Raw genomic sequence first — 57,465 nt, forward strand, 5'->3', positions numbered from 1 at the left:
GGCGGGCGCCTTCGGGGCCGCGGCGGTGGCGGGCTTGGTGTCGGCAGGCGCGGCGTCGTTGCGCTTGGCGGCAGCGGGCGCGGTGGCCGCTGGAGCCGGTGCGGGAGCGGCAGCCTGCGCGGGCGCGGGGGCGGATTGGCTGTTGCCGGAGTCGCCACTCGCGTCAGGCGTGTAGTCGGCCAAGAACTCGTGCCAGCTTTCGTCGACCGAGGATGGATCTTGTTTGAACTTCTGATACATCTCGTCTACTAGCCACTGGTTCTGTCCGAACTGGGAAGTTGAGCTGCTCACAGCAGGTGTTCGCCTCATTTCGTTCTTCGCGCTGCGACGTTTGTGACGTGCCCGGCACGGGGATCAGCGGATTGCGCGCCGATGCGCCCTATCTGAGGATAGGCCCAGCAGCAAATCGGCGGATTCACTGACCACCCGACACCCCCGACCCTATTGGTGACGACCCGTCGTCCCCCGAGAATATTCCCTCGGACGGCAGCGCCGCTGCCCACAGCCGGGCATACGGCCCGCCTGCCGCGAGCAGCTGCTCATGGGAGCCGAATTCCACGATGCGCCCGTGATCCACCACGGCGATCCGGTCGGCGCGCGCGGCCGTGCCGAGCCGGTGCGCGACGATCACGGTGGTCCGGTCCCGGCTCACCGATCGGCTCGCGGCCAGCACCGATGCCTCGGTGTCCGGGTCGAGCGTCGCGGTGGCCTCGTCCAGTAGCAGCAAGTTCGGAGCGACCAGTTCGGCGCGGGCGAGCGCGATCAGTTGCCGCTGCCCGGCCGACAGGCCGCGGCCGCGCTCACCGACCGGGTGGCTCATCCCGAGCGGAAGGGCGGCGATCATGTCCGTCGCCCCGACGGCCGCGGCGGCCGCGGCGATCTCCTCCGTGGTCGCGGATGGTTTCCCGAATGCAATGTTGCTCGCCACGTCACCGGTGAACAGGTGAGCTTCTTGCGGGACGATGCCCAGCCGGGAGCGGTAGTCGGCGAGGCGGTAATCGCGGATGTCGGCGCCGTCCACGCGGATCGCACCGGGATCGCTCGCGCTCACCCGGGCGCCGTTCGCGGGCTCCGGCGCGGCGTCCGGTTCCGCCGAAGACGCGTCCCGCTCGGGCGGCAGGTCGTACAGCCGTGCGAGCAACTTGACGACGGTCGACTTGCCCGCGCCGGTGGGCCCGACCAGTGCCAGGGTCGATCCCGCCGGGATGCGCAGCGAGACACCGTCCAGCGCCGGAACGCGGCTGCCCGCGTAGTGGAAGCGGACGTCGTCGAAGGCCACGTCGCCGCGCAGCCCGTGGGTTATCGGCACCGGCTCGGCCGGATCGGCGGCGATCGAGGACGGCGTGCGCAGCAGGTCCCCGATCCGGCGCAGGCCGACCCTGGCCTGCTGGTAGCTGTCGAACACCTGCGACAGCTGCAGGATCGGCACGAACAGCAGTTGCAGGTACAGCACGAACGCGACCAGCGTTCCCGCACTGGTCGCGCCCGTGGCGACCTCGCGTGCGCCGAAGAACACCACCGCGGCCAGCGCCACGTCCGCCCACCCGACGACGAACGCGAAGTACAGCGCGATCGCCCGCTGGGCCCGCAACCGGCTGTTGCGGTAGCGCTGGGAGTATTCGGCGAAGCGCCGGGCGGCGCGCGGCTCGTGCCGGTTGGCCTGCACGGCGCGCAAGCCCGTCACGTTCTCCTGGAAATCGGCGTTGACCGCTGACACGTGCTCCCGCGACACCGTGTACGCGGTGGAGGAGACCCGCCGGTACAGCACCGTCGCGATCGCCAGGGCGGGCACCGTCGCCAGCACGACGAGCGCCAGCGAGACGTCGATGACCAGCAACGCGACCGTGATGCCCGCCAGCGTCAGCAGGCCGACCAGGGAGTTGGCGACGCCGGTCTGCAGGAACGTCGACAGTGCGTCGACGTCGGTGGTCATCCGCGTCATGATCCGCCCGGACAACTCGCGTTCGTAGTAGTCGAGCCCGAGCCGTTGCAGATGCGCGAAACTGCGGACCCGAAGGGCGAACAGCACCCGTTCGCCCGTACGGGCGGTGAGCAAGGTGGTGGCCGCGCCGACCGCCCAGCCCATGGCGGCCAGGAACGCGCCCAGCAGTGCCGCGCGGAGCAGCGCCGCGGCGTTGTCACCGAGCACACCGCCATCGATGGCGTACCGCACCAGCGGCGGGAACGCGATGGCGATCGCCGCGTCCGCCGCCAGCAGGGCCATCACCGTCAGCACCAACCCGCGGACCGGGCGCAGCATGCGGGTCAGCCGGAAGCGAGGGTCCGGCTCACGCAGGTCTTCCGCGTTCGAACCCGGCTGTTCGGTGGCGGGTGGGAGGAGTTCGATGTTCCGCCGCAACTCGGGTGTCTCGCTGACGTCGGCCGCCGCGCCCGTGAAGCGGGCGGCGGAACCGCTGACCGCCCGCCTGCTCGGGGCCGCGTCCGGCTCCGGCTCCGTGGCGGCATGCGCGGGCGCGGGCAACCGGATCACCCGGTCGGCGTGGGCGAGTGTCGACTCGCGATGCGCCAGGATCAGCGTGGTCCGGCCGCCGTCGTCCGGCAGCGCGTCGAAGATCGCCGCCTCGGTCACCGCGTCCACCGCGGAGGTGGCGTCGTCCAGCACCAGGATGCGCGGGCGCGACAGCAGCGCCCGCGCCAGGGCGATGCGTTGGCGCTGACCACCTGAAAGAGTGAGACCGCGCTCGCCGACCACGGTGTCGTAGCCGTCGGGCAGTTCGGTGATGAATTCGTCGGCGGCGGCCTGCACGGCCGCGCGCCGGATCTCCTCGTCGGTCGCGTCCGGCCGCCCGAGCGCGATATTGGCCGCGATCGTGTCGGAGAACAGGAAGGGGTCGTCGAAGACGACGCCGATGGCGGCGCGCAGGTCGGCGGCGCGCACGTCGGCGATGTCGACCGCGACCGTCTCGGCGGTGCCGGTCACGGCGCGCGAGCCGGCATGCGCGGAGGTGAACGTGTCGGCCGAGTCGTCGAGCGGCGGGATGCCGTGGGCGGGGACATGGTCGGCGAACAGCCGGATACTGCCCGCGTCCGGCGCGTAGAACCGTGGCAGCAGCAGGGCGAGCGTGGACTTGCCCGACCCCGCCGGGCCGATGACGGCCACCGTCTCACCGGGTCGCACGCGCAGGTCCAGTTCGCGCAGCACGGGCTGGTCGGGATCGAACCCGAAGGTCACCGCATCGATCTCGATGCCGAGCGGGCCGTCCGGCAGTTCGACCGGACGATCCGGGTCGGCGACGACGGGCGCGGTGTCGATCACCTGGAACACGCGCTCGGCCGCCGCCCTGGTCAGCTGTGCCATGACGATCACCGAGGAGAGGATGCGCGCGGTACCGGTCATGACGGCGACGTAGGCGGCGAACGCGACGAAGGTGCCGATGCCGATGCTGCCGTGCAGCGCGAGCAGCCCGCCGAGCGCGATGACCGCGACCATGCCGACCTGCGGAATCGTCGCGACGGTCGGTGCGAACCCGGCGTCGATCCGGGCAGCGCGCATCCGCTCGGCGAACAGTTTGCGACCGTGCCGCTCCAGCAGATCGACCATCCGGGCTTCCTGGCCGAAGCCTTTGACCACCCGCACCCCGGTGACCGTCTCCTCGACGTGCTGGGCGAGATCGGCGGCGCGCTGCTGCGCGGACCAGGTCGCCGCGTGCAGGCGCGGCCGCATGCGGTAGACCACCAGGCCGATGGCGGGCACCACCAGCAGCGCGACGGCGGCCAGCGGCGGGGAGAGCCAGATCATCACCGCGGCGGCGAGCCCGAATTCGACCAGCGCCATTCCCGACAGCGGCACCATCGCCATCAAGCCTTGGACCAGTTGCAGATCGGTGATCGAGCGCGACACCACCTGTCCGGTGCGCAAAGTGTCCTGTCCGGCCCCGTCCAGCCGCTGCAGCGAGCCGAGCAGGTTCACCCGCAGCGCGTGCTGCACGTCCAGGGAGAGCCGCCCGGCCAGCCAGCGCCGCCCGAACCCGGCCGCGGACCGGCTCACCGCCAGGATCAGCAGCAGTGCGGCGACGGCGCTGATCGCCCCCGTGTCACCGATACCCGCCGCGTCGATGGCCCGTTTGGTCAGCAACGGCCCCGCGGTCTCGACCACCGCCCCGCCGAGCATCGCCGCCGCGAGACCGGCCAGCACCGCGCGGTGCGGCAGGCACTCGGCCCACAGCCTGCGTATCCACCCCGGTCTGTCTCCCCCGTCCACGCTCGCCAGTCCCCTTCGTCGCACCGCATTCGCCATCGACGGTACCGACACCGGCCGACACCCCGTTGTTCCCGCTCCGCCCCCGGATCACAGATCGCGGGTGCGCAAATTCCACCAGCTCGCCGCGCCGAAACCGATGGTCCACAGCAGCAGGACCACGACCGCAGCGGGGGCGGGGGCGAGGAAGTCGCTGTCGGGGTAGGAGCCGACGGCGACGGCGCTCACGCTGGCGGAGACGGGCAGCAGGGTGACCGCGCCCGGGATGCCGAGACCGCGCGCGATCAGCCAGAGCAAAGGCTCCGCGAGCACGATCCAGCCGAGCAGCAGCGGCACCGCTCTGGTGGACGACCGCAACAGGATCCCCGCGCTCGCGCCGATCAGCGACCAGCACACCGCGGCGAGCAGTCCGCCGCCGAGCACCGCGAACAGCTCCCCGGTGACGGCGATCTTGCCGCGCCCTACGCCGAACAGCGCGCCCGCCGACACCAGTTCCACCGCTATCGCCGCCGCCAGCGCGCAGCAGCCGATGACCAGGAACTTCGCGGCGGCAAGCCGGTCGCGGTCGGCCGCGAACAGCGCGGTCACGGCCATGCTGTGGTGCCGGTACTCCGCACCGCTGCCCACCGCGCCGAAGATCGCGGCCGCCAGCACCACCAGTGCGAGGCCGACGTAGAGCCCGATCGTCGCCGCGCCGGTGGCGGGCTGGCCGCGCGGGTCCGGCGGTCCGGCCAGGCTCGCCGACACGAGGCTCGCCAACAGCGCCACCGCGACCAGCGCGCCTGCGAGCGTTCGCACGCGCGGCATCGTGACGACCTTGCGGACCTCGGAGTTGACGTTCGGCACCAGGTCCGCGGGCAGGATCGCGATCATCGTGGAATCCCGTAGGGCATCGGCGTGGGCTGGGGGCCGGGCGCGGCGAGGCCCGGATAGGGCGGCGCGGGCGCTGCGCTGGGTCTGGTCAGCGACGCGAGCACCCGGTCGGGATGGATCGGGTCGGGGACGATGCTGTCGATCCGCACCTGTGCCGCGGTGGCCGCGGCTCTGATCTGGGCTTCGCTCGCTTCGGCGACGGCGAGCCGACCGTCGGGCCGGATCACCGCGTCGGTGAATCCTTGTGCCGCGAGCGTGGTGGCCAGCGCGATCGGAGTGGACGCCGCGACGACCAACCGGTCCGGATGCCCGCGCCGCAACCGCGCCGGGCTGCCCTGATACACCACCGCGCCCTCGTTCAGCACGATCAACTGGTCCGCGCCCGGCAGCACGGCGCCGAGGCTCTCGCTGGTCAGCAGCGCACTGCCGCCGCGGCGGGCGTGCTTGCGCAGGAAGTCGTGCAGCCAGCCGCGTTCGGCGGCGTCCAGCCCGTCCATCGGCTCGTCGAGCACCAGCAGCGGCGGATCGCCGAGCAGCGCGGTGGCCAGGGCCAGCCTGGTCTGCTGTCCGAGCGACAGCGCGCCGATTCTCGTTTCAGCCTGTTCTTCCAGCCCGACGAGCTCGAGCACCTCGGTCACCCGGCTGTCGAGCACGCTCGCTGCGGCGGCGTAGATCCATAGGTGATCCCGCACGGCATGCGCCGGATGCAACCCACGGGGCGCGAGCACGCCGCCGATCACGCCAGCGGAGCCGACGCCGTCTCGCCGCGAACCGGGGCCGCCCACGGACGCGGTTCCGGAGGTGGGAGCGAGCAGACCGAGCAGTACCCGCAGGATCGTGGTCTTGCCCGCGCCGCGCGGACCCACCAGCGCGGCGACGGCGCCGGCGGGCACGGTGAAGCTGACGTCCGTCACGGCGGCCACCAGGTCGTACCGCTTGGTCAATCCTCGGACCGCGAACGCGACCGGACGCGACCCGCTCATCGTGGCGTGGCCGGAGGTTGCGGCTTCGCCGGATCGATGGCGGTGAGCGGATCGGCGTCGACGACCAGGTGCCGATCGGCGGGCCAGGTGGTCGGCGGCGGCCCGAATGCCTTGCGCGCGTTCGTGATCGTGGCCTTGCCCAGCGCGCGGTTGCCCGCGCCGCCGATCACCGCGCCGATGCCCGCGGGCAGCACTTTGCCCGCCATCAGCGCGGCGCGCTTGGTGATGAACCGGATGATGAACCGCTTGAGCAGCGAATCGTTCATGCTCGACAGCCCGGGAATCCGGTTGGCGAAGGCCGTGCCCCAGTTCTTCGCCGAGGTGCCGACGCTCTTCTGCACGATCTGCATGCCGCTCTCGCCCAGCACCACGGCCAGCACGAGTGCCCTGCGCTGCTCCTGATCTTCCGGCGCTATGCCGTGCACCGAGGCCACCGCCAAGGTGAACACCGCCGAGGCCTCCATGAAGAAGGTGGTCTCGGCGCTCACCGCGGCGATGGCCGCGATGGTTCCGACGCCGGGGAAGGCCGCGGTCGCGCCGACCGCGCTGCCGCTGCCGGTCACCGCGAGCAGGTACTGCTTCTCCAACCGTTCGATGATCTGCGCGGGGCTTTCATCCGGGTGGGAGCGACGAATTCGGTCCACGTACTTGGCGACCGCGGGGGCCTGCAGGCGGGACCCGGTGTCGAGCAGTTCGACCACCGTCTTCTCGAACGCGCCTTTGAGCATCGGCGGCATCCTCCTCTTCCGGTCTGCTGGGTAGAACTGTATGGCACCGGTTGCCGTCAGCTCGTCATGACAACGAAGTACCCAGGCGGATCGGTTCCACCGGTGGCCGCCCGGCTTTCGACCGGACCGATCTCGTCCGGCTGTGTCTTTTCCGTCTTCGCTCGGTCCGGCGCGTCTGTCGTCGGACTTCTTCCGGCCGCGACCTCTATCCGGGGCTGTGGATCGCGGGCACGCGTTCGGCCAAAGGCGGAGGGGGCGGCGGGGTTCCGTCGCCGAAGGGCCTGCCGCCGAGAACTTCCCGGCCGTGCGGCGTCAGCCAGTTCGCCGGGTCGGGGCCCTTCGGGACGATCCCCGTGGGATTGATGTCCCGGTGCACGACGTAGTAGTGCGTCTTGATCTGCTCGAAGTCGATCGTGTCGCCGAAACCGGGGGTCTGGTACAGATCGCGCGCGTACGCCCACAGCACCGGCATCTCGGCGAGCTTGGACCGATTGCACTTGAAGTGCCCGTGGTACACGGCGTCGAAGCGGACCAGCGTGGTGAACAGCCGAACGTCGGCCTCGGTGATCGTGTCACCGACCAGATACCGTTGGGCGGCAAGGCGTTCGGACAGCCGGTCCAGCCGGTGGAAGAGCCGGTCGTAGGCGGCGTCGTAGGCGTCCTGCGCACCGGCGAACCCGCAGCGGTAGACGCCGTTGTTCACGTCGCGGAACACCGCGAGGCTCACCTCGTCGATCTCCGCGCGCAGCGGTTCGGGATACAGCTGCGGCGCGCCGGGCCGGTGATGCTCGGTCCACTCGGTGGCGAAATCGAGCGTGATCTGCGCGTAGTCGTTCGTGACGACCTGTCCCGTCGGCACGTCTACGACGGCGGGCACCGTGATGCCACGCGGGTAGTCGGGGAACCGGGCCAGGTAGGCGTCGCGCAGCCGGGGAATGCCGAGCACCGGGTCGACGCCGCCGGGATCCAGATCGAAGGTCCAGCTGAGCTTGTCGTGCGTCGGCCCGCACAGCCCGAGCGAGAGCACCGGCTCGAGTCCGAGCAGACGGCGCACGATCAGGGTTCGGTTGGCCCACGGGCAGGCGCGCGCCGCGACGAGCCGGTAGCGCCCCGGCTCGACCGGATAGCCCTCGCGGCCGTCGGCCGTGATCCGGGTGGTGATGTAGTTCGTGTCCCTCTTGAACTCGCCGGGCTCGACGTAGGAACCGCTTTCGCTGGCCGACTCGATCACACCGCCAGTCTTCCAGATCGACCTCGTACGCTGACCGGATGAGTGAAACGAAGGCCACCCGGCTGGAACGAGACTTCACCGACGGCGGCGCGGAGGTGGCGACCCTCACCCTCGCCCATCCGCCGCTCAACCTCTTCGATCGGGCCATGCTCGACGCGCTGACCGCCGATATCGCGGAGCTGTCGGCGCGGCCGCCGCGGGCGGTGCTGCTGCGCGCCGAGGGCAAGGTGGTGTCCGGCGGCGTCGACGTGCACGTCTTCGACGGTCTCACCCCGGAGCAGGGCGCCGAGCTGTGGCGCACCCTGTTCGCGCAGATCATCCATCCGCTCGAGGCGCTGCCGTGCCCGGTGGTGTTCGCCGCGCACGGGCTGACCCTGACCGCGGCCTTCGAGATCGCGCTGGCCTGCGACATCCTGCTGGCGGCGCCGAAGGCGAAGTTCGGTTTGGTGGAGATCGTGGTCGGGCTGACCCCGTCGATGGGCGGCCCGCAGCGCCTCGCCGAACGCGCCGGCTCGGGCCGGGCCCGCGAGTTCGTGATGACCGGTGACCTCTACGACGCCGCGACCATGGCCGAATGGGGCGTGGTGAACGCCGTGCACGACGACCTCGACGCTGCCGCCCGAGCGCTGACCCACCGGCTGGCCGAGGGCCCGACCAAGGCGAACGCGGCGACCAAGAAGATCATCGAGGCCTGGCGTTCCGGCGGTGTGGCACATGCGGATTCGGTGACGCCGGAGGTGTCCGGCGCGCTGTTCGACACCGAGGACCTGAAGGGCGGGGTGCGCAGTTTCCTCGAGCAGGGGCCGGGGAAGGCTCGCTACACCGGGCGGTGACAGCTAGGACACGTTCGTCGCCTATCGCAGCGAAGTTGTGACATGCGTCATATAGTCGCAGTGCCTGATAACTCGAGGCACGCGGAGGACGAATGTCGCAGTTGCTCGTCGAATATCCCCTCACCGGCCCGCACGTCTGGGACAACCCGCTCGCCCGGGGCGCCGACGGGGTGCTGCGCTACGGAAACCTCACACCCGCGCTGACCGAACTGCTGGATCTGCAGGTGCACGCGTTCGCCACCCGCGAAGCCGTGGTGGAGGTCGGCGGCCCGCGCGTGACCTACCGCGAGCTGTGGCATTGCGCCTCCCGGATCGCGGGCGGATTGCAGGAGCACGGCATCGGGTACGGCGACCGGATCGCGATCCATATGCCCACGGGCGTCCGCTGGGTGCAGGCATTCCTCGGCGCCTTGCTCAGCGGCGCGGTGCCGGTGCTGGTGCACGACGGGCTGCCCGAGGCGGCGGCCGAACGCGTGATCGCCGACAGCCGCGCGGATTTCGTGCTCGGCGGCGATGGCGCGGAGTTGCCGGACGGCGCCGCCTACATCGACGACGGAGCGGCACTGGGCGACTTGGCGCTGCTGTGCTACACCAGCGGTGCCCGAACACCCAAGGGCGTGGAGCTGACCAACGAGAACCTGCTGTCGGCGGTGCGCTCGGTGGTCGCGGCGCTGGACCTGCCGACCGACGGCCTGCGCAACCTGGTGCTGCTGCCGCTGGCGCACGCCAGTGGTTGCGTCGACCAGCTGTTGCCGACGTTCGCCGTGGGCGGCACCGTCGTGCTCACCCGGGACGCGCCCGGCTTGGCCGAAGCCATCACGACCGAGCGGGTCGACATGGTCTCCGCGACGCCGCGCATCTTCGCGGGCCTGCTGCCCGAACTGGCGCAGCTGCGGGCCGGGGGACTGCGCACCGACGGCATCGCCCGGATCAGCAAAGCCGGTCATCGCGGGGAGCGGGCCGCGTCCGCGTGCGCTCCGGTCGACCTCACGGCCGAACTGCGCGGGGTGTTCCCCGCGGCTCGGCAGTGGTCGGTGTGGGGCGCGACCGAGACCAGCGGCATCGGTCTCGCGGTGGACGACGCCGAGCAGGACGCCGACCCCTCCGACGCGGCCACGGTGCTCGGATTCCCGTTCGGCGGTACGGAATTGGCGCTGTGGGGCCCCGGGGCGAAGGCGGGGCGCGGCGAACTGCTGTGCCGAGGGCCGAACATCGCGCCGCGCTACTGGAACGACCCCACCACCACCGCGGCGCGGTTCACCGGTACCTGGTTCCACACCGGCGATCAGGTGACCATCGACGCCGACGGCTTGGTGCGCAGGGGAGCGGCGCCCGTCGAGTGAGCCGCGCTCACTCGAGCATGCGCTCACGCAGCCGGGCCAGCAGTCGCGGCGTCAGCCCGGCGCTCGCGAGATAACCGCGCAGATCGCCGTGCAACTCGCGCATCGACGCGGTGGCGATGTCGAGGTACTCCTCGCGCACGCCGAGCAGGTCCACCGAGACTTCCTCGCCGGCGAGCAGTTTCGTGGTCATGACGGCGCGCAGCGCGGGGATGGCCCCGTTGCTGAGCAGGTAGTCGGCCCGCACGTCGGCCTCGGTGACGCCGACCGCGCGCAGCAGTGTCGCGACGGCCCAGCCGGTGCGGTCCTTGCCCGCCGCGCAGTGCACCAGCACGGCGCCGTCGCCGCGCACGATGGACTCGGCGAGGGAGACGATCGCGGCATGCGCCTCGGGCAGCGCCGGGAACATCCGGTAGACCTCGAGCATGTGCGTGTAGGCGGTCCGCGCCGTCGCCTCGTGCGGCGGCGCCTCGGCCATCCGCGAGTCGAACGGGGTGATGGTCAGCCGGACGTCAGGGGGCAGCTGGTCGGCGCCCATATGGTCGATCTCGCGCTCTCCACGCAGGTCGTGCACATCGCTGACGCTCAGTTCGCGCAGCGCGGCGTGACCGGCCTCATCGAGTCCGCTCAGCTGGGCCGAGCGCAGCAGGACGCCGGGGCGGACCTTGGCGCCGTCGTCGGTGCGCAGCCCGCCGGTGTCTCGGAAGTTGAACGTGCCGGAGAGGAAGTACTGGTCGGCGGGGGGCGAGAGAGTCACCGATCCAGGCTATCGGGCTCGCGGAACGAAAAGGTGTCGGTTGCGGATCGGACCCCGCACGTTAAGCTGACCGATTCGGGCGGTTCAAGTGTGGGATGCGCCACAAAATTTGGGTTGCCCGCTACTCGAACCGTACCGTTGTCCACGGTCTGCCGAGGGTGGGGTAGCACTCAGATCCACCGTCATAGCGGCATTTCCGGGCGACACGGCGGGATAGCGTCCCGGTCCCGGTTGGGTAACAAAACATTCTTCCAGTCTGAAATTACCCATCGAACCCATTCTCAAACCCCGAAAACGCACTACCATTGATGAACGTTGGACCGGGCAGCCCAGGTGTTTCCCGATGTTGCCCGCCCTGTTCAGCGAGTCGCGCCGACGGAGGTGCGCGAGTTCTTTCCCCGAGGGAGTCGTCGTTGAGCACACGTGGAGAAGTGATAACAGAAATCCGGCTACGACCCGCCGTCATCGACGCGGTGGAAGCGGCGGCCGCCACGCTCGACTACAAGGGTCTGCGCGCGCTGCGGGTACTGCTGCACGCCGGGGTCAGTGCGTATTGGCCGCTGGTGAAGGCCACGCCGGACAGGCAGATCAGGTCGTACGAGATGACCCTGCAGGCGCTGCGCGCCCGCTGGCAGGTCAGGGGCGACTGCTTTCCGGATCCGATCGCCACGGAGTTCTACCGCGAGAAGGACGCCGAGGTCACCGCTTTCCTGAAGCTGTGCGCCGAGCTGTCGGAAACGCAATGGCTGGAGCCGGTGGAGGCGATCGCCTGCAACATCGTCTCGATCGTGCAGGGCACGGTGCTGCGCTGGCTGGCCGATTGCAACGACGAGACCATGCTGGTGGTGCTCGACGAGATGGTCAGCGGACTAGCTACCAAGGCCGCAGAGATCTGACAAATACTGGACGTTTGACCAACTTGGTGGTTGAGTTGTCCTGGTGACCGAGACGTCGCCGATCGCGGGGCTGCACGCGGCCACCGCCGAACTGGACCCGCCGCTGGCCGCCCTCGACCTGCCCACCCTGCGCGCGAACGCCGCCGACCTGGTGCGCCGCGCTGGTGGCACACCGGTGCGCGTGGCCAGCAAATCCGTGCGCTGCCGCGCCGTCCTCGCCGAAGTGCTCGGCGCCGACCTCACCGCCGCGGGCGGCTTCGCGGGCATCATGTCCTACTCCCTGCGCGAAGCGCTCTGGCTGGTGCGCCACGGCGCGCGCGACGTCCTGCTCGGATACCCGAGCGTGGACCGCGCCGCGCTGGCCGAACTGGCTTCCGACGACCTGCTGCTGCGCTCGGTCACGCTGATGATCGATGACGCCGCGCAACTCGACCTGATCCGCGCCGTTCTCGGCACCGACCGGGTACGCCCACGCGTCTGCCTGGACGTGGACGCCTCCCTGCGGATCGGCCCGCTGCACCTCGGTGTGCGCCGTTCCCCCGTGCGCACGCCGGAGCAGGCGGCCACCCTGGCGGGCGAGGCGCTGCGGCGGGGCTTCGACGTGGTGGGCGTGATGACCTACGAGGCGCAGATCGCGGGGCTGCCGGACTCGAATGTCGCGGTTCGGCTGGTGAAGCGCGCCTCCGCGGCGGAAATCCGCAAGCGCCGGGCCGAGGTGCTCGACGCGGTCCGCTCGGTGACCGGCGAGCTCGCGATCGTCAACAGCGGCGGCAGCGGATCCATCGAGGTCAGCGTGGCCGACCCGGAGGTCACCGAGGTGACCGCGGGAAGCGGGCTGTACGTGCCGACCCTGTTCGACGGCTACCGGTCGTTCACCCCGCGCCCCGCGCTGTACTTCGCCACCCCTGTGCTGCGGCGGCCCACGGCCGATATCGCCACTGTCTTCGCTGGCGGCTACATCGCCTCCGGACCGGTCGGGCCTTCCCGGGTGCCCAAGCCGGTCCGGCCGCGCGGTTTGCGACTGCTCGGCACCGAGGGCGCGGGCGAGGTGCAGACCCCGCTCTCGGGCGCCGCGGAACTCGCGATCGGCGACCGGGTGTGGTTCCGGCACGCGAAGGCCGGTGAACTGTGCGAACGCTTCGACACGATGCATCTGGTCGAAGCGGACGGCACCCGCGTCGCCGTACCGACCTATCGGGGCGAGGGCGTCTGCTTCGGCTGACCCGCTGCGGTCAGCCGCAGGAACGCACCGAGATCGGCGAGTTCGTCCGCGGTGGCGGGCAGGTACTCGGTGAGCAGCGGTGAGCGGATGACGACCGCCTTCCACATGGCGCGGCACAGCGCGTGGATCAGGCCACGCGACAGCAGCGGCGACATGCCGTGGGGAGCGTCGGCGGGACTGGAGGTGGTCATGGACAGCAGTACCACCGCTGCCTCCCGGCCACGGAATCGATCCGGCGTGCCCACCAGGACGTCCTCGATCTTCGCCCGGGCCAGCAGGGTCCGGATGCGCCCGACCTGAGCGGCGTACGGCGCGACCACGAAGATGTCGTGCGGATGCAGCCTGCGGGTGGTCGCGCCGATCGTCCAGGACATGCCGAGCAGCGCGCGGACCCGGCGCACCACTTCGCGTGCCTCGGCCGGTGACTCGGTGGCGTTGCCGTAGTGCTCCACCAGAACGGTGTCCACGCCGGGCTCCTCGCCGTCCAGCCGCCGGGCCAGGGTGACCGTCTCGTTGGCGCGCAGGCGGCCGTCGTAGTACAGGCGGGAGACGGGTTCGCAGACGGCAGGGTGCATCCGCCAGGTGCGGTCGAGGAAATAGCCGCGTTCGGCAGGCAACGTCTGTCGTCCCTCGGCCAGCCAGCCGAGCACCGATTCGCCGACCGGGGCCGGGTGCACGCCGCGCGCGGTCGAGGGCACCGGATCGCCGAGCAGCAGCAGATTGCGCGTGCACGCCGCGACGGACACGGTCTCGGCCAGCGGGAAGCGGCCGGCGTCGGCGACCACGAGCAGGTCGAGGCCCGCGCGTGGCACCAGATCCTCGTTCGCGAAATCGGCCGGGGCGCCACCGAGAACGCACCCGCTGATCGCGCTGTCCAGGAACCGCGGATAGCGGGCGGCGTCGATCACGACCCACTCCGGAGCGACCGTCGCCGCGTCCTTCTTGGCGACCAGTTCCGGCAGCACGCCTGCCCGCACGATCGCGTCGAGCAGATTCTCCACGCTCGAAGGCTCTTGCGCCACGACGCCGATCCGCCATTTGTTCCGCGTGATCAGCCGCTCCAGCACTCGCGCGACGGTCGCGGTCTTCCCGGTGCCGGACGGACCCTGCACCGCCACGTAGGAGTTGTCCAGAGCGCACAGCGCGGCGGTGATCGCCGCCGCGTAGTCGCCGTGCACCTCGGGCAACCGGGCGTCGCCGTGCAGCCGGGGCGGACGCCGCGCGAGCAGGTCGAAGGCGGCTGCGCGGGGTGTGCCCGGCAAGGTCATCAGCAACTGCTGCGCCGCGAGTTCGATTGCCAGTTCCGCGTTCTCGTCCCAGTCCGGGAGGCCGGGCGCGATCGCGGACGGCAGTTCGTCGTAGGGCTCGCAGCCCTCGGGCAGCAATTCCTCCAGCCGGACGGCGTCGTCGAATTCGGCGTCCACCGAGCAGCCGAGCACGGTCGCCGTCGCGACGGCCCGCCGACCCGCGCCGGTGACCATCCCGGCCGCCATGGGCTGGTCGTAGAAGGTGTAGACGGTGGTACCGGGAGTGAGCGCGCTCGGCCCGGGGGCGCCGCTCGCACCGGTCCCGATCCGGCCCGTCAGGGTCAGGTAGCGGCGCATCGTCGGGCGGTCGGGGCGGCGGTGCCATTTGGTGTCCACCGTGCCCCAGTCGGCGACCAGAACGCCCGGCGCGTCGGCCCATTCCTCCACCGGATGGTTGAGCCGGTCGGCATGGGCCCACCACAGCGGCTGCCGCTCGCGCCGGTGATAGCCGAGCGCCGCGGCCGTCATCGCCGCCGGGTGCAGCGGATCCCCTTGCGCGGCGGCGTATTCCGTGAGCGCGGCCTCCAGCGACGACGGCCGGGACGAGGGCAGCGGTCGCGGCAGGCCTGGGACCGCCGCGACGCACCATGCGTCCGGCCGCTCCGGCGTCCCGGTGCCCGTGGCGACGCGCTGTTCGGCCGCGCGCCCGAGCAGCCAATCGCGCAGCCGCAGCACAGTGTGGCAATCGCGTTCGGCGGCCGAGTCCGGCGCGGCCGGAAGCAACCGCCGCAGCCCGCTCAGACGATAGGACGACTCACCGACCAGCAGCGCGCCGCGGACGATCGGATACAGGTCGACCAGAACACCACCGCACAGCAACTCGTCCACGAGTTCCTCATTGACGCCGTGGCGTCCGGTGCAGCGCAGCAACGCCGTGCGCACCGCGGAGGAATAGTGATAGACGTGCAGGTCGGGATAGATCCGGCGGCGCTGTGTGAGATAGTCCAGCACTTGCTCGAGCACGCGGCGTTCGCCGGGCGCGGCACGGCCGGGTTCGCTCGAACCGACCGGCCCGCGCAACGACAGGTGGACCGTGTCCGGACCGCCGATCTCGATGGTGAGCGGGGTGCGGCCGCCGCCCGTGATGGTCAGCGACAGATCGCCGGGCGACGGCGCGGGCAGCGCTCCGAGCACGGCCGCGTCGAGCAGCGCGTACGTGGGCTCGCCGGAAACTTCCCGCCGCAGTTGCAGTTCCGCTTGGCGGCGCAGCGCGGAGACGGTGCGCGGCGGCACTCCGGGCACCGCGCTCTCCGTGGCGGCCAGCCGATCGATGGTGTGCACGCCCGCCTCGCGCAGCCGGGCCCGCGTCGCGGGCGGCATGCCCGCCACGAGCAGCAGATCCCGCGCGGCGGACAAGGCAACGGCGCAGGCAGGGCAGCGGCCGCAGGCGAGGTAGCGTGGATCGCCCCACTGCACCGGCAGCAGTTCGCCGAGCTTCTCCTCCACGATGCGTTCCACCCGGCGCCTGCGCGCCCGATACAGCGGCAGCAGTGCGCTGAGCGCGTGGGCGGTGCTCTCCTCGCCCGGATGCAGCCGCACCAGCGGCGCGGTCAGCGCGCCCGAGCGGTCGAGCGCGTCGGCGCAGGCGGCGAGTCCGAGCGCGGCGCCGACCAGGTCGGCGGTCGACGGCGCGATGCCGTGCACGGTGTAGCGGACCCGATGTTCCGCACGCACCAGGAAATCGGCGGAGCAATGGAATCGGCCGTCGAAGAAGGTGGCGCCGTGTACGACGTGCGCGCCGGAGCGCAAGGCGGCGACCGTGTCGGAATGCGCGGCCGTCAGTGCCGCGACAAGCTGCCGAGGGTCGCTCGGTTCGTCGGGTGGGCGATCGATCTCGACCACCGCGCCGCCGAACCGGGTGCGGTAGTCGTCGAGAAGGCGCTGCCGGATGTCGTCGGGCGGGGGCGCGGACGCCGGTGCGGCGGTTCCTGGTTCGGCCGGGATGGTGCCCAGTTCGGCGTCGAGGGCGCGCAGCAGCGCGAACTCGCAGTGCGCCGCGCGGACCAGATCGACGGTGGTGCAGACGACACGATCACCGAACACGAACAACCGCGGCCCTCCTGTGTCTTCGCGGGACACCCGCTGCCGGCGTGCGCCGAATTACACACGGACGGCAACACTGTAGCTAGCGCGCCTGACCTCGACGTACCCTCCCCGGCTCAGGAACGTGGCTTACGGCGCTCCGGCCGCTTGACGCCCTCGCGCTCCCGGCGCGGGCCCCGGGCGAACGGGCGATGCTGCGGCGGCCCCTGATCCAGTTGCAGCTGGATCAGTACACCGCTGATCCGCGTGCGCCGCAAGGCCTCCAGCGTTTCCTCCGGCAGCTGCGCGGGCAACTCCACCAGGCTGTGGTCGGGACGGATGCTGATGTGCCCGAAATCGCTGCGGCGCAGGCCGCCTTCGTTGGCGATGGCGCCGACGATCGCGCCGGGCACCACGCGATGGCGCTTGCCCACGCTGATCCGGTAGGTCGCCAGCTCGGTGCCGGTGGCGCGGTGGTGCGAACCGCCGCCGCCCTGCCGGTCCTCGTCGAAGCGCCGGGCGGGACGCTCGCGCGGGGTCCGGTCGCGCTGCGGACGCTCCACCGGCTCCGGCTCGGGCTCCATGAAGAAGTTGTCGCCGTCGTAGGAGCCGACCGCCAGCGCCGCGGCGATGTCGGCCAGCGGGATGTTGTGCTCGCGCTCGTAATCCTCGATCAGCTTGCGGAACAGCGCCAGGTTGGACGAGGCGAGGTTCTCGGTGATGGTGTCGCCGAACTTGGTGACGCGCTGGGCGTTGACGTCTTCCACGCTGGGCAGCTGCATCTCGGTGAGCGGGTGCCGGGTGGCCCGCTCGATCGACTTGAGCAGGTGCCGTTCGCGCGGCGCGACGAACAGCAGCGCCTCGCCGCTGCGCCCGGCCCGGCCGGTGCGGCCGATGCGGTGCACGTAGGACTCGGTGTCGTGCGGGATGTCGTAGTTGACCACGTGCGAGATGCGGTCCACGTCCAGCCCGCGCGCGGCCACGTCGGTGGCGACCAGGATGTCGAGCGAACCGGACTTGAGCTGGCCGATGGTGCGCTCACGCTGGTTCTGCGCGATGTCGCCGTTGATCGCGGCGGCGGAGAAGCCCCTGGCGCGCAGCTTCTCGGCGAGTTCCTCGGTGGCCTGCTTGGTGCGGACGAAGATGATCATCGCCTCGAACGACTCGACCTCGAGCACCCGGGTGAGGGCGTCCAGCTTGCGCTGATGGGAGACCTGCACCCAGCGCTGGGTGATGTTGGTGGCGGTCGAGGTCTTCGCCTTGACCGTGATCTCGACCGGGTCGTGCAGGTACTGCTTGGAGATCTTGCGGATCGCGGCGGGCATGGTCGCGGAGAACAGCGCCACCTGCTTGTCGGAGGGCGTGTCGGCGAGGATGCGCTCGACGTCCTCCTGGAAGCCCATCTTCAGCATCTCGTCGGCCTCGTCGAGCACCAGGTACTGCAGCTGCGAGAGGTCGAGCGTGCCCTTCTCCAGGTGATCGATCACGCGGCCCGGCGTGCCGACCACGACGTGCGCGCCGCGGCGCAGGCCCGACAGCTGCACGCCGTAGCTCTGCCCGCCGTAGATGGGCAGCACGTGCAGGCCCGGCATGTGCGCGGCGTAGCGGCCGAACGCCTCGGCGACCTGGATCGCCAGCTCCCGGGTCGGCGCGAGGACGAGGGCACGCGGGGTGCGGCCGGTGGCTTCCAGCCCCATCAGGATGGGAATGGCGAAGGCGGCGGTCTTGCCGGTGCCGGTCTGCGCGAGGCCGACCACGTCGGACCCGGCGAGCAGCGGCGGAATCGTCGCGGCCTGGATCGGCGACGGCGATTCGTAACCGACATCGGCGATGGCCGCCAGAATGCGGTCATCGATCCCCAGATCGGCGAATGACGGGCCGTCAATGTCCCTGTCGTTGTCGCCAGAAACGCTGTCGACCTCATTGGTGCTCATTGACCAGGAGTTTACTGCCTCGTGCTGGCCGTCCCGGCCACCGCCCCAATACGGTGAGACGTATGCAACTGGACAACTCGCCGGCGCATCGGGACGCGACGACGGATCAGCTGGACGTGGCGGTCGTCCAGTTCGCCCCATCGACCGACCCGTCGGCCAACCTCGCGGCGGTGCGCGAGCACGTCCGCACGGCCCGGCAGCGCGGTGCGCGCGTGGTCGTCGCGCCGGAATACTCGATGTACGCCGTCACCCGCCTCGATGAGCGGGTCGTGGCTGTCGCCGAGCCGCTGACCGGCCCATTCGTCACCGGGCTCGGAAGCATAGCGCGCGAGTTCGACGTGTTCCTGGTCGCCGGAACCGTGGAGCAGGTCGCTCCCGGCGGGGACCGCATCCGCAACACGCTCGTCGTGCTCGGCCCCGACGGTTCCCTGGTCACCCGCTACCGGAAGGTGCATCTCTACGACGCCTTCGGCCACCTCGAATCCGATGTGGTCGAGCCGGGCGCGATCGAGGCGCCGCCCACCTTCACCGTCGCGGGTGTGACATTCGGCATGCAGACCTGTTTCGATCTGCGCTTCCCGGAGGGCGTCCGGCGGGTAGCCGCGGCGGGCGCGCAGGTGCTGTTGCTGCCCGCCCAGTGGATTCCCGGCCCCGCCAAGGTCGACCAGTGGACGACGCTGCTTCGGGCCCGCGCCATCGAGAACACGGTGTACGTCGCCGCCGCCGATCAGGCCGCACCGCGCGGCGCGGGCGCGTCGATGATCGTGGACCCGGCGGGCTCGGTGCTCGCCGAACTCGGCGCCGAGCCGGGCGTGTTGACCGCCGGAATCGACCTGGCGTACCTGAGCAAGGTGCGCACGGCCAACCCGAGCCTCGCGTTGCGTCGATTCGCGATCACCGAGCGTGGACCGGAGTAGCGTTCGGAATCGATGGTGTACGCCGATCGGACCTCGGCCGGTCACGCGCTGGGTGCGCATCTGGAGCACCTACGCGCGTCGAACCCGCTGGTGCTCGGCCTGCCGCGCGGTGGAGTGCCGGTGGCCGCTGCGGTGCGCGAGGTGATCGGTGGCGACCTCGACATCCTGCTGGTCCGCAAGCTGGGCGTGCCCTGGCAGCCGGAACTCGCGCTGGGCGCGGTCGGCGAGGACGGGGTGCGGGTGCTGAATCCGGACGTGCTCGCGCACACCGGGCTGGCGCCGAAGAAGGTCGACTCGATCGAGGCGCGGGAGCGGGCCGAGCTGGAGCGGCGCAGGCAGGTACTGCGCGGTTCGGCGCGGCCGATCCCGCTGACCGGACGCACGGTGGTGATCGTCGACGACGGCATGGCGACCGGCGCCACCGTCGTGGCCGCCTGCCGGGTCGCGCGCCTGCACCAGCCCGCGCGCGTCGTGGCGGCGGTCCCGGTCTCCTCCACGGAGGCGATGCGCCGGGTCACCGACGAGGCCGACGAGGTGGTCTGTCCGTGGGTGCCGCGCTCACTCGGGGGTGTCGGCGGCGCCTACCGTGATTTCCACCAGCTCGCCGACAACGAGGTCACCGCCCTGCTGTGCTGACCGCGGTCAGATCTCGGCGATGCCTTTGCGGTGGCGCTGCGCCAGTTCCGCGTAGAACCCCGGGTTGAGCCGCACCCACATCTGCGCCTGGGTGCCCTCGATCGGGCGTTTCACCTCGGCGGGAGATCCGGCGGCGAGCACGCCGTCGGGGATCTCGGCACCCGGCGGCACCAGCGAGTGGGCGGCGATCATGCTGCCCGCCCCGATCTTGGCCAGGTCCAGCACCGTGGTGCCGTTCCCGACGATGGCCTCCGCCCCGACCGCGGCGCCGTGGAACACCACGCTGTGCGCGATGGTCGCCCCGGCACCGATCTCCATCGGCACGTCCGGCGGCACGTGCAGCACCGCGTTGTCCTGGATGTTGGCGCGTTCCCGGATGACGATCGGCGCCAGGTCCGCGCGCAGCACCGCGCCGTACCAGATCGAGGCGCCCGCCTCGACCCGGACGTCACCGATCAGGGTGGCCGTCGCCGCGACGAACGCCGTCGGATCGACCTGCGGCCGTTTGCCTTCGAATTCGTAGAGTGGCACTCGTACACCGTAAACGGTTCGGCTGGGCGGTCGTCGGCGCTGTCGCCGTGAGTTCGCGTGCCGACCGGTTCGCGTGGAGTTCCGCAACCGATGGTCTCGCGGGGCGGGGGTCGGTACCGATGGCTGGCATCGAGTCCCGCGACGATGGTCGGCTGCCACGGTGGAGTCGGTGCCGACAATCGGCGCAGAGTCGATGCCCCGAGATGTTCAGCGCTCGGCGTAGGCCGTCGACGTGCGCGCGGCCGCCGTGACGAGCGGGCGCAGGTGGGCGGCGAAGCGTTCCGCGTCCACCGCGACGACGTCGACGTCGTCGCCGGTGCGGACGGTGTACCGGCCGTCGGCGACGACGTCGATCCAGCACAGCACGCCGAACGGTTGCAGGTCGCCGGCGCCCCGGCGGGCGGAGACGACCATCTGGCCGATGCCTTCGCGCGGCTGCCTGAGCAGTCGCCGGATCCGGGCTGGGGTGGACGGGCCCGTGACCGGAACGGTGACCAGGGTGCGGCTGTCCTCGCCGACCTGAGCCAGGGGAGCGGTCATGCGCGCAAGGGTGCCGGGGGTGTTCTCCGGAAGCATCGAGATCACCCGCGCGCACAGCGTTTTCGAGCTGCCGGCGAACAGCCGCACGTCACCGCCGCGATCGGGCGTCGCGCCGGGGCGTTGCGCCGCGACCACCGCGATGTTCCCGGCCGCCGCGCCGAGGACACGCACCGGGCGCGCGGTCGGCTCAGGGCCCTGCTCGATTGCCGCCCCCGGCGGCCGCCGACCACCGTCCCCGCGTGGCGCCGGGTCGGGCGCCGCGTCCCGCTGACCGAAGACCTCGATGCGCAGGTCCGGGTCGGACAGAACGCGCAGCGCCGCTTCCAGGTCCGCGTCCAGCACCTGATCGCACCAGCGGTCGAGCGCGGGAAGCTGCGCGGCCCGCTCCCCGGTGTCGCGTGCCGACAGGCGCACGGCGAGGGGATAGGGAATGCGATCGCCGTCGGTGCGCGACCAAGCCAGCGCGAACTGGTCCGGGGTCAGCGTCCAATTCACTCGTACTCGGTCCATTCACCGAGGACAGGCGGCGTGGTGGGGTCGAGCGCCCCGATGAGTTCGCCGCCGTCGTCGGAGGGCTCGAGGAAGGTGGGCAGGTCGTCGAGGTCGAACTCGTCGTCCTCGTCGTCGACCGGTACCGCGCGCGCGACCGCCGCGTTCGCGGCCACGCTCGAACCCGAGCGCGGGCTGTCGGCGGCGGCCAGCGCGCCGCCCATCAGACCACCCACCGCGCCCGCGCCGAGACCGGTCACCGCCGCGTCGCCGCTGTCGTCCTTCTTGCGCCGCTCGTCGCGCTTGCGCTGCTCCTCGGGCGGGACCTGGCCGCCCACGCCCGGCACGGTGGTCGGCGCGCTCGTCGCCGAGGCGGGTGCGGTCCCGGGTCCGGGCGCGCCCTCGGTGGGTACGGCGGGCACGGCGCCGAGGACGGACGCGGCCGCCACCGTCGACGGCGGCGCCGCGGCGGCGGGCGCGACCCGGGACGCGGGCGTCGCCGGTGTCTCCTCCGCCACCACGGCGGCGGGCGTGACAGCGGCTGTGGACGTCGACGGTGTGTCCGCCGCGGGTGTCGGATCGGCGGGCGTCGCGCCGACGTTCTGCTCCGTCGTCCGGCTCGGCTCCTGGAGGGGCGTGGCGAGTGCGACGGGGGGCACGTCGGGGGTACCCGAGACGCTCCCGGTGATCTTGCTCGTCGGTGCGGCGGTGGGCGCGGGCGCCACCGGATCGTCGGTCTCGTCCGGGAAGACGGGCACGTCGGTGCCGGTGCGGACGAAAACGCCCGCGTAGATGTCGTTCATCGCGCGCACGACGTCTTGGCGGGCGTGCTCGCTCGCCTTCTGTCCTTCCACATTGCCGGTCGCCCGGGACGGATCCAGCAGCGCCGACCCCAGATCGGTGGCGTCGGCCGAAGGCTCGGGCACCGCCGCGCGCAACGCTTCCGCCGCGTCGCTCGCCTGCCCGAGGCGCTGCGCGACCACAGCGAACACGTCGGCGAGGTCCTGGCCGCGCTGCTCGAACACGCGTACCACCGCGTCCGCGCTGGTGGCGGCGGAGCCGCGCCAGCCGTCGGAGATGGCCGCGCGAATCTCGGTGTGCGCCTGGAAGACGGCGTCGGCCAGCTGCGCCGCGGCGTCACCCCAGGCCTGCCTGCCGCCCGCGAGCACCGCCGGATTCAGCAACTGGACTTTGGCGTGGATCTCGGTGTGGGTGAGGTTGTCGAACACTTCGACCTGCGGTGCGTAAGCGGGGTCGGTGCGGCGGTGCCTGGCCCGCTCACCGGCACGGGGCATCTCACGCATGCGCGGCTCCCGTCACGTCGATCCGTTCGACCGCCAGCGCGAGCGCCTGGTCGGCCTGCTGGTAGGTGGCGGCCGCGGCGCGGAAGGTCTGGGCGAGTTCCCGTGCGGCTGCGGCGTATTCGCTCAACCGAGCGATCGCGCCGTCGGCCTTGCCCTCGAAACCCGTTCGCAGCGCGTCGCCGGAGGCGAATCCGCCGAAACCGGGCAGGGCGGTGGCGGCGTTCAGAATGCGGATCTGCTCCTCCACCCGATCGGCGAGCAACTCGTACTGGCGCGCGCACCGTTCGTGCGCGCCGTCGGCGACCAGCAGGCCGTCGATCCACAGCGAGCCGTCGTCGACCGCTCGGTTCAGCGCGGCGATGTCGACACCGGGTGCGGTGACCTCCGCGGGCGGCTCTCCGCCGAACCCGTTCTCCTGCGATGGCATCTGCGCCGTCCCCCTTCCTCGTCCGAAGAGCGGTTCACGGATGTCGTGCCAACCCCACGACGACACCCTGCATCCAATCCGCGATGTCGGCAGTGACCCGCGCGTGCACCGGCTCGTGCAACAGGTCGTGCCCAGCGTCGATGTACTCCCGTAAATCTACCGATTCGTGGCGACTAGTCCAGACCCTGATCGCATCGATCGGCGCGCGCCGATCGTCCACGCCGTGCACCGCCAGCACCGGAAGTTCGCGCGGCAGAGGCGTTCCCGGCGCATCCGGCGCTCCGCCGCCCAGCGCGCGCTTCGGCACGCCCGACAGCACCAGGCCCGCGAGCCTGCTCGCGGGCAGTGCGGGTCGCAGCGGGTATCCCCGTTCCACGATTGTCGAATCCGACTCCCGCATGGCCGGGTCCGGCACCGCCGCGCCGAACATGCCGAGCGCGGTGGCCGCGCCGAGCGAGTGGCCCATCAGGATCAGCGGCCGGTCGGTACCGGCCAGCTCGACCAGCCGCAGCGCGTCGGCCACCAGTTCGGTCAGACTGCCCGGCTGACGCGGATCACCCTCGCTCAAGCCGTGCCCGAACGTGTCCAGCGCCAGCACCTGCGCTCCGGCGGGCTGCACGGCGCGCGCGAAGCGGTGGTAGTGACCGCTGTGCTGGCCGATCCCGGGCAGCAGGACCACGGTGTACAGCGGGTCTTCGATCGGCCACTGCCGATAGTGCATCCGGCCGCGCGCGCCGTCGAAAAATGGCATGCACCGATAGTGCCAAAAATCGTGTCGCGAATGGGACCGCACGATTTCGGGTCGGGGACGGCTAAAATGCGCGGCGACTCACTCCTACCCGAGCCCGAGGTGTCCGCGTTGCGAACTCCCCGCCGTCCAGGCGCCTTTCTCCTGTCCGCCGCGGCGCTGGCCTGCACCGGAGTACTCGCGCCGGGCGCGGGCGCCGCGCCGGCTGTCGCCGCCTGCGACAGCGCGGCGGCGGTCACGGCCGTCGCAGCGCCGGTGCCGGTGCTCGACTGGGCGGAGAACCTGGGGTTCGACGCGCAGGGCAACCTGTGGGTCTCGCGGCTCTACCGCAACGAAGTCCAGCGCTACGACGCCGCGGGCACGCTGACCGCGACCGTCGCGGTGGAGTTTCCCGGCGCGGTCCGGCTCGGTCCCGACGGGCTGCTCTACGTCGTCTACGGTGACGCGCCGGTCAGTGTGGTGCGCCCCGGCGGCGTGATCCGATTCGATCCGGCGGCAGCCGTGCCGGAACCGGAAGTCTTCGTCTCCGGTCTCACTATGCCCAACGGCGCGGCGTTCGACCCGAGCGGCAACCTGTACGTCGCGACCGTGTCCGGCGTGGTCAAGGTCCGTCCGGACGCGTCCGTCGATGCCGCGTGGGGAGCACCGCTGACCGGCTTGGCCGCCAACGGCGCGGCCGTGCACGACGGCGTGCTGTACGTGACCGCCAACGGCGGCCCGCTCGGCCGGGTCGTCCGCATCCCGCTCACCGCGCCCGGGGATCGCGGCACGGTCACCGACCTGTCCGCGCGACTGCCCGGCCTCCCGGATTTCGCCGACGACCTCTTGGCCGACCCGACCGGCATCCTCTACGTCACCACCCTGACCGGCCAGTTGATCCGCGTCGATCCCGCCACCGCCGCCGTATGCGCCGTCCTGGAGACGCAGCCGCTCACCGCGGTGGCCGCCACCCCGGCCCACCGGGATCAGCTGATCGCCACCACCGAGTCCGGCGCACTCCTGCGAGTCCACCTTTCCCGCTGAGCCCGGATGCGCGGAGCGGACGGGCGGTCAGGTGTATTCGGCTACGACTTCGTAGAGGGCCGGGTTTGCGTCGGCCGTCTTCCGCGCGTCGTCCACGGAGGCCACGATCGCCGGTCGCGCTCCGGCGGCCTCGCAAGCCTCGGCGCTGTCCCAGTGCGCGACGTTGACGAGCTGGAATCGGGTGTCCGGCAGCCGCGCCCGATGCAGGCGGACATCGCGGAAGCCAGGAGCCGTGCGCATGATCCGCGCTCGTTCGTGCCAGTTCGCGACGAATTCGGCTATCCGGTCAGCGGATATCTCGAAGACGTTGATGAAGGTGACTCCGTCGTCGGTCATGCGAGTGCCTTTCTGTTTTCGAGTTTGCGTGAATGCGCGGCACCGGCAGCGAGGGCGCGTATTACGGAGTTTGCGGAAGTCGCGAATACCAGTCTTCGCGCGCGGGGTGCCTTCCGTCGAGGACGTGTTGTCCACAGATCCGGACATATGCGATCGGAGGGGAGAGCAGGACCGCGTTTCCGGCTGAAATGAGCGGATCGCAACAATGCGATCGCCGAGCCGCACCCGCGGTCTAGGCGTCGGCTCGGGGCGGTCGGTCGCCGCTTCGGTTCGGGTCGATCGCGCGTTCGGCGCGTTCGGCGATGGCGCGCAGGTGGGCGATCAGTTCCGGCGGCTCGTGGATTCGGAAGTCCACGCCCAGCCCGAGCAGCCGGTGGGCCAGCCACTCCGGTGCGTCGTCGCGCAGGGCATCGATCCGGCAGGTGTGCTCATCGATCGCGACGACCTCGCCCGGGTCGTCTCCCAGCCGTCCGGCGACTCGGTCGGCGGAAGCATGGATGGTCAGGTGCAGCCGGAAGGCCGGTGTGCCCCAGTCGGTGCGGCGGCCCGCGACGTAGGCGGCCGCGTCGGCGGCGGGTAGCGGGCGCGGGGTGAAGCGCGCGGCGGTGGGCTGCGCGCGGTCGATCCGGTCGACGCGGTACACGCGCCAGTCCGCGCGGTCGAGGTCGTAACCGACCAGATACCAGCGCCTCCGGGCGGACACCAGGCCCACCGGCTCGGTATTGCGCCTCGATTCGGCGCCCGCCTCGTCGCGGTAGGCGAATCGCACCCGCTCCCGGTTCGTCACGGTGGCCGCCAGTGTCGCGAGCACTTCCGGGTCGACGGCGGGCCCCTCGCCGGTGGGCGGGGTCAACGCGGCAGCGAGCACGCGCACCCTGCGCCGCAACCTCGCGGGCAGCACCTGCTCCAACTTGGCCAGCGCCCGGACCGACGCCTCCTCCATCCCGGCCACCGCGGACCCGGCGGCGGCCCGCAATCCGACCGCGATGGCGACGGCCTCGTCGTCCTCCACCAGTAACGGTGGCATCGCCGCGCCCGCGATCAGGCGATATCCGCCCGTCGCGCCGAGCGTCGCGGTGACCGGGTAGCCGAGTTCGCGCAGTCGGTCGATGTCGCGGCGCACCGTGCGGCCGGTGACCCCGAGACGTTCGGCCAGTTCGCTGCCCGGCCATTCGCGCGGCGTCTGGAGCAGCGACAGCAGCCGGAGCAGTCGGGCGGGAGTGTCGTTCACGAATCCGAGGATGCCGGAAATCTAGGACCTGTCCAGTCCTAGATGCACCCTAACGTCGTCCGCGTACCGCAGCACCGACCTGCAAGGAGCCGACCGAATGACCGACATCCGCCCGTTCCGCATCGAGATCCCCCAGGCCGACGTGGACGACCTGCACGAACGGCTCGCCCGCACCCGCTGGTCCGCGCAGCTGCCCGGCTCCGGCTGGGATCGCGGCGTGCCGGTCGACTACCTGCGCGAACTGGCCGAGTACTGGCGCGGCGGATTCGACTGGCGGGCACAGGAAGCGGCGCTCAACGAGTTCCCGCAATTCCTGACCCGCATCGATGGTCTCGACGTGCACTTCCTGCACGTTCGCTCGCCGGAGCCGGACGCGACGCCGCTGCTGCTCACCCACGGCTGGCCGAACTCCTTCGTCGAATTCACCGAGACCATCGGTCCGCTGGCCGATCCGCGTGCCCACGGACTCGATCCGGCGCAGGCGTTCCACGTCGTGGTGCCCTCGGTCCCCGGGTTCGCGTTCTCCGAAGGGCCGCGCGAATTCGGCATGACGCCGGGCAAGGTGGCCGGGATGTGGCTGACGCTGATGGATCGGCTCGGCTACCGGCGTTTCGGCGCGCAGGGCGGCGACCTCGGGGCCTACGTCGCGCCCGAACTCGCCATCGCCGCGCCGGACCGGGTGATCGGCGTGCATCTCGACGGCGGGATCGGGATACCGACGGAGGCGGACGTGCCGACCATGACGCCCGAGGAACGCGCCGAGTGGGACCTCATGCAGCAGTGGATGACCGGCGGCGTGGACCACCACGTCTTGCTGCGTCACGCCCCGCAGACCTTCGCCCACGCGTGGACCGATTCGCCGGTGGGTCTGCTCGCCTGGCTGATGCAGAAGTTCACCGAGTTCGCCCCGCTCGCCGACCGGGTCGAAGACGTGATCAGCCGCGATCATCTGCTGACCAATATCAGCCTCTACTGGTTCACGGACACCGTGGCCTCGTCGTCCTGGCCGATGTACAACGGCCTCGGCGACGAGGGATTCGTCTGGCCGAAGGGGCAGAAAGCGGTGCCGACCGGCACCTATGGCGGGGGCTCCGCGCTGATGCGGCGGCTCGCCGAACGGGACAACACCATCGTGCACTGGCCGCAGGGCAATACCGGCAACCACTTCGTCGCGATGGAATGCCCGGACGCGCACGTCGCCGACATCCGCGCGTTCTTCGCCGCCTTCGATTGACCGCCCTCGCTTTGCGTTCCGGCTCGCTGCCTGCGGCCGAAAGGATGCTTGCGAAATCGAAGGGGTTGCCATAGTCTTGCGGCGGGGAAGGCTGAGCAACAACCGATTTCGAATGATGCGCTCGTTCGATGGGGTCGAGGTTCCGCCGGAGTAGAGCTTTGTCAGAGGGAGGGCTGGTTGAATAACGGGGGGGCACTGGCGACCCGTCGCGTCGGCGTCGCGGTGGTCGGATTGGGCAATGCGGGGCAGGGGCATATCGCCGCCCTCGGGAATTGCCCCGGGTATCAAGTCGTCGCGGGTGTCGAGCCGGACACCGAGGTGGCACGCCGAGCTTCGATTCCTATTCGAGACTTCGCCGAAATTCTCCAGGACGACGCGACAGACATCGTGGCGTTCTGTCTGCCGCCCGGCGGTAGGGCCGAATTGGTGGCTGCCGCATTGCGATCCGGTAAGCACGTCCTGCTCGAGAAGCCGCCGGCGCAAGACGTTGTCGAACTGGACGATCTCACCTCCACGGCGCGAGCCGCCGGGCGGTTCGCAGGCGTCATGTTCCAGCATCGTTTGTGTTTGCCAGACCAGCTGACTGCGATGGATCCATCCGCACCGGCCGAACGTTTCGCGGGTGCGACGGGCAGTCTTGTCGTTTCGCGACCACGCGCCGATACGTACTACGGGCACGGATGGCGCTCGCGTGCGGCCGTGGCGATGGGGGGCGTCACAGCTCACCTCGGTGTCCACTACCTGGATCTGGCTTGCCAAGTTCTGGGGCCGATAGCCGATGCCGAAGTGTTGTCCCGGGTCGAGGCGGCACCAGGGGTCGACAGTGAATTGATCGGACACATCCGATTCGTCTCCGGGGCCGCCTTGAATCTCACTGTCACCAGCCGCTCGAAACATCGGTGCGAGCATCTGACGATTCTCGGTCCGCACGACCGTCTGGAGATTCGGGATGGCGCTTGCGCCGGTGAAATCTCTGGCGAGGCGTTCACCCGCACAGCGCGTCCGGCGATGGAATTGCGCGCCGAGGTCTATCGTCGCTTGGCGGTAGCTGTCCGAACCGGTAGCAATCTCGGGGTGATCGCATTGTCGCGTAGCCGTACCATCACCGATGCGCTGGTTCGATTGTCGGGTGTCGCCGCGATTCCGGCAGGCGTTGACCGCGCATGGTAGCGGCCGGTTTCAGCACCATAGGGCGACATGACTCCGAACGGGTGGGTACGGGGCTGAGTTCCGGCACCATGCCCAACAGTTCGGCAGCCGAACTCGCGGCGCTGACTGGGGCTGCGGGCGGGACCGGCGTCGATCTCAGAGCGGGCAAGGGGCACGGGTGGGAACGCCACGGCATCGATGAAGGTATCGCCGCGGTACTCGGCGCAGGGCTGTCCGTCTACTTTCTGGGACTCGGACTACGGCTCGGCGAGCGGGGAGTCCGATTCGATTCGATCCATCCGGCGGTCGCGGTGCCGATCAAGGTGTTCTGTGTGGAAGAACCGGATCCGGCCCTCATCGACGCGCAGTGCGTCGAGGCGGCCGAGCAGGGGATCGAACTGCTGGTCGAGACGCACCACGGCGGGCCCGATGCCGCGCGGTTGCTCGAGTTGGCCGAACGCACCGGAATCGGTGTGGTACTCGACCTTCTCGGACTCGCGCGAATCGGCGGCGCAAGCCGGATCCGGCTGCGGGAATTGGCCCCGCACGTCCGTGCCGTGCAGGTGAAGGGTTTCGAGTCACCCGAAAACGGGTGGCGGCATCGCCCCCTGCAGTCGTCCGACTTGGATCAGGTCCGGCAGATACTGGCTCATGGTGCGCCGGTCCGCGCGATAACGGTGGAGTCACGCGCGGGTACGCCTCGTCGGGACATGGCCCTCGTTCAGCAACTGCGTGCAGAGGTGTTTCGATGAAGCTTGCCGTGATCGGTGATGAAATCGCCCAGGACATCGAGGTGGTCGCCGATGTGGCGGCAGGCGCAGGAGCGAGAGGAGTCGAGGTCCGGTCCGTCGCCGACCGTGCGCCGGGCATGCTGACGAGGCCCGAGCTGCAACGAATCAGGAACGCACTCGATGCCAAGGAGCTCGAGGTGGCGGGGTATGCCCCGCCCGCGTTCAAATGCCCGTTACCGATCACTGACGAGGAATGCGCGCTGGTCGCCGATGAGCTGGCCGGGTTCATGGAGCAAGCTGCTGTGCTCGGCGCGCCACATGTACGGATATTCACCTTTTGGAGAGAGGGCGAGCCCGATCCTGTAAGGGCCGCGCGCGCCGCTGCGCGTGTCCTGTCCGAGGTGCGCTCCGAGATACCGCTTGTCGTCGAGACGGGCACTCGCACGAACACGCCGACCATGCGCCATGTCCTCGCGTTCCTCGAGGAGTTGAGTTTCCCGGGCCTCGGAATCCTGTGGGATCCTGGCAACACGGTGTTCAGTGGGTGGGATCCAGCCCCGTTCCCGGAGGACTATGCCGCTGGCGGAACACTGATTCGCCATGTCCACGTCAAGGATCCGGACGGCATGAACGGCTATGTACGGATCGGATCGGGCGACCTGCCGTGGCCTGCGATCTTGCGGCGGCTCGCGGAGGACGGCTATGCGGGGTATCTGAGTTTGGAGACCCATTGGCGTATCGGCCGCGTGCTGTCCGCGCTAGAGCGTGACTCTCCCTGGGGAGATGCCTTTTCGCGGGACGGGCAGGCGGCGAGCGTCGAATGCCTCGGTATCCTCCGGACGATGCTGGATCAGACGTCGAGAGTGGAGCCTCCGTCATGAGCCCTTCACCTCCGGTAATCGTGATGGGTGCCCAGCGATCCGGTACTACGGCACTTGCATCGGTGCTCGATCTCGCTTTCGACAAGGCCGGTGGCATCTTCACCGTCAACGGCAAGCTGCCATACGTCTTGCACCGGTGGGTGACCGCGGCGGATCTGGAGGCGCGCCATCTTCGGGTCGATGAGATGATCTGGGCGCTGCGTCGCAAGCCGCCGTTCGGAACGAACAGCGAAAGATGGCTGGCAACAACGGAAACCGTTCTGCGCGCTGCTGCCGTCGCGGTAAGCGACGGAGAGGTCACCGATGCGGTGCAACTGCGCCGCGACGTGCTCGGCGGGGCGTATGCTGGCGCCACGCGGTTCGGCGAGAAGTACAACGAATATCTGCTCGAACTCGACGCGCTCGCCGAAAGCCTGCCCGACGCGCATTGGGTACTCCTGATTCGGCATCCGGAAGCGGTGGCTCGGTCGACGCTGCGATGGACCGGGGATCGCCCGTGGCGGCCACCGGACCGGGATGCCGCCTTGGCAAAGTGGGTGGCATGGCATGAGCCATGGCTGGCCCATCCACGCACGGCGGACCAGCGACTGTGCACGGTCGTCGAATACGGCCGGCTCTGCGCGGGACCTGAGCTTGCGCGACTTGGTTCGCGGCTCGACGTCGATCTGGCTCCGTACCGCGAGTTGCTCGTAGAGTCGCCGGCACCGATAGAAGCCACGCTTCCCGCGCCGGTGCGCGACACGTGGACCCTGTTACTCGGGCAAGCTGGACTGTGAGACGAAAGGCTGTGCCAATGTCAGTTCTCCCGTACGATTCCGCGGCGGCATCGACCGATTTCCACCTCGGCCTACACCACGTCCAGCTGGCCATACCGTCAGGTAGCGAGCCGGAGTGTCGACAGTTCTACGTCGAGGTGCTCGGATTGCGAGAGGTGCAGAAACCTCCTGTGCTCGCGGCTCGGGGTGGCTTGTGGGTTCGTGGCGACGGACTCGAGATCCACCTCGGTGTCGAACAGGATTTCCGCCCTGCGCGCAAGGCTCATCCCGGCATTCTCGTCGGACGCATCGACGCGCTGGCCCAGCGATTGACCGAAGCGGGTGTCGAGCTCTCCTGGGACGGGGAATTTCCGGGATTTCGCCGATTCTATGCATTCGACTGTGTGGGCAACCGGCTGGAATTCATGTCTCCAAGGCATGATACGGCGCCGGAGAATGAATTCGACTCGGGTAGTTGACAGAACCTCACTATTGGTGCATGATTTGTTTGTAGCGATGCTCGGGTCGTATAGGCCTTTGAAAGTCGCGTGAATCGGTAACGAGCATATTCGAATGCGATACCGATTCGACTGGGGATCTTCATTTGGCAGAAGGGGAGTCTGCTGGTGCTCGAATTACGTGATGTGGTTCATATTCACGGAAGTGGGGGTAATGAGCAACTGGTGCTGCGCGGCGCAACGCTCGTGATAGAACAGCCCCAGGTGGCGATGCTCTGTGGATTGAATTCCGCAGAGCGGCATACTCTCGCTGAATTGCTCAGCGGTCGAACTTTGCCTCGATACGGATTCGTGCGGAGCGACGCCGACGTCATCGTTCTCGACGTGGGTGACGATCCCGAGCCCGATATCGAGTCGTATGGGTCGAGGGAATTATCAGATCGCGTGGTCGTCCTGTTGACCGGAGCGCCTCCGGTGGCCAGAACCGGCCTGCGGGTTTTCCGTCTACACGGCGGCGAGTTCGTTCCTGCGACCGCGCCGGACCCTTTCGCGATAACTATGGTCGAGGCCGGTGAATTGCGCTCCCGGGTCGAGAACGAATTGATACGAGCCGGCCTTCCCGCTCGGCGGGCGCAATCCGTGGCGCGCATTTTGGTCGACGCCGATATTCGCGGACATGCGTCACATGGCGTCAGCCTGCTGCCGACGTACCTGCGACGGATCGCGGCCGGGGGTATCTCGGCGGCTGCGGAGCCTGCCGTCACTGACACCACGCCGGTGGTGATCTCGATCGATGCTCGCGGTGGCCCAGGGCAGGTCGCGGCGGAGTTGGCGGCCGGTCTGTGCGCCGACCGCGCCGCTGAGCAGGGCCTGTCGGCCGTCGCTGTCCACAACAACAACCACGTCGGAATGCTGGCGGCGTACCGAGATCCGTTCCAGGAGCGCCAGGTCGTCGGCCTGCTGCTGAATATCTCCGGGCCGGCGGTCGCGGCCCCCGGAGCGCAACGCCCCACTCTCGGCAGCAACGCGTTGTGTCTGGTCACCCCGGGACCGGTCGGTGGCGAACCGTTCTGCATCGATCTCGCCACCGGAGTCGTAGCCGCGGGCAAGATCCGTGATGCGCTCAATCGTGGTGTGCCTGCGAACGCAGGGTGGCTACAAGACCCGGCGGGCCGGCCCACCCGGGACCCGGCGCAGTTGGACGCCGGGGGCTCGATCCCGCTTTTCGGCGGATACAAGGGCCTATGCATCACCCTGGTCGTCGAGATTCTCGCTGGAGCACTCGCCGGTGGTCTGGTCAGTCCGCAAGTAAGCAAGCAGCGCAAACAGCCCGGTGCCGTCATGCGGTGCTCTCAGCTGTTCGTAGGCTTCGCGGTCGAGCGCTTCGCCGCCGGCGGTGAGCCGACCGTCCCCGCACTGGTGCAGTTGCTCCGGCAGGCCGTGCTCGACGGTTACGGCTCGCCACCCACCGAGCCGTGGTTCCCGGATCAGGCCGAGCACCGGCACACCGAACTCGCGTACTCCGCCGGTGTTCCGGTCCCCACAGCGGTCCTCGACGAATTGGGTTGGGCGCGGTAATGACGGTGCAGTATGCCGATCCGCGAATCGGTTCGGCTTCGGAATGGCCGCTGGTGTTGTACTTCCACCACGTGCGTGCCGATATGACGCATTACACCGCTCTGACTCCCGATGCATTTCGTCGCGGGTTGGATCTTATTCTCTCGGAATTCGGTCCGGCGCTCGACCCCGCAACAGTACGGGCCGGATTCGTCCCGCCCGCGCGACCGTCGGTACTGATCACCTTCGATGACGGATATCGGGACAACTGGGAAATCGCCGCACCGATCCTCGCCGAGTTCGACGTACGCATCGCTCTTTTCTGTGTCACCGACGAACTGGAAACGACGGGTGAATCGCCCCACAGCGAATTCATGAGCTGGCGACAGGCGATGGAGATGCGGGCCGCGAGGCACCTGTTGGCTGCCCATACCCGTACTCATCCGAAGCTCACCGACTTGGACGCACGCAGCGTCCGGCAGGAGATCCACGGTTCGTTGTCGGCGGTCGCCGAGCGCACCGGCGAGCCGACATCGCTGTTCGCATATCCATACGGCCTGGTACCGGCAGGTGCGGTGCTCGGTCCCGAGGTCCTCGGTTTCAGCACGGTAAAAGTCGAGCCCAAGCCATGGGATCTCGCGCCGCATCGGATTCGTCGGACCTATCTGCCGGCGCACGACTCCGAGTCCTGGCCGGCCCTGGTTCGAGAATGGAAACGGCAGTGGTACGTATCTCAGTGATTATTCCGACCCGGAATCGGCCAGATGATCTGCGCCGCTGTCTGGCCGGCTTGGCGGAGTGCGTGCAGCGCCTCGATGCGACGCCGGGCACGACGCTCCACGAACTCGTCATCGTCGACGACGCATCGTCGCGATCCGACGCCTTGTCTCCTGTCTATGCGAGCGACCTGCCCACGAGCGTGTTGTACAACCGTGTACGGATGGGGGCGGGCAGCAGCAGGGCACGAGCTGTGTGCGCCGCTTCCGGTGATGTCCTGGCATTTCTGGACGACGATGCCGTTCCCCGCGGAGACTGGCTCTCGGTGGCCGGGTCGGTCACCGAGCAGCGACCAGCGATCAGTGGGCGAGTGCTGCGGTTCGACAAGGGGTTGGTCTCCTCCGCCCGGCAAGCACGCTATGACGACCGGTATCGCTCGTTGTCCGAGGGAGATCCCATCAGCTTCTTCGCGGGTGGCAACAGCGCGATTCTGACCTCCGCGTTCCGAGCCGTGGGTGGATTCACGCGCAGCGGCGTCGGGGGAGACAACAGTGTTGCCGAAGCGCTCGCCGCCGACGGCAATCCCGTGCAGTTCGAGCCTGCGCTGGTGATCGCGCATCGAAACGGCAAAGGGGTGCGACGCGCAATTCTGGATTCGTGGTCCAGCGGCCGCGATCACCAGCAGCAGCTCACGATTCCCGCGGCGATTCAGTTGGTGCGCGCGGGCGGACTCGGTGGTTCACCCGCCGTGCGCGGATTCAATCGCATGCTGAGCATTGTGCACGCCGCCGGCCGAATGGAGCGGCGGAAGAGGAGTTCGCGTTCGACGAGCGCCACGATCTCGCGAGGATTCGCGCTGGAGCGTAAGCACGTACCGGACTGTCCGGATATCGAAACTGTGGTGGCGAGTCGATGAACACGCGTATTCTCGCAGCCGCGTGCCGCACTCCACCGGGACCAGAGCCCGCATCAGCGATATCCATATCTGCCAAGATCGGAATAATCGGGCTCGGCTACGTGGGTTTGCCGCAAGCGCTGGCCTTCGCGGAAGCAGGTCATCCGGTGTGCGGCGTGGATACGGATCCGGCGGTGTGCTCGCTGCTCCGTTCCGGCCGCAGCCCCGTGGATACCGTTGCGGACGACCGAATTTCTCGTACCGCCGATTTGTTCGCCGTGGCATCGGATGTCACGGACCTGCGTTCCTGTGACGCGGTGCTGATCTGCGTACCGACGCCGCTCGGACCGGACCGCGGGCCGGATCTGGTTCCGCTGATCTCGGCGGCTACGACGGTCGCCGAGAATCTGCGGCCGGGGCAACTGATCGTGGTCGAATCCACGGTCTACCCAGGCGCCACCGATGGTGTGGTACGCCCGCTGTTGGAGAGCGGCGGGATGCTGGCGGGACGAGATTTCCACCTCGCCTTCGCACCTGAGCGAATCGACCCTGGAAACCGGAGCTTTACCACGGCGAATACCCCGAGAGTGATCGGAGGTTTGACGGCCGAGTGTGCCCGAAAGGCGGCCGACCTCTATGGACGGGTCGTAACCGCCATCCATGTGGCGCCCGGTCTCCAGGAAGCGGAAGCGGCGAAGATACTCGAGAACACCTACCGGCAGGTCAATCTCGCCTTGGTCCATGAGTTCGCGGCCTACTGTGCCGCCGCTGGAATAGACGCGGGCGCCGCAATCACGGCGGCGGCTACCAAGCCGTTCGGTTTCCATGCCTTTTATCCGGGAGCCGGGGTCGGCGGTCACTGCATCCCGGTCGACCCCATGTATCTGGCCGTCGCCGCACGTGACGTCGGCTCGCCGATGACATTGGTGGAGAGGGCGCAAGAGATCAACGATGACCGTCCGCGACACGTCATCGAGCGGACCGCTCGATTGCTGGCGGGGCGCGGCAAGGAGTTGTCCGGTGCGCGTGTCGTCGTCCTCGGCCTCACCTACAAACCGAATGTGGCCGACGTTCGGAACACTCCCGCGGTTGGCCTCGTGCGTGAGCTGGCCAGGGCCGGAGCGGTCGTCTCGATTCACGACCCGTTCCTTTCAGAACTTGTCGTTGACGACGTTGCCTTGCGCGTCGAACCAGACGTGCGGTCCGCGATCGCAACGGCAGATCTCGTGCTGCTCGCTCAGCGGCACGAGCACTACGACTCGGCACTGCTGCAGCAGGCTCGCCTGCTGCAGATTGCCGACGTTCGATACGAGGGGAGGTGACAAGCATGGACATCGTGACCGAGGAAGCCACCGCCTGATCGTTTGATTCAGGAGTGTGAAGGGCGTTGGGGGCGCAGTCGCGCCCCCAACGCCACCCTGTTTCGGAAGGTTCGCTCATGGGATCAGATGCGGCAGTGACCGACGCGCTAGCGGGTCGTCCGCGCTATTGGCACAATCAGACACTACGCACGTATGCCGCGGTCGCCGAGGGTTGGCGGATGTACGACACGGTGTACCGGCACACGGAGTGGGATCTCGATCGGCTCACGGCCGTATCCGAGGGGCGCCTGCGAGAACTTCTCGCCTTGGTCGCCGAGCACGGAACGGTAGAGCAGCGGACCGCCATGGCCGGAATCGGTGCGAACGAAGACCCGCGAGACACCCTCGATCGACTTCCCGTTCTGCGGAAGACGGATTTGATCCGACGACCGCACGAGTTGCGTACCGGATTGCTCGATTCGGTCGATGTGTTGCGTGCTCGGACCTCCGGCACTACCGGCGAGCCTGTCGTCATCGAACATGGCGAGTCGCATCTGATCAACGGCGTGGCCATGCCCATGCGGGTTTTCCACGCGTATGGCCTCGCACCCGGTTTTCGTACTGTGCGGGTCACCTGCGACCCGCGGCACGACCTGGTGCATTTCAGCGGCGACGCCGCAACCTGGACACGATTGCGGATCAACCTCTCGAAGGTCACCGCTGCCAGCGCGCGGTATGTCGAGCAACTCGTCACTGATTTCAAGCCGGACGTCGTGTGGGGGCAGCCGATGGAAGTCCTCGTGCTGGCTCGCATGATTACCGCGGGTGAGCTGTCGATACCGAATCCCACCTTGTTGCTGACCCACGGCGATACCGTGGACGCGCAAACGCGCACGGCACTCGCCGCGTGCTTCGATGCGCCGCACCGAGACATCTTCGGGCTACAGGAGTTCGGGCAAGTAGCTTGGGAGTGTCCAGCGGAAGCGGCGACGTACCACGTCAACGAGGAGCGAGTGCATATCGGTCTCGACTCCGACGGCGCCCTGCTCTTGACCAATTTGATCAACTCCACCATGTTGCTCGTCAAGTATCGACCGGAAGACCGGGCCGAGCTACTCGGCCGAGCGTGTACGTGTGGACGGGCGCTCCAACGATTGCGCGGTTTGGAGGGCAGGCAACGCGGCTTCATCGCCGACCGCGACGGAGTGCCGATGAACGTCAAGCCCGTGCAGCTCTACCTCGAATCGCTTCCCCTACGTCGGTGGCAGGTCAGACAGAGCGAACCGGGGACGGTCGAAGTTCTGATCGTGCCGGAGGGGCCGACTGTCGAATTCGATACGAATCGGATCATCACCGCGATGAATCTGTCCGAGGTCACGGTGCGTCGAGTCGAACTCGAAGACCTGCTGACCACAGGCGGGAAATCGCTGCGTTTCGACCTGTTCGTCAACCAGCAGAATCTGGCGCGGCACCTCACCGAAGTGAGGTGACAGATGGCACAGGACGTCCGAATCGTACGTTTCGACGCGCCCGGTCCTCGCCTGCGGGCGAAATCCGTACGTGACCTGAAACCAGATGCCATCGACCTCGCCGCCATCACAACCGGGCTGACCACCGTGCTCAGGCGGTACCGGCGGTCGGGCGTAGCCGCGCCGGTCATCGGGCATTCGGTCCGGATGATCGCGCTGGATACCACCGGCATGTGCCAGGTCCGGCGTCTGTCCGGCGTGGACTCCGGAGTCGTCGTGCACTGCGACCCGGAGATCACTCCGCTTGCCGCGGAAGCAGTCGAGGACTATGAGACCTGCGTCGGGCTGCCGCGAATGACGGGCTCGGTCGCTCGCCCGTCACGGATTCGCTATCGCGCGACGACGATCACCGCAGAACCCGTCGACTGGGAGTTGTTCGGCCGGGCGGCTCGGGTGGTCGCCCACCAAGTCGATCATCTCGACGGCGTCCTCTTCCTCGATCGCGCCGATCCGACCAGCGTGGCGCCCTTGCCCCGGCCTCTTCGCGATGACTTCGAAAATGACCGCACGACAGGGGGTTTCGCGGAATGAAGACACTGCTCGCCCTCAACGGTTCCGCACGCCTTCTCGTGCTCGCCGCGCTGGTGAATTCGACCGGCACGGGGTTGTTCCTAGCCGGGGCGGTGTTGTTCTACACCACCTACCTGGACATTCCGATCACGGTGGTGGGTGCCGGGCTCGGGATCGCGGCCACAGCTGGAATCTTCGGGAGCGTCCCATTGGCCGGGTTGGCCGACCGGTTCGGAGCGGTGCGCACCCTGGCGGCGCTCTATTGCGCGCTGGCCTTCGTGTACTGCGCCTACCTGCTCATCAACGGAGTCGCAGGCTTCGTCGTGGCGGTGTCCGTGGCGACAGTGATCATGCGCGCCGTGCCGCCGGTGAATCAAGCGGTGGCGGGCATGGTGATCACGGGCATCGAGCGCTCGACTGTTCTGGCGACGATGCGCGCCACCCGGAACGGCGGAGTCATGGTGGGATCGGCCCTCGCTGGTCTCGGCCTCGCGGCTGCGGGAACCGCCGGCTACTTGATCATGCTCTTGGGCAATGCCGCCTCTTATCTGATCTGCGGTGCTCTCGTCTACCGGCTGCGCTCACTGGAGAAGACGCCTGTCGAAGTACGCGCTCGCGGGCTGCCCGCCGTGCGAAACGTTCGATATGTCGCGCTCGGCCTGGCCAACGGCATGCTCGGGCTGCACGCCACGATGATGATCGTGGCGCTGCCCTTGTGGACGACCGCTCGTTCCGATGTGCACGATGCGTTCATTCCGATGATCGTCATGATCGGTGCGCTGCTGGTGGTGCTCTTGCAGGTTCCGCTCGGCAGGGGGATCGACTCCATGCGCTCCGCTCGCTCGGCGGTGGTCCGCGCCGGTGTCGCGCTAGGGGTCTCCTGCCTGCTGATGGCACTGATGGCCGAGGCGAACGGCCCGATACTCGGCGCGGTGGTGTTGTTCATGGTGATCAGCACCTTGACCATAGGGGAGATCTACCAAACGTCGTCGGCTTGGGTCATCTCGCACGATCTGGCGCCGGAGGGGCGGCGATCCGAGCACATCGCGACATTTTCCCTGGGCATGTCGGTCCAGCAGATCGTCGGCCCACCGCTGTTCAGCGCGATTGTCGCTCGCTTCGGCATACCCGGCTGGCTGGCGCTCGGAGTGGGGTTCGTCGTCGCGAGCGTCGTATACCGGCAGAGCATCTCCCGACTGTTCCCGGCGTCGATAGCCGAGACGGCGGCGTCGGAACCCCTTCAGGAAGGAGATCGTCGTTGAGTGATGCTCGGGTGAGATGCGTGGGACCGCCATGACGTACGGCCCGGATTCCCGGTTGCGTTCGGAGTACGCGATGCCACCGCGTAGCGCCGTGCGTGTCCGACCTCGCCGAGGTGCGACAGTGTGGTTCACCGGCTTGTCCGGAGCAGGTAAGACGACGATTGCCGCGCAGTTGCACGACAGGCTGACAACTGCCGGCCGTGCCGCATATCTACTCGACGGCGACGGCTTGCGAACCGGTCTCAACTCCGACCTCGGATTCAGCGATGCGGATCGCCGCGAAAGCGTACGACGCGCCGGTGAGGTGGCGGCCCTGTTCGCCGATGCCGGACTCGTCGTCCTCGTGGCTCTCATCAGCCCGTTCGAAGCCGGTCGGCGCGGTGCACGGCTCGCTCATGAAGACCTCGGAGTCGCCTTTCACGAAGTGTTCGTCGACACTCCGCTTTCGGTTTGCGAGACGCGCGATCCCAAAGGCCTCTACCGTGCCGCGCGTCGTGGCGAGCTGCGAGCTTTCACGGGCATCAGTTCTCGGTACGAACGCCCCCGAACTCCTGATCTCACGGTCGTGCCGAGCGACGGGACGCCTGCTCGAATCGCGGAAGCGATCCACCGCGAACTGGCCCTCTGAGCGCAGTTCGGGAAGTCTCCGGCCGGGGAGCATCACCGGCGCGGCGGACGGAACCTTCGTCCATCGCGCCGCCGGTTCGGCCTAGGGAGCGGGTGCGGGCTGGGGGGCCGCCGGTGCCGGTTGCGGTAACGCGGGGGCCGAAGCCGGGTAGTCCGGAACGGTGAACAGTCCCACGGTGGGCGTCATCACGCAGTGGGCGAACGGGTAGTCGATGATGCCCCACATCGACGCGAGCACGGTGCCGGGCCCGCTCTTGACCGTCTTGGACAGCGACGGCAGACGGTACTCGGTCACGTCGTCGAGCGGGTCGATGCCGCTGGCGCCGGTGTTGACGTTCACCCACGCGACGACGAGCCCGGAGGCCAGCGGCGCGCCGGAGTGCGAGGGCGTCGCGCTGAAGCGCAGCTCGCCGGGCGCGACGTTCAGGTCACGGCCGGTACCGCCGCCGTCGGTGGTCGCGGCCGCGATGATCGTGGTGACCGGCCCGTTGCTGCCGCAGCCGAAGGTGGGCGCGGCATAGGAGAACGGGGTGAACACGCTGGAGACGTCGCGCAGGTTCGCAGCGTCGACCAGGCCGGCGTACCGCGTGAGCGCGGCGACGCCCTCCTGTGCGGACGCGTCGGCGCCGGCGAGGTCGGTCAGATGGGTCAGGCCGGCGTCCACCGGAGCCTGGGCGGGCTCGGCGGTGGCGGGTGCGGAGAAGGTGAGAACCGCGCCGATGGCGAGGGATGTCGCCGCCGCGGCGGCGCGTGCGATGGTCCTGCCGTTCACTCGTTCTCCTCGATACGAACCCTGCGGGGTCCCCGACCCACGTGCAGCAACGTACCAGCTCGCGGCGGCTGCCGTCCCGGGGAGCGGGGACGCCGATCGCCCAGGCGTGCCGCCGGTTGTGATCCAGTCGACAATGGAGGATTACCGAGGGGTAGGTTTGACTCGGACGTACGAGACACGCAGGGAGATGCGTATGAAACTATCCTTGTCCCCCGACGACGTCGCCTTCCGCGACGAACTGCGCAAGATCTATCGGACCGAGATCCCGGCCGACATTCGCGAGCGCGTCCGCAACGGCCGCGAGCTGTCCCGCGACGACATCGTCACCGCGCACAAGATCCTGAACGACCACGGCCTCGCGGTGCCCAACTGGCCCGTGGAGTGGGGCGGCAAGGACTGGACGCCGATGCAGCGCCACCTCTGGCAGGACGAGATGCAGCTGGCGTCCGTGCCGGAACCGCTGACGTTCAACGCGCAGATGGTCGGTCCGGTGATCGCCCACTTCGGCTCGCAGGAGCTCAAGGAGCGTTTCCTGCCGCCGACCGCGGCGCTGGACATCTGGTGGTGCCAGGGCTTCTCCGAGCCGGACGCGGGCTCCGACCTGGCCTCGCTGCGCACCACCGCGGTCCGCGACGGTGATTCCTACATCGTCAACGGCCAGAAGATCTGGACCACGCTGGCCCAGTACGCCGACTGGATCTTCTGCCTGGTGCGCACCGACCCCAACGCGCCCAAGAAGCAGGCGGGCATCTCGTTCCTGCTGTTCGACGTGAAGTCGCCCGGCGTCACCATCCGCCCGATCAAGCTGATCGACGGCGGGTACGAGGTGAACGAGGTCTTCTTCGAGAACGTCCGGGTCCCCGCCGACCAGTTGGTCGGCGAGGAGAACATGGGCTGGACCTACGCGAAGTTCCTGCTCGGCAACGAGCGCACCGGCATCACCGGCGTCGGCCGCACCAAGGTCAAGATCGGCGTCGCGAAGCAGTACGCGGCGCAGACCAAGTCGGGCAGCGGCACGCTGCTGGAGGACCCGGTGTTCGCGGCGCGGGTCGCCGAGCTGGAGAACGAGCTGCTCGCACTGGAACTCACCCAGCTGCGGGTGGTCTCCAACTCCTCCGACGGCAAGCCGAATCCGGCTTCCTCGGTGCTGAAGCTGCGCGGTTCCGAACTCCAGCAGGCGGCCACCGAACTGCTGCTGGACATCGCGGGACCGGACGCCATCCCGGTGGAAGCCGACGACATCGCCTCGCCCGGCTGGGCGCAGCGCAGCGGCCCCGCCTACCTGAACTACCGCAAGACAACCATCTACGGAGGCTCCAGCGAGGTGCAGCGCACCATCATCGCCTCCACGATCCTCGGATTGTGAGGCGCCGCCATGGATTTCGATCTCACCGATGAACAGGTCATGCTCCGCGACACGGTCCGTGACCTGCTCGCCCGCACCTACGACGCCGAATCCCGGCTGAAGGTCGTCGACTCCGAACTGGGCTGGAGCCGCGAGGTGTGGCGGCAGCTCGCCGAACTGGGCGTGCTCGGCCTGAGTTTCGCCGAGGAGGACGGCGGCGTCGGCGCCGGTCCGGTGGAGACGATGGTCGTGCTGGAGGAGGTGGGCCGCAGGCTCGCGCCGGAACCGATCCTGGACGCCGTGCTGGTGCCCGGCGGGCTGATCACCGCGGCGGGCAGCGCGGAACAGCGGCAGCGGATCCTGCCCGAGGTCGCCTCGGGCGAGAAGCTGCTCGCCTTCGCCCACGCCGAGCCCGGGACGCGCTGGCCGTCGAGTGAACTGGCGACCACCGCAGAGGCGCAGGGGGACTCGTACACGCTGACCGGCGTGAAGAACCCCGTCCCGCACGGTGACAGCGCCGACGAGCTGGTGGTGAGCGCCACGCTGCCGGACGGCGGTGTGGGGCTGTTCCTGGTCGCACCGGACGCGACGGGTGTGGTCCGCAAGTCCTACCGCACGGTGGACGGTCAGCGCGGCGCGCAGCTGGAGCTGACCGACGCGCCCGCCGAGCGGCTCGGCGGGGCGGACGCGGCCGAGGCGATCGCGTCGGTGGTCACGCACGCGCAGGCGAGCCTGTGCGCGGAATCGGTCGGCGCCATGGCGGAAGCGTTGCGGCTGACCACCGACTACCTCAAGCAGCGCAAGCAGTTCGGTGTCACCCTCTCGAAGTTCCAGACGCTCACCCAGCGGGCGGCCAACATGTACGTCTCGCTGGAACTGGCGCGCAGCATGAGTCTGTACGCCACGGCGTCGCTGGCGGACGGATCCGACGATCCGGTGATCGCGTCGCGCGCACGGCTGCAAGTCGGCCGCGCGGCCCGGCACATCGGGCAGGAGGCGATCCAGATGCACGGTGGCATCGGCGTCACCGCGGAGTACCCGGTCGGCCACTACGTGGCCCGGTTGACCGCGATCGAGCGCACCCTCGGCAGTGGGCTCGAGCATCTGCGGGTGCTCAGCTCCCGGGTGGGCGACTACGAGCTGCCCGAACTGTGAGCAGCGCCGCGGTGGTGCGTGGGTACGCACCACCGCGGGTCACTCGTCTTCGTCCTGCGGGTCCGTGCGCAGTTGCGGGGGTGCCTCGTCCGACGACTCGCTCGTGGGCGTCCGCGCGGCGGCCGGTGGTCTCGTATCCTCCGGCGGCGTGGTCTGCGCGGTGTCCTCGTGCGGATTCCGCGTGGTCGGTTCGGCGGTGGTGCTGCTGATGAAGCCCGCGAACGGGGTCGGGTGCCGCTGATCGGCCGGCGCGATCCGCCACGTGGGCGAGGGCGGGATGACGACCCTGGGCGTGGTCGTGCCGGTAGTGCTCTCGCGCACCACGGGTTCGGCGTATTCGCCCGCCTTCAACGGCGGGGGCGGGATGTAGGTGTCCTGCCTGCCGACGCCGCAGGCGCCGATCAGGACGAGTCCGATGGAAACCGCTCCCGCGGCGATCGCCGGACCGGCGATCTTGGCCCTGCTGCTTTCCAACGGTGACGCTCCTCGTGTGTATCGAGTCGACTCACCATAATCGAGGCCGGTCGGCCAGGCGAGGCGAGTGGTCGCTGGGGGTACGCCGGACGGCGTGGGTAAAACGGTCCTGATTCAGATATCGAATTGGTCTCTTCGGCGTGTCGCGGGCACGTGTCGCTATCTTCCGGCGTCCCGGAGTCGTAGCGTGTGTGAGCAAAGTTACGCGTGAGACGCCGGTTTCAGGATGAGAGACACGTTGTGTGAGAACGTGATAGTGGTTCTCTGACCGGCGTCATCGAGGAGTAGATGATGGGAGCTTACTCGACAGCGTCGCGGCGTGGTTCATCCCACGCCGCGGAAGATGCGGTGTCGGCAACGACACAGCATCCCGCGTCGAACCAGCAGGCGCGCACGCTGTCCACGATTCTGTCGCGGACGCTCGCCTGGCTGATCTTCATCGGCGGACTCGTCGGGGCGGTGCTCGGCATCGCCGGCCTGCACGTCGAAATCACCGTCGCCGGGCTCATTCTCGCGTGCACCGCGGGACTGGTGCTGCTCAAACTCCGCGCGGGTGGCGGCGAAGCCGACTGAGACAACCGGCCGGTCGGCTCGGCCCCTGATCCGCACTCGGCACGAGAAACGCGGGCGCGCAACGATTTCGGCGCCTACCGTGATCCCATGAGGATCGAGATCACCACCGACGCCGCCGAGTTCCGCTCGGTCGCGGGGTCGTTTCTGCTCCGCGATCCGTTGCGCCACACCGTGCTCACCACGAGTGTGGCCAACCACGTCACGGGCCTCGACGCCCCGGCCGAGAAATCGCGCTTCGTCTCGGTGCACGGCCCGGACGATTCGGTCGTCGGCGCGGCGATGCGGGTGGCCGGTCGTGACGTCTACCTGGGCGAACTACCGCCCGAAGGCATTCCGGCGGTCGCTCGCGCACTGGCCGACGTGGTCCCGCAGACCGCGGGGGTCGAGGGCGTCGTCGACGACGCGACCGCGTTCGCCCAGCACTGGTGCGCGCTGCTGGGGAAGGGTTTCCACCAGAGCTACGTCACCCGGCTGCACCGGCTCGGCACGCTGCGGATCCCGGACGTGGCAGGAGCGCCACGCCGCGCCACGACATCCGATGTCCCGCTGTGCCGGGAATGGCTGGCGGCCATGCGCGAGGAGTCCGGCATGGCGTCCGGGCTGGACGAGGCGGCGATCCGGCGCCGTGTGGAAGCCGGCCGCTGGTGGTTGTGGGAACGAGACGGGGAACCGGTGAGTCTCGCGGGCCACCAGATCCCGATCCAGGGCTGGTCACGGATCGGCCCGGTCTACACCCCGCCCCACGCCCGCGGGCACGGCTACGCCAGCGCGGCGACAGCGCACGTCGCACAGTTGCTGCGCGCCGAGGGCCTGGACGTCTGCCTGTTCGCCGACAGCGCCCACGCCACGGCCAACCGGATCTACCGGAAGATCGGCTTCCATCCGACCCACGCCTTCACGCACTACGTCTTCGACTGACCCAACTCAGTGCAGCGGCGCGGATTTCCACCACTCCAGGAACTCGGCGTCGGTGGCGATGAATCCGGCGCTGTACATCAGCATGGTCGCCCGGCCCGCGTCGGAGAACGCGGTGACCATCCGCGGGCGGAGGTTGCGGCTGTCGTGCAGCGTGTAGTTGGTATAGCTGTGGCCGCTGTCGTTGGTGGCGGCCGCCCGGTCGTTGGCCGGTAACGCGTCGAGGGCCGCCTGCGCGTCGGCGGCCGAGTCGTAGAGGTAGAAGTCGAAGGACGCCTTGTTCGGCCCGCCGAAGCAACTCCACATCACCAGCCAGGCGCCGAAGTCCGGGTCGTCGTGGTCGCGCGTCGCCGAGGAGTCCGGCGGGTGGGCGAAACAGCCCGCCTTGTTGTAGCCGGTCCCGGAGTGCACCAGGCGCTCGGCGGAGGTCTGCGGCAGCATGTCCGGGAACGCCGCGCTCAGTTGCGCCGCGCGGGCGCCGATGGTGGCCCGATCCGTGGTGGCCGCGACGGTCGTGGTCGGACGCTTGCCGGTCGGCGGCGTGGTGGCGGCGGTGGCCGACGCGGTCGCCGTCGTCGCCGGTGCGGCCGAGCCGGCGGGCGTGGTGCCGCGCAGCGAGGCCGCCACGAGGAGAGCGGCTACGCCGATCGCCATCGCCAGCCCGATCGCGGCGCCCACCGACGCCCTCCGGCGGGAACGTCGCGTCGGGCGATTCGCCCCGGGCTGCGCGAGCGGCCCCTCCGCCCGGTGCGCCGTATCGCTCGGCGGCCACGGCGCCGCCGGCGCGGCCAGCGCCTGCCACGCGGCGGCGGCGAACTCACCGCAGGAGTCGAAGCGCTCGGCCGCGTGCTTGGCCATCGCCTTGGCCAGTACGGCGTCCAGCGCCACCGGCAACCCGGGACGCATCCTGCTGACCTGTGGCGGCGGGGCGCTGAGATGGCCCTGGATCACCGCGACCGGATTGGTGGCGTCGAACGGCACGGTACCGGTCAGCAACCGGAACAGTGTGCAGGCCAGCGAATACTGATCGGAGCGGTGATCCAGCGGCGCACCGGACAGCTGCTCCGGCGCGGCGTAGGCCAGGGTGGCGGTGAAGGTCCCGGTCTGGGTGAGCCCGCCCGCGTCGTCCCGCAATCGGGCGATGCCGAAGTCGGTGAGGAAGACGCGCTCCGGCGCACCCTCGACGCGCTCCAGCAGGATGTTCGCCGGTTTCACGTCGCGGTGCAGCACGCCGCGGCTGTGCGCGAAGTCCAGCGCCTCGGCCGTCGCCGCGATGATCTGCACCGCCCGCGGCGGCGGCAGCGTCCGCGCGTCCAGCGCGGCGGCGTCGGTGCCGTCGATGTAGCGCATGCAGATCCACAGGCGGTCACCCTCGACGCCCCGGTCGAACACCGTGACGATGTTCGGGTGGTCCAGCCGCGCGACGAGGTCCGCCTCCCGCTCGAAGCGGGCGCGGATCTCCTTGTCGTCGAACAGCTCCGGGTTCAACAGCTTCATCGCCGTCAACCGGGGCAGCCGCGGATGCCGGGCCAGGTACACCGATCCCATCCCGCCGCGGCCGAGCAGGCGTTCGATGGTGTACCCGGCGAATACCTCGCCGGTGCTCAGCATGGGTCAGTTCAGCGGAGCCGAGCGCCACCAGCGCAGCAGCTCGTCGATGGTGGTGTGGGCGAAGCCGTCGGTGTACATCAGGAACTGGGTCCGATCCGGGTCGCCGGTGAACGCCGTGACCATCTTCGCGCCTTCGTCGACGTACTTGTAGTTGGTGTAGGACTTGCCGCCGTTGGTGTCGGTGGACTTGGTGGCCGAGGACGGCAGTCCTTGCAGCACGGCCTGCACGTCGGCCGGGGTCTTGTAGGCGTAGATGCGGTAGTACGGATCGTCGTTGTTGCCGCCCTTGAAGCAGCGCCACTGCGCGGCCCAGTCGCCGAACTCCGGGTCGCCCTTGGACGGCGACGGCGGCGAGCTGGGCGAGGCCAGCCAGCAATCCGCGCCGTTGTAACCGATCTCTTCGGTCTTCGAGGCGGGCACCATCCGCGGGAACTCCGCGCTGATCGACTCGGGGGTCGCGTCGACGAGGTTCGGCTTCACTGTCGTGGTCGTGGTGCCCGCTGTGTTCGAGCCCGAATCGGAGACCGCGCCGATGATGCCGAGCACCACCACGATCAGTACGACCACGCCCACCGCCAGTCCGACGATCAGACCGGTGTTCTTCTTCGGCGGCGGACCGGCCGAAGGGTAGCGGTGCGCGCCGTGCGGCGGCGCGGGCGGCGCGGCGAACGAGGCGAACCCGGGCTGCTGGTGGGCGTACGGGTTGACGGCCGTCGGGTGCGGCGCCGGGCCGGTCTGCGGACCGGAATTGGCCACCGGAGCGGGCGGCGGAGTCGCGGGCGACGCCGCGGCGAGTGAATTGGGGCCGCTGGTGTGCGGAGCGTTCACCTGGTGGCCGAGGCCGCTGGCGTAATGCCCCTGTGCCACCGGATACGGCGAACCGGTGGTCGGGATCTGTGGCCCGGTGGCCGGGTGCGGGCCGGAGGTCGGGCGCGGGCCGGAGGTCGGGTGCGGGCCGGAGTTCGGGCGCGGGCCGGAGGTCGGGTGCGGTGGGCCGGTGACGGGACGCGGACCGCCCACCACCGGCATCGACGGCACGCTGGAACCGGTCAGCGCCTGCTTTGCGGCCGCGGCGAACTCCGCGCAACTGCCGAATCGGTCATCCGGTCGCTTGGCCATCGCCTTGGACAGGACACCGTCCAGTGCGAAGGGCAACCCGGGCCGGACACTGCTCAGCGCGGGCGGCGCGCCCTGCAAATGCCCCTGAATGACCGCGGCGGGGTTGGTCGCGGAGAACGGGCCGGTGCCGGTGAACAACCAGAACAGCGAGCACGCCAGCGAGTACTGGTCGGAACGGTGGTCGAGCGCGACGCCGGTGAGCTGCTCGGGTGAGGCGTAGGCGAGGGTCGCGGTGAACGTTCCGGTCTGGGTGAGATGACCGGTGTCGTCACGCAGCCGCGCGATGCCGAAGTCGGTGAGGTACACCCGCTCACCGCGACCGGCGGTGGAGCGGGCCAGCAGGATGTTGGCGGGTTTCACGTCACGGTGCAGCACCCCGCTGCCGTGCGCGTAGTCCAGCGCGTCGGCGGTCTCCTTGATGATCTGCACCGCGCGTTCGGACGGCAGCGATTTCGGTTCCACCGAGGCGGCGTCGATGCCGTCGATGTACTGCATCGAGATCCACAGCTGCTCGTCCTCGAGCCCGCGGTCGTAGACCGTGACGATGTTCGGGTGATCGAGCTGGGCGACCAGATCCGCCTCCCGTTCGAACCGCGCCCGCACCTCCTTGTCGAAGAACATCTCCCGATTCAGCAGCTTCAGAGCGGTCATCCGCGGCAGCCGCGGATGTTTCGCCAGATAAACCGAACCCATGCCACCGCGGCCGAGTTGCCGCTCGATGACATAGCCGGCGAAAACGTCACCGCTGGCCAGCATGACTGCTCCACTTCCCGCCGCCCGCCGGGACCCACCGGCGAACAGGCGTACAGCATAAGAATGCGTGGCAGGGAGTCGGCCCGACCACGGAAAACATCGAAACCATAGCAGTAGTCACGCCCCGCCTATCGCTCGTCGAGCGTGGTGACGCGGGGGCCGACGACGAGGCAGCACCATCCGGCGGAGGCCGGGGGTCCGGAGGTTGCTGGTGCGGCCGCACCGCCGATCCCGGGCGCATCGGCAGGTTGGGCAACTCGATCACGCCGGGGTGCACGGGGCGGCGCGGCGGCGGGAAACTCGGACGCGACGCGGGCGGGCGCGGAGGTTCCTGCGGCGTCGCTCGGTGCGGCGGCGGTGGATGCGGCGGCGTGTTCGCGGGTGTGCGATGCGTCGGAGCGGTCGGGCGCAGGTCGGCGTGCAGGCCGTGCGGCGGCGCCGTCCGATGCCGGTCGGAGTGTCCGGCCAGGGCATCCTGTGCCGCGGCCGCGAATTCGGCGCAACTGGCGAATCGATCCGCGGGCCGCTTGGCCATGGCGCGAGCCAGCACCGGATCCAGCGCGGGCGACAGGCCGGGACGTATGCGGCTGAGCGACGGGATCGGCGCGTACAGATGCTTGTGCACCACCGCCGCCGGATTCCCGCCGGAATACGGCGGCGCGCCGGTGAGCATCCAGAACAGCGTGCAGGCCAGCGAGTACTGATCGGCCCGGTCGTCGAGCGGATGGCCGATCAGCTGTTCCGGCGCGCCGAAGGCGAGGGTCGCGGTGATCGTGCCCGACGAGCCGATCGTGCTCTCCGCGCCGCGGATGCCCGCGATGCCGAAGTCGGTGAGCAACACCCGCTCCGGCTGCCCGATCGGCGCCTTGGCCAGCAGGATGTTGGCCGGTTTCACGTCGCGGTGCAGCACCTGGTTGGCGTGCGCGAAATCGAGCGCGGCGGCGGTATCGGCCACGATCCGCACCGCGCGGGCGGGAGCGAGCACATCGACGTCCGCGCAGGAGGCGTCCGCGCCGGGCACGTACTGCATGGAGATCCACAGCTGCTGTTCCTCGGCGCCGCGATCGAACACCGTGACGATGTTCGGGTGGTCCAGCCGCGCGACCAGGTCGGCCTCGCGCTCGAAGCGGCGGCGGATGTGGGTGTCGGCGTACAGGTCGCGTTTGAGCAGCTTCAACGCCGTCAGCCGGGGCAGGCGCGGATGCTGGGCCAGGTAGACGGTGCCCATGCCGCCGTGGCCGAGGACGCGCTTGACGACATAGCCCGCGAAGACATCGCCGATCTGCAACACCGTTACACCCCCTTCTCGAGTCGAGCGCGCGGACACTATCCATGTATCTCGCCGGGCCATCGGGATGCAACAGTCGCGACGAAACCTCGATCGACGACGCGGGCCACTCGGCCCTGTCACCGTTTTTGACACACCCACTCATTACGCTGACCGGCATGCGCATTGGAGCACACGTCCGGCTCGACAGCGACCCGATCGGCTTCGGCGAGAAACTCGGCGCCGACGTCATCCAGATGTTCGTGGTCGACCCACAGAGCTGGGACAAACCCACCCCGCATCCGCGGACCGAGGAGATCCTCGCGAGCCCGATCGAGGTCGTGGTGCACTCCTCCTATCAGATCAACGTCGCGAGCCTGAACAACCGGTTGCGCATGCCCTCGCGCAACGCGGTGGCGCAGCAGGCGAAGGCGGCCGCCGAACTCGGCGCGTTCGGCTTGGTGGTGCACGGCGGGCACGTGCGTTCCGATGCCGAGCTGGACACCGGGATCGACAACTGGCGCAAACTATTCGAGCGTCAGCAGGACAAGGGCGGTTTCGCGGTTCCGATCCTGATCGAGAACACCGCGGGCGGCAATCACGCCATGGCCAGGCACTTCGATTCCATTGCCCGGCTATGGGACGCGGTCGGCGACTACGGCGCGGGATTCTGCCTGGACACCTGCCACGCCTGGGCAGGCGGTGAGGAACTCGTCGGCGCCGTCGACCGGATCAAGGCGATCACCGGACGAATCGACCTGGTGCACTTGAACTCATCCCGTGACGAGTTCAACTCCGGCGCCGACCGGCACGCCAATTTCGCCGACGGCACCATCGACCCCCAACTGCTCGCCGAGGTGTGCCGCACCGCGGGGGCGCCCGTGGTCCTGGAAACTCCGGCCGACGGACTCGCGGAGGACCTGGAGTACTTGCGCGAGCATGTGTAACGGCTCGTAAGTGCTCGCACCCGGGTCGGTTCGGGTGGCCTGTGTTGTGATCAGCGCGATGGAAATCCTGGTCGGCGAGGTGGTTTCGGTGGTGTGCTCGACGGAGCAGTAACCGATCTCGACAGCGAAGGTGATCTCATGACGGTCGCAACCGCCACCCCATCCACCGCCTCGGTGACCAGGCTCGGCGCCCGGATCGGCGCGCGGATCGACAACGTCCGGCTCGGCGGCGATCTGGACGCGGCCACCGTCGAAGTGATCCATCGCGCACTGTTGGAGCACAAGGTCATCTTCTTCCGCGGGCAGGATCATCTCACCGAGGACGGGCAGTACGAGTTCGCCCAGCTGCTCGGCTCGCCGACCACCCCGCACCCCACGGTGACCTCGCACGGTGTGAAGAGCTTGGCGATCGATTCCGAGAACGGCCGCGCCAACAGCTGGCACACCGACGTCACCTTCGTCGACCGCATCCCGAAGGCGTCGGTGCTGCGCGCGGTGCACCTTCCGCCCTACGGCGGCGCTACCACGTGGGCGTCCACCGTCGCGGCCTACGAGTCGCTGCCGGAGCCGCTCAAGCGGCTGGCCGAGTCCCTGCGCGCCGTGCACACCAACGTCTACGACTACGCCGCGCGCACCGGGGATGAGCAGGGTCCCAACGCCGCCGCCTACCGCGCCGAATTCGAGTCCACCTTCTACGAGACCGAGCACCCGGTGGTGCGCGTGCACCCCGAGACCGGGGAGCGGGCCCTGCTGCTCGGCCACTTCGTCAAGCATTTCGTCGGGTTGTCCAGCACGGAGTCGCACGCGCTGTTCCGGCTGTTCCAGGACCGGGTGACCCGTCTGGAGAACACCACCCGCTGGAACTGGGAGCCGGGCGACGTCGCCATCTGGGACAACCGCGCCACCCAGCACTACGCCATCGACGACTACGACGACCAACCGCGCAAACTGACCCGGATCACGCTGGCCGGCGACGTCCCGGTCGGCGTCGACGGCGCGGCGAGCACCATCATCGCGGGCGACGCCGAGCACTACTCGATCATCGAGAACACCCAGCTGCTCGCGTCCTGAGCGGGGCCCCGCATGGTTGCCGGGCGCGAGCCCGGCTATTGAGGGGCCATGCGGTGTCCTTCGGGCGGGGCGGCTAACCACGGAGCGATTCCCACTGGCCGAAAGTCGGCCTCTCCGCCAACGCGGATACGACCCCGGCTGCGCGAATGGCCGCTCGCGCAGCCTGCACAGACCTCTGGGTGTGATCCCCGTCGCCGACGGCCCACCTCTCATGTCCAGTGGCAGAGGCACCCGCGCAGTAGTAAGCGCGCAATCGGACACAACGCGCAAATCAGAATCCGTGGCATCGCCCCGATCCGGAGGAGCACACCGACCCAACCCCGTCGAGTGCGAGTCTTACGAGCACGTTCGCGGCCCGTCTCGCGGCCGAGTGGCCGCCGCGTACGCGACGCAGTCGCCAGCGGTGGTCGCTCGGGCGCGAGACTTCTCGGGGCCGTGAACACGCGGTGCCGCAGGCGCCGCAAATCGAACACAGCCGTAGGCGCGAGTCTCGGTTGCTCGGGCGCGAGACTTCTCGGGGCCGCGAACACGCGGTGCCGCAGGCGCCGCAAAACCAACATGGTCCACACTGGTTGCCATGAGTATTCGGCCGCTGGACGGGGTGCGCGTCCTGGAACTCGGCAATTACATCGCCGCGCCGACCGCGGGGCGCATCCTCGGTGACTTCGGCGCCGAGGTGATCAAAGTGGAGCGCCCGAAAGCCGGTGACGAGTTGCGCAACTGGCGGCTCTACGGCGGTGACACCTCGATGCTCTATCGGACGATCAACCGCAACAAGAAGTCGATCACGCTGGATCTTCGCACCGATGCGGGTCGGCGCGTCGTGCTCGACCTGGTCCGGCGCTGTGACGTCCTGCTGGAGAACTTCCGGCCCGGCATGCTGGAGAAGTGGGGCCTGGGCCCGGAGGTGCTGAACGAGGCGAATCCGGAGCTGGTGATCACCAGGATCTCGGCCTACGGGCAGACCGGGCCGCTGGCGCAGCGTCCCGGGTTCGCCGCGGTCGCCGAGGCGGTCGGCGGCCTGCGCGAACTGGTCGGCGATCCGGATCGTCCTCCGGTGCGCACGGGCGTGTCGATCGGAGACTCCATCGCGGGCATCTACGCCGCGTTCGGCACCGTGATGGCGCTGTTTCAGCGCGAGCGCCGCACCGATCCGGACACGCCGGTTCCGCTGCGGGAGCGCGTGATCGACGTGGCGCTCAACGAGGCGATCCTGTCGGTGATGGAATCGCTGGTGCCGGACTATCTCGCCTACGGTATCCAGCGCGAACGCGTTGGCGGTCGGATGGAGGGAATCGCGCCGAGCAATGCCTACCCGTGCTCGGACGGAACCAGCGTCATCATCGGCGGCAACGGGGACGCCATCTTCCAGCGCTACATGGCGGTCATCGATCGGCCCGACCTGGCCGCCGACCCGGAACTCCAGGACAACGCGGGCCGCTGGCGCCACCGCGAGCGGCTGGACGCGGCCATCGGCGAGTGGACGGTCCGGCACAGCCGCGCCGAGGCGTTGAAGATCCTCGAAGCCGCCGCGATTCCGTGCGGCCCGATCTACACCGCGGCCGACATCGTGGCCGACGAGCAGTATCGGGCGCGCAACATGATCCAGTCGTTCGCCGTGGACGTCGGCGCGCCGGAGCCCAAGGTGGTCGGTTTTCCCGGCATCGTCCCGGTGATCGGCGAGCAATCCCTTCCGATCCGTACCGTCGGCCCCGATCTGGGTGAGCACACCCGGGAAGTGCTGTCGGAGGTGCTCGGCATGAGTGCGGCCGAGATCGACGCGTTGGAGGCGCCATGACCATGCAGCCGCGCGACCGGAGGCGTCCGGAAGGACGCGGCGCATGGGAACTGCGTGCGCCGGGCAGCAGCAGGCCCGCGGTGCAGCCGAATCCCACGGGCGCGGGCGAGAAGCCATGGGGCGGTGTGATGTGCGGCCGCCGTCAGAAGCGGGACCAGCGATGACCGCGCCGGTGCTGCGTGACGTCACGTTGCGCGACGGACTACAGCTGACCGGCAAGTTGCTGCCGGTGCAGCGCAAGGTGGACATCGTGCGCCGCCTGCTCGCGCTGGGTGTGCCCGCGCTGGAGATCGGTTCGATGGCGCGTCCGGACCTGGTCGCGCCGATGGCCAACAGCATGGAGTTGGTCGCCGCGCTGACGCCGGAGGAACTGCGCCGCTGCTGGGTGTGGGTGGCCACGCCGCGGCACGTCGAGAAGGCCGCCGCGGCCGGGGTGCGCAACTTCCAGTACTGCTTCTCGGTTTCCGACGCGCACAATCGGGCGAACATCGGGCGCGACACCGCCGACAGCGTCGCGGCGATGCCGGACGCGGTGCGACTGGCCCGCGAGGTGGGCGGGTCGATCCAATTGTGTTTGGCGACGGCTTTCACCTGCCCCTTCGACGGCCCGGTCGACCCGGAGCGGGTGCTGGCAATTGCCTGTGATCCGCGCACCGAGGGCGCGGACGACATCGTCCTGGCCGATACGCTGGGACAGGCCTATCCCGGCCAGGTCGCCGCACTCGTCGCCGCGGTGCGCGACCGCACGCCCCCGCGCCGCGTCGTCTTCCACGGTCACGACACCTGGGGGATGGGCGTGGCCAACACCCTCGCCGCGGTCGCGGCCGGCGCGGACATGGTCGACGGCGCTCTGGGCGGACTCGGCGGCTGCCCCTTCGCACCCGGCGCGAGCGGCAACACCGCCTCCGAGGACATCCTCTTCGCCACCAGACCGGACTGGTTCACCCCCACGACGCTCGCCGCCTTGGTCGAGATGTCGGAGGAACTACTGGCCGAACTCGGCGAACCCAACCGGTCACGCGCCCTCGAAGGCGCCCGCTCGAAAGCCTCCGCCTTCGAGTGGGTGGTGGGCACCGAGCACCCCTAGCCGGAGCCCGCGACCGCAAAGGCGACCGAGCACCTACCTCGGCCGTCCGCCGCACCGGAACACCCGGCGCGGTCATGACCCCTCGCACCACGCGGCACGGCCACTTCCAGCCGCGTGCACCGAGTACCGAGTTCCATATCTACGCGCCCAGCGCACCCCAACCCCGTCTTTCGAGCGAAGCGAGACCGAGCATGCGCCGTTCGCGAGCCATAAGGGGGCCGCGAACACGCCGCGACAAAGGTCGCGGCAATCAAACACAGGGTCTTCCCTGATGGCATGTGGACGCTCGGCCGGTAAGACTGGACGGCATGACTTCGCAAGCCTTGGGCGCCGACATCGCCGACACGGTGGCTCCGACCGATGTGGCGGCCCACGCTATCGAATTGACCAAGGTCTACGGATCAGGTGACACCCAGGTCAGGGCATTGGACGGAGTGTCGGCCGAGTTCGCGAAGGGCGAGTTCACCGCGATCATGGGCCCGTCGGGATCGGGCAAGTCGACTCTCATGCACTGCCTGGCCGGGCTCGACAGCGCCAGTTCCGGCACCGTCCGGATCGGCGACACCGACTTGACCAGCCTGTCCGACAAGCAGATGACGCGCTTGCGACGGGACCGGATCGGGTTCGTCTTCCAGGCGTTCAACCTGGTGCCGACGCTCACCGCCCTGGAGAACATCACCTTGCCGCTGGACATCGCCGGGCGCAAGGCGGACCAGGAATGGCTGGATACGGTGCTGCGGCGGCTCGGGCTGGTCGACCGGCTCACCCACCGCCCCAGCGAGCTGTCCGGCGGGCAGCAGCAGCGGGTGGCCTGTGCTCGTGCCCTCGCGGGCAAGCCGGAGATCATCTTCGGTGACGAGCCCACCGGCAATCTGGATTCCCGTGCCTCGGCCGAGGTGCTGTCGATCCTGCGCGCCGCGGTGGACGAGTTCGGGCAGACGGTCGTGATCGTCACCCATGAACCGCACGCGGCCGGGTTCGCCGACCGGGTGGTGTTCCTGGCGGACGGACGCATCGTCGACGAGATGCGCGATCCCACCGCCGACACGGTGCTCGACCGGATGAAAGCGTTGGAGCAGGCGTGACCGGGAGTTCGCGGAAGATTCGGGGGCGCGCGTGATGGCCGCAAATCCGATGCGGAAGGTGGCGCTGCGCAATCTGGCCGCCCACAAAGTGCGTCTCGCGCTGACGCTGTTGTCGGTGGTGCTCGGCACCGCGTTCATCGCGGGCTCGTTCGTGTTCACCGACACGTTGCAGAGCACCTTCGACGGGATCTTCGCCAACGAGGCGAAGGGCGTCGACGTCCGGGTGAGCCCAAAAGAGCGCCAAGCGCAGGGCATTCCGAACAACGTGGTGGACGAGCTGGTGAAGTATCCCGGCGTCCGCACCGTCGCGCCGAGCGTGAACGGACCGGTGGTCCTGCTCGATCCGACGGGTAAGAAATCGGTGCAGACCGGCGGGGCGCCTACTTTGGGCAAGTCGTATCTGCCGCCGGAGCAGGCCGTCGCGGAGCCGGAGAAGTTCCTGCAGGGCGTCCCGCCCGCCCGATCCGGCGAGATCGCGCTGAACACCGGCGGCGCCGAGCGAGCCGGGCTGAAGATCGGCGACCGGACCAAGATCCTCATCCCCTCCCAGGCCGATCCCATCGACGTGACCCTCACCGGGATCTACGAGGTCCCGTCCGACACCGGCGGCTTCATCGGGGTGCTGTTCGAGGACGCGCAGGCACGCAAGCTGTTCACCGACGGCCTGCACGTCGCCTACGTCGACCTCGCGGCCACCGGCCTTCCCGGCGACGAGCTACGCGACAACCTGGCCAGAGAGCTGCCGGGCTACAAAGTGCAGAACGGCGACCAGGTGCGCGCGGACCTGAAAAAAGAAGTCTCCAACGCGCTCAACTTCATCAACTACTTCCTGCTCGCCTTCGGCGCGATCGCCCTGATCGTCGGCACGTTCATCATCTACAACACCTTCTCGATGATCGTCGCCCAGCGGTTGCGGGAGCTGGCGCTGCTGCGCGCGGTCGGCGCGAGCAGGCAGCAGGTCGGCCGGTCGGTGGTAGCCGAGGCGTTCGTCATCGGGTTGATCGGCAGCGTGATCGGCCTCGCGGGCGGCGTCGCGCTCGCGTTCGGATTGTCGGCGGTGCTGAACGCGTTCGACCTCGGTTTGCCGACCGGATCGATGGCGGTGCGGCCGCGCACCATCGTGGTCGGGCTGCTGGTCGGTCTGGTGGTGACGGTGGTGAGCGCCTACGCACCCGCGCGCCGCGCCGCGCGGATCCCACCGGTGCAGGCTATGCGCGAGGAGTTCGCGTCCACCGGCGAGTCGCTGCGCTGGCGCACCGTCGCAGGCGTGGTGCTCGCCGTGCTCGGCGCGGGTTTCGTCGTGCTGGGTGCGCAGCGCACCGGCGGTACGGCGGCCGCCACGGTCGGGGTCGGCGCCCTC

General features: G+C 69.3%; 53 protein-coding genes (1 of these 53 only partly in view). 32 read left to right on the plus strand and 21 right to left on the minus strand.

Features of this window, described 5'->3' with window-relative positions; translation table 11 throughout:
• From HOV91_RS06195 to HOV91_RS06220, 6 genes are all read right to left on the minus strand, one after another.
• On the minus strand, positions 1-309 hold a 309-nt coding region (locus tag HOV91_RS06195), incomplete at its 3' end, for a 2-oxoglutarate dehydrogenase E1 subunit family protein (protein WP_174184484.1).
• A 106-nt stretch (positions 310-415) separates the two neighbouring features.
• Entirely contained in the window at positions 416-4,258 is a 3,843-nt protein-coding gene (locus HOV91_RS06200; RefSeq protein ID WP_174184575.1) for an ABC transporter ATP-binding protein, read from the minus strand.
• 51 nt (positions 4,259-4,309) lie between these two features.
• Positions 4,310-5,092, minus strand: coding sequence for an ABC transporter permease (locus HOV91_RS06205; RefSeq protein ID WP_174184485.1), 783 nt, complete (start codon positions 5,090-5,092; stop codon positions 4,310-4,312).
• The gene (locus HOV91_RS06210; protein WP_174184486.1) at positions 5,089-6,075 is read right to left on the minus strand and encodes an ABC transporter ATP-binding protein; all 987 of its coding nucleotides are present in this window, start codon (positions 6,073-6,075) and stop codon (positions 5,089-5,091) included. The genes HOV91_RS06205 and HOV91_RS06210 overlap by 4 nt, the downstream gene beginning before the upstream one ends.
• On the minus strand, positions 6,072-6,803 hold the full coding sequence (locus HOV91_RS06215) for a hypothetical protein (RefSeq protein WP_174184487.1): 732 nt from the start codon (positions 6,801-6,803) through the stop codon (positions 6,072-6,074). Before HOV91_RS06215 ends, HOV91_RS06210 begins: the two co-directional genes overlap by 4 nt.
• Before the next feature lie 205 nt (positions 6,804-7,008).
• The gene (locus tag HOV91_RS06220) at positions 7,009-8,031 is read right to left on the minus strand and encodes a glutathione S-transferase family protein (RefSeq protein ID WP_174184576.1); all 1,023 of its coding nucleotides are present in this window, start codon (positions 8,029-8,031) and stop codon (positions 7,009-7,011) included.
• Between the two features lie 41 nt (positions 8,032-8,072).
• Between HOV91_RS06220 and HOV91_RS06225 the strand changes: the two genes are divergently transcribed.
• Both HOV91_RS06225 and HOV91_RS06230 read left to right on the plus strand, forming a co-directional pair.
• Positions 8,073-8,867: an enoyl-CoA hydratase/isomerase family protein gene (locus HOV91_RS06225; RefSeq protein WP_174184488.1), complete on the plus strand. Its 795-nt coding sequence runs from the start codon at positions 8,073-8,075 to the stop codon at positions 8,865-8,867.
• Positions 8,868-8,959: 92 nt separating this feature from the next.
• Positions 8,960-10,210 carry a class I adenylate-forming enzyme family protein gene (locus HOV91_RS06230; protein ID WP_174184489.1) on the plus strand — a complete coding sequence of 417 codons (1,251 nt, stop codon included), beginning with the start codon at positions 8,960-8,962 and terminating at the stop codon, positions 10,208-10,210.
• A gap of 7 nt (positions 10,211-10,217) precedes the next feature.
• Here the strand turns inward: HOV91_RS06230 and HOV91_RS06235 are convergent, their stop codons facing one another.
• Positions 10,218-10,964, minus strand: a complete 747-nt coding sequence (locus HOV91_RS06235; protein ID WP_174184490.1) for a tyrosine-protein phosphatase — start codon at positions 10,962-10,964, stop codon at positions 10,218-10,220.
• 413 nt (positions 10,965-11,377) lie between these two features.
• On the opposite strand from HOV91_RS06235, the gene HOV91_RS06240 reads away from it, so the two are divergent.
• A complete protein-coding gene (locus HOV91_RS06240) occupies positions 11,378-11,860 on the plus strand; it encodes a TetR family transcriptional regulator (RefSeq protein WP_174184491.1) in 483 nt (160 codons plus the stop codon).
• 43 nt (positions 11,861-11,903) lie between these two features.
• The gene (locus HOV91_RS06245) at positions 11,904-13,082 is read left to right on the plus strand and encodes an amino acid deaminase/aldolase (protein WP_174184492.1); all 1,179 of its coding nucleotides are present in this window, start codon (positions 11,904-11,906) and stop codon (positions 13,080-13,082) included.
• Here the strand turns inward: HOV91_RS06245 and HOV91_RS06250 are convergent.
• Complete coding sequence (locus HOV91_RS06250) at positions 13,052-16,432, minus strand: AAA domain-containing protein (protein WP_312884491.1); 3,381 nt, start codon at positions 16,430-16,432, stop codon at positions 13,052-13,054. The genes HOV91_RS06245 and HOV91_RS06250 overlap by 31 nt on opposite strands.
• Before the next feature lie 116 nt (positions 16,433-16,548).
• Positions 16,549-18,345 (minus strand): DEAD/DEAH box helicase, encoded by a 1,797-nt coding sequence (locus HOV91_RS06255; RefSeq protein WP_174184494.1) that lies wholly within the window; start codon positions 18,343-18,345, stop codon positions 16,549-16,551.
• 62 nt (positions 18,346-18,407) lie between these two features.
• Between HOV91_RS06255 and HOV91_RS06260 the strand changes: the two genes are divergently transcribed.
• Together HOV91_RS06260 and HOV91_RS06265 are read left to right on the plus strand one after the other, a co-directional pair.
• Complete coding sequence (locus tag HOV91_RS06260) at positions 18,408-19,262, plus strand: carbon-nitrogen hydrolase family protein (RefSeq protein ID WP_174184495.1); 855 nt, start codon at positions 18,408-18,410, stop codon at positions 19,260-19,262.
• 12 nt (positions 19,263-19,274) lie between these two features.
• Positions 19,275-19,898 carry a phosphoribosyltransferase gene (locus HOV91_RS06265; protein WP_174184496.1) on the plus strand — a complete coding sequence of 208 codons (624 nt, stop codon included), beginning with the start codon at positions 19,275-19,277 and terminating at the stop codon, positions 19,896-19,898.
• 6 nt (positions 19,899-19,904) lie between these two features.
• Here the strand turns inward: HOV91_RS06265 and HOV91_RS06270 are convergent, their stop codons facing one another.
• From HOV91_RS06270 to HOV91_RS06290, 5 genes are all read right to left on the minus strand, one after another.
• Entirely contained in the window at positions 19,905-20,429 is a 525-nt protein-coding gene (locus HOV91_RS06270) for a gamma carbonic anhydrase family protein (protein ID WP_174184497.1), read from the minus strand.
• A gap of 207 nt (positions 20,430-20,636) precedes the next feature.
• Positions 20,637-21,479 carry an ESX secretion-associated protein EspG gene (locus HOV91_RS06275; protein ID WP_217439714.1) on the minus strand — a complete coding sequence of 281 codons (843 nt, stop codon included), beginning with the start codon at positions 21,477-21,479 and terminating at the stop codon, positions 20,637-20,639.
• A complete protein-coding gene (locus HOV91_RS06280; protein ID WP_174184498.1) occupies positions 21,461-22,762 on the minus strand; it encodes a WXG100 family type VII secretion target in 1,302 nt (433 codons plus the stop codon). Before HOV91_RS06280 ends, HOV91_RS06275 begins: the two co-directional genes overlap by 19 nt.
• A complete protein-coding gene (locus HOV91_RS06285; protein ID WP_246349880.1) occupies positions 22,755-23,189 on the minus strand; it encodes a hypothetical protein in 435 nt (144 codons plus the stop codon). The genes HOV91_RS06280 and HOV91_RS06285 overlap by 8 nt, the downstream gene beginning before the upstream one ends.
• Positions 23,190-23,223: 34 nt before the next feature.
• The gene (locus HOV91_RS06290) at positions 23,224-23,940 is read right to left on the minus strand and encodes an alpha/beta hydrolase (protein ID WP_174184499.1); all 717 of its coding nucleotides are present in this window, start codon (positions 23,938-23,940) and stop codon (positions 23,224-23,226) included.
• A 108-nt stretch (positions 23,941-24,048) separates the two neighbouring features.
• On the opposite strand from HOV91_RS06290, the gene HOV91_RS06295 reads away from it, so the two are divergent.
• On the plus strand, positions 24,049-24,960 hold the full coding sequence (locus tag HOV91_RS06295) for an SMP-30/gluconolactonase/LRE family protein (protein WP_174184500.1): 912 nt from the start codon (positions 24,049-24,051) through the stop codon (positions 24,958-24,960).
• Between the two features lie 27 nt (positions 24,961-24,987).
• Here the strand turns inward: HOV91_RS06295 and HOV91_RS06300 are convergent, their stop codons facing one another.
• Both HOV91_RS06300 and HOV91_RS06305 read right to left on the minus strand, forming a co-directional pair.
• Positions 24,988-25,296 (minus strand): antibiotic biosynthesis monooxygenase family protein, encoded by a 309-nt coding sequence (locus HOV91_RS06300; RefSeq protein ID WP_174184501.1) that lies wholly within the window; start codon positions 25,294-25,296, stop codon positions 24,988-24,990.
• A 232-nt stretch (positions 25,297-25,528) separates the two neighbouring features.
• Positions 25,529-26,527, minus strand: coding sequence for a helix-turn-helix transcriptional regulator (locus HOV91_RS06305; protein WP_174184502.1), 999 nt, complete (start codon positions 26,525-26,527; stop codon positions 25,529-25,531).
• A 97-nt stretch (positions 26,528-26,624) separates the two neighbouring features.
• On the opposite strand from HOV91_RS06305, the gene HOV91_RS06310 reads away from it, so the two are divergent.
• From HOV91_RS06310 to cysC, 14 genes are all read left to right on the plus strand, one after another.
• Positions 26,625-27,761: an epoxide hydrolase family protein gene (locus tag HOV91_RS06310; RefSeq protein WP_174184503.1), complete on the plus strand. Its 1,137-nt coding sequence runs from the start codon at positions 26,625-26,627 to the stop codon at positions 27,759-27,761.
• A gap of 222 nt (positions 27,762-27,983) precedes the next feature.
• Complete coding sequence (locus tag HOV91_RS06315) at positions 27,984-28,931, plus strand: Gfo/Idh/MocA family protein (protein ID WP_174184504.1); 948 nt, start codon at positions 27,984-27,986, stop codon at positions 28,929-28,931.
• Positions 28,932-28,999: 68 nt separating this feature from the next.
• A complete protein-coding gene (locus HOV91_RS06320) occupies positions 29,000-29,662 on the plus strand; it encodes an apurinic/apyrimidinic endonuclease family protein (protein WP_174184505.1) in 663 nt (220 codons plus the stop codon).
• Complete coding sequence (locus HOV91_RS06325; protein ID WP_174184506.1) at positions 29,659-30,522, plus strand: sugar phosphate isomerase/epimerase family protein; 864 nt, start codon at positions 29,659-29,661, stop codon at positions 30,520-30,522. Before HOV91_RS06320 ends, HOV91_RS06325 begins: the two co-directional genes overlap by 4 nt.
• Before the next feature lie 23 nt (positions 30,523-30,545).
• Positions 30,546-31,298 (plus strand): sulfotransferase, encoded by a 753-nt coding sequence (locus HOV91_RS06330; RefSeq protein WP_174184507.1) that lies wholly within the window; start codon positions 30,546-30,548, stop codon positions 31,296-31,298.
• Between the two features lie 17 nt (positions 31,299-31,315).
• A complete protein-coding gene (locus tag HOV91_RS06335) occupies positions 31,316-31,756 on the plus strand; it encodes a VOC family protein (protein ID WP_174184508.1) in 441 nt (146 codons plus the stop codon).
• A gap of 330 nt (positions 31,757-32,086) precedes the next feature.
• Entirely contained in the window at positions 32,087-33,313 is a 1,227-nt protein-coding gene (locus tag HOV91_RS06340) for an Ldh family oxidoreductase (protein WP_174184509.1), read from the plus strand.
• A complete protein-coding gene (locus tag HOV91_RS06345) occupies positions 33,313-34,032 on the plus strand; it encodes a polysaccharide deacetylase family protein (RefSeq protein ID WP_174184510.1) in 720 nt (239 codons plus the stop codon). The genes HOV91_RS06340 and HOV91_RS06345 overlap by 1 nt, the downstream gene beginning before the upstream one ends.
• Positions 34,002-34,925, plus strand: a complete 924-nt coding sequence (locus tag HOV91_RS06350) for a glycosyltransferase family 2 protein (protein ID WP_174184511.1) — start codon at positions 34,002-34,004, stop codon at positions 34,923-34,925. The genes HOV91_RS06345 and HOV91_RS06350 overlap by 31 nt, the downstream gene beginning before the upstream one ends.
• Positions 34,922-36,226 carry a nucleotide sugar dehydrogenase gene (locus HOV91_RS06355; protein WP_174184512.1) on the plus strand — a complete coding sequence of 435 codons (1,305 nt, stop codon included), beginning with the start codon at positions 34,922-34,924 and terminating at the stop codon, positions 36,224-36,226. Before HOV91_RS06350 ends, HOV91_RS06355 begins: the two co-directional genes overlap by 4 nt.
• A gap of 134 nt (positions 36,227-36,360) precedes the next feature.
• Positions 36,361-37,695 carry a phenylacetate--CoA ligase family protein gene (locus HOV91_RS06360; RefSeq protein WP_174184513.1) on the plus strand — a complete coding sequence of 445 codons (1,335 nt, stop codon included), beginning with the start codon at positions 36,361-36,363 and terminating at the stop codon, positions 37,693-37,695.
• 3 nt (positions 37,696-37,698) lie between these two features.
• Positions 37,699-38,265: a peptide deformylase gene (locus HOV91_RS06365; protein ID WP_174184514.1), complete on the plus strand. Its 567-nt coding sequence runs from the start codon at positions 37,699-37,701 to the stop codon at positions 38,263-38,265.
• The gene (locus tag HOV91_RS06370) at positions 38,262-39,506 is read left to right on the plus strand and encodes an MFS transporter (protein WP_174184515.1); all 1,245 of its coding nucleotides are present in this window, start codon (positions 38,262-38,264) and stop codon (positions 39,504-39,506) included. Before HOV91_RS06365 ends, HOV91_RS06370 begins: the two co-directional genes overlap by 4 nt.
• A 73-nt stretch (positions 39,507-39,579) precedes the next feature.
• Positions 39,580-40,134 carry an adenylyl-sulfate kinase gene (cysC, locus tag HOV91_RS06375; RefSeq protein WP_438822635.1) on the plus strand — a complete coding sequence of 185 codons (555 nt, stop codon included), beginning with the start codon at positions 39,580-39,582 and terminating at the stop codon, positions 40,132-40,134.
• A gap of 81 nt (positions 40,135-40,215) precedes the next feature.
• Here the strand turns inward: cysC and HOV91_RS06380 are convergent, their stop codons facing one another.
• Positions 40,216-40,905 carry a hypothetical protein gene (locus tag HOV91_RS06380; protein WP_174184517.1) on the minus strand — a complete coding sequence of 230 codons (690 nt, stop codon included), beginning with the start codon at positions 40,903-40,905 and terminating at the stop codon, positions 40,216-40,218.
• A 193-nt stretch (positions 40,906-41,098) separates the two neighbouring features.
• On the opposite strand from HOV91_RS06380, the gene HOV91_RS06385 reads away from it, so the two are divergent.
• Positions 41,099-42,271: an acyl-CoA dehydrogenase family protein gene (locus HOV91_RS06385; RefSeq protein WP_174184518.1), complete on the plus strand. Its 1,173-nt coding sequence runs from the start codon at positions 41,099-41,101 to the stop codon at positions 42,269-42,271.
• A gap of 9 nt (positions 42,272-42,280) precedes the next feature.
• Positions 42,281-43,405, plus strand: a complete 1,125-nt coding sequence (locus HOV91_RS06390; RefSeq protein WP_174184519.1) for an acyl-CoA dehydrogenase family protein — start codon at positions 42,281-42,283, stop codon at positions 43,403-43,405.
• 39 nt (positions 43,406-43,444) lie between these two features.
• Here the strand turns inward: HOV91_RS06390 and HOV91_RS06395 are convergent, their stop codons facing one another.
• Positions 43,445-43,879, minus strand: a complete 435-nt coding sequence (locus tag HOV91_RS06395; protein WP_174184520.1) for a hypothetical protein — start codon at positions 43,877-43,879, stop codon at positions 43,445-43,447.
• Positions 43,880-44,227: 348 nt separating this feature from the next.
• Here HOV91_RS06395 and HOV91_RS06400 point away from each other — a divergent pair, with 348 nt between their 5' ends.
• The gene (locus tag HOV91_RS06400) at positions 44,228-44,452 is read left to right on the plus strand and encodes a hypothetical protein (protein WP_174184483.1); all 225 of its coding nucleotides are present in this window, start codon (positions 44,228-44,230) and stop codon (positions 44,450-44,452) included.
• Between the two features lie 87 nt (positions 44,453-44,539).
• The gene (locus HOV91_RS06405; protein ID WP_174184521.1) at positions 44,540-45,370 is read left to right on the plus strand and encodes a GNAT family N-acetyltransferase; all 831 of its coding nucleotides are present in this window, start codon (positions 44,540-44,542) and stop codon (positions 45,368-45,370) included.
• A 6-nt stretch (positions 45,371-45,376) separates the two neighbouring features.
• Here the strand turns inward: HOV91_RS06405 and HOV91_RS06410 are convergent, their stop codons facing one another.
• From HOV91_RS06410 to HOV91_RS39750, 3 genes are read right to left on the minus strand one after another with little or no spacing between them, the layout of a single operon-like run.
• Positions 45,377-46,978 (minus strand): serine/threonine-protein kinase, encoded by a 1,602-nt coding sequence (locus tag HOV91_RS06410; RefSeq protein ID WP_174184522.1) that lies wholly within the window; start codon positions 46,976-46,978, stop codon positions 45,377-45,379.
• 3 nt (positions 46,979-46,981) lie between these two features.
• A complete protein-coding gene (locus tag HOV91_RS06415; RefSeq protein ID WP_174184523.1) occupies positions 46,982-48,853 on the minus strand; it encodes a serine/threonine-protein kinase in 1,872 nt (623 codons plus the stop codon).
• The gene (locus HOV91_RS39750; RefSeq protein WP_312884492.1) at positions 48,837-50,141 is read right to left on the minus strand and encodes a serine/threonine-protein kinase; all 1,305 of its coding nucleotides are present in this window, start codon (positions 50,139-50,141) and stop codon (positions 48,837-48,839) included. Before HOV91_RS39750 ends, HOV91_RS06415 begins: the two co-directional genes overlap by 17 nt.
• Positions 50,142-50,296: 155 nt before the next feature.
• Here HOV91_RS39750 and HOV91_RS06425 point away from each other — a divergent pair, with 155 nt between their 5' ends.
• From HOV91_RS06425 to HOV91_RS06455, 7 genes are all read left to right on the plus strand, one after another.
• Positions 50,297-51,064 (plus strand): deoxyribonuclease IV, encoded by a 768-nt coding sequence (locus HOV91_RS06425; protein WP_174184524.1) that lies wholly within the window; start codon positions 50,297-50,299, stop codon positions 51,062-51,064.
• A 138-nt stretch (positions 51,065-51,202) separates the two neighbouring features.
• On the plus strand, positions 51,203-52,135 hold the full coding sequence (locus HOV91_RS06430; RefSeq protein WP_174184525.1) for a TauD/TfdA dioxygenase family protein: 933 nt from the start codon (positions 51,203-51,205) through the stop codon (positions 52,133-52,135).
• Positions 52,136-52,712: 577 nt separating this feature from the next.
• The gene (locus HOV91_RS06435) at positions 52,713-53,933 is read left to right on the plus strand and encodes a CaiB/BaiF CoA transferase family protein (RefSeq protein ID WP_174184526.1); all 1,221 of its coding nucleotides are present in this window, start codon (positions 52,713-52,715) and stop codon (positions 53,931-53,933) included.
• Positions 53,930-54,097 (plus strand): hypothetical protein, encoded by a 168-nt coding sequence (locus HOV91_RS06440; protein ID WP_174184527.1) that lies wholly within the window; start codon positions 53,930-53,932, stop codon positions 54,095-54,097. The genes HOV91_RS06435 and HOV91_RS06440 overlap by 4 nt, the downstream gene beginning before the upstream one ends.
• Positions 54,094-55,020 carry a hydroxymethylglutaryl-CoA lyase-like TIM-barrel protein gene (locus tag HOV91_RS06445; RefSeq protein ID WP_174184528.1) on the plus strand — a complete coding sequence of 309 codons (927 nt, stop codon included), beginning with the start codon at positions 54,094-54,096 and terminating at the stop codon, positions 55,018-55,020. The genes HOV91_RS06440 and HOV91_RS06445 overlap by 4 nt, the downstream gene beginning before the upstream one ends.
• A gap of 308 nt (positions 55,021-55,328) precedes the next feature.
• Positions 55,329-56,105 carry an ABC transporter ATP-binding protein gene (locus tag HOV91_RS06450; RefSeq protein ID WP_174184529.1) on the plus strand — a complete coding sequence of 259 codons (777 nt, stop codon included), beginning with the start codon at positions 55,329-55,331 and terminating at the stop codon, positions 56,103-56,105.
• A gap of 34 nt (positions 56,106-56,139) precedes the next feature.
• Positions 56,140-57,465, plus strand: partial view of an ABC transporter permease gene (locus tag HOV91_RS06455; protein WP_174184530.1) — the 5' portion only. 1,203 nt of this gene lie beyond the right edge of the window; 1,326 of the gene's 2,529 nt are visible here — the first part of the coding sequence; it begins with the start codon at positions 56,140-56,142; the stop codon falls past the right edge of the window.

It is taken from the genome of Nocardia barduliensis (genome assembly GCF_013315795.1).
Lineage (GTDB): Bacteria > Actinomycetota > Actinomycetes > Mycobacteriales > Mycobacteriaceae > Nocardia > Nocardia barduliensis.

Coding starts and splice junctions, on each gene's coding strand:
- HOV91_RS06200 (WP_174184575.1), bottom strand. CDS start 4,258: ATGGCGAATGCGGTGCGACGAAGGGGACTGGCGAGCGTGGACGGGGGA.
- HOV91_RS06205 (WP_174184485.1), bottom strand. CDS start 5,092: ATGATCGCGATCCTGCCCGCGGACCTGGTGCCGAACGTCAACTCCGAG.
- HOV91_RS06210 (WP_174184486.1), bottom strand. CDS start 6,075: ATGAGCGGGTCGCGTCCGGTCGCGTTCGCGGTCCGAGGATTGACCAAG.
- HOV91_RS06215 (WP_174184487.1), bottom strand. CDS start 6,803: ATGCTCAAAGGCGCGTTCGAGAAGACGGTGGTCGAACTGCTCGACACC.
- HOV91_RS06225 (WP_174184488.1), top strand. CDS start 8,073: ATGAGTGAAACGAAGGCCACCCGGCTGGAACGAGACTTCACCGACGGC.
- HOV91_RS06230 (WP_174184489.1), top strand. CDS start 8,960: ATGTCGCAGTTGCTCGTCGAATATCCCCTCACCGGCCCGCACGTCTGG.
- HOV91_RS06255 (WP_174184494.1), bottom strand. CDS start 18,345: ATGAGCACCAATGAGGTCGACAGCGTTTCTGGCGACAACGACAGGGAC.
- HOV91_RS06260 (WP_174184495.1), top strand. CDS start 18,408: ATGCAACTGGACAACTCGCCGGCGCATCGGGACGCGACGACGGATCAG.
- HOV91_RS06265 (WP_174184496.1), top strand. CDS start 19,275: ATGGTGTACGCCGATCGGACCTCGGCCGGTCACGCGCTGGGTGCGCAT.
- HOV91_RS06275 (WP_217439714.1), bottom strand. CDS start 21,479: ATGGACCGAGTACGAGTGAATTGGACGCTGACCCCGGACCAGTTCGCG.
- HOV91_RS06280 (WP_174184498.1), bottom strand. CDS start 22,762: ATGCGTGAGATGCCCCGTGCCGGTGAGCGGGCCAGGCACCGCCGCACC.
- HOV91_RS06285 (WP_246349880.1), bottom strand. CDS start 23,189: ATGCCATCGCAGGAGAACGGGTTCGGCGGAGAGCCGCCCGCGGAGGTC.
- HOV91_RS06290 (WP_174184499.1), bottom strand. CDS start 23,940: ATGCCATTTTTCGACGGCGCGCGCGGCCGGATGCACTATCGGCAGTGG.
- HOV91_RS06300 (WP_174184501.1), bottom strand. CDS start 25,296: ATGACCGACGACGGAGTCACCTTCATCAACGTCTTCGAGATATCCGCT.
- HOV91_RS06310 (WP_174184503.1), top strand. CDS start 26,625: ATGACCGACATCCGCCCGTTCCGCATCGAGATCCCCCAGGCCGACGTG.
- HOV91_RS06320 (WP_174184505.1), top strand. CDS start 29,000: ATGCCCAACAGTTCGGCAGCCGAACTCGCGGCGCTGACTGGGGCTGCG.
- HOV91_RS06325 (WP_174184506.1), top strand. CDS start 29,659: ATGAAGCTTGCCGTGATCGGTGATGAAATCGCCCAGGACATCGAGGTG.
- HOV91_RS06330 (WP_174184507.1), top strand. CDS start 30,546: ATGGGTGCCCAGCGATCCGGTACTACGGCACTTGCATCGGTGCTCGAT.
- HOV91_RS06335 (WP_174184508.1), top strand. CDS start 31,316: ATGTCAGTTCTCCCGTACGATTCCGCGGCGGCATCGACCGATTTCCAC.
- HOV91_RS06345 (WP_174184510.1), top strand. CDS start 33,313: ATGACGGTGCAGTATGCCGATCCGCGAATCGGTTCGGCTTCGGAATGG.
- HOV91_RS06350 (WP_174184511.1), top strand. CDS start 34,002: ATGGAAACGGCAGTGGTACGTATCTCAGTGATTATTCCGACCCGGAAT.
- HOV91_RS06355 (WP_174184512.1), top strand. CDS start 34,922: ATGAACACGCGTATTCTCGCAGCCGCGTGCCGCACTCCACCGGGACCA.
- HOV91_RS06365 (WP_174184514.1), top strand. CDS start 37,699: ATGGCACAGGACGTCCGAATCGTACGTTTCGACGCGCCCGGTCCTCGC.
- HOV91_RS06370 (WP_174184515.1), top strand. CDS start 38,262: ATGAAGACACTGCTCGCCCTCAACGGTTCCGCACGCCTTCTCGTGCTC.
- cysC (WP_438822635.1), top strand. CDS start 39,580: ATGCCACCGCGTAGCGCCGTGCGTGTCCGACCTCGCCGAGGTGCGACA.
- HOV91_RS06385 (WP_174184518.1), top strand. CDS start 41,099: ATGAAACTATCCTTGTCCCCCGACGACGTCGCCTTCCGCGACGAACTG.
- HOV91_RS06390 (WP_174184519.1), top strand. CDS start 42,281: ATGGATTTCGATCTCACCGATGAACAGGTCATGCTCCGCGACACGGTC.
- HOV91_RS06405 (WP_174184521.1), top strand. CDS start 44,540: ATGAGGATCGAGATCACCACCGACGCCGCCGAGTTCCGCTCGGTCGCG.
- HOV91_RS06410 (WP_174184522.1), bottom strand. CDS start 46,978: ATGCTGAGCACCGGCGAGGTATTCGCCGGGTACACCATCGAACGCCTG.
- HOV91_RS06415 (WP_174184523.1), bottom strand. CDS start 48,853: ATGCTGGCCAGCGGTGACGTTTTCGCCGGCTATGTCATCGAGCGGCAA.
- HOV91_RS06425 (WP_174184524.1), top strand. CDS start 50,297: ATGCGCATTGGAGCACACGTCCGGCTCGACAGCGACCCGATCGGCTTC.
- HOV91_RS06430 (WP_174184525.1), top strand. CDS start 51,203: ATGACGGTCGCAACCGCCACCCCATCCACCGCCTCGGTGACCAGGCTC.
- HOV91_RS06435 (WP_174184526.1), top strand. CDS start 52,713: ATGAGTATTCGGCCGCTGGACGGGGTGCGCGTCCTGGAACTCGGCAAT.
- HOV91_RS06440 (WP_174184527.1), top strand. CDS start 53,930: ATGACCATGCAGCCGCGCGACCGGAGGCGTCCGGAAGGACGCGGCGCA.
- HOV91_RS06445 (WP_174184528.1), top strand. CDS start 54,094: ATGACCGCGCCGGTGCTGCGTGACGTCACGTTGCGCGACGGACTACAG.
- HOV91_RS06450 (WP_174184529.1), top strand. CDS start 55,329: ATGACTTCGCAAGCCTTGGGCGCCGACATCGCCGACACGGTGGCTCCG.